This is a genomic window from Allobosea sp. 47.2.35 (assembly GCF_024655635.1).
Taxonomy (GTDB): domain Bacteria; phylum Pseudomonadota; class Alphaproteobacteria; order Rhizobiales; family Beijerinckiaceae; genus Allobosea.
The window spans coordinates 306,738-362,372 of sequence record NZ_JANLGI010000002.1 but is presented as its reverse complement, the minus strand read 5'-3'; the positions used below and the strand labels follow the sequence as shown (position 1 = coordinate 362,372).

The following is a 55,635-nucleotide window of genomic DNA, read 5'->3' as shown; positions in this document are numbered from 1 at the left end:
GTGACGATGTCGACCTGGATCAGCACCGCCTCCTCATAGGCCTCGCCGCCGAGATAGTTGGAGGTCGAGAGCAGCCCGCCATCGACGATATAGGCCTCGTTGAGCGCGCTGTTCGCGCCCGCCGCCACGCCCTGCTCGGTGCCCGCATCGGCGCTCGCCTGAATGCTCTGGTCGCCATCGACGAGAACGTTCACCTGCGTGATGACGTTGATGTCGTAGTAGTCGCCGGGAACGTAGAGGATCTTGAGCGTGCCGGAGGCGCTGCCATAGAGCTGCCAGTCGGCATTGGGGATGAGGATCGTCGCGCCACCGGCAAGAAGCCCGATCAGATCGTGATGGACATCGAGCATCGGCTTGAAGGCCGGGGCGTCGTAACTCTCGATCGTCGCCTGGTTGATCAGGCTGTTGAAGCCTGTGGTGACGGTCGTCTCGCTGTCCTCTCCGCCGGTGGCGTAGAGCGTGGCGTAGTCGGGATCGAGCACGATATTGTACTGGTAGATCCAGTCCGCGCGGTGATAGTTGCCGCCGATGATGATGATATCGTAGCTGTCGACCCCGAAGATCTTGGTCAGGTTGATTTGCAGGTTCTCGCCGGTCCCGAGGTCGAAATAGGTCCCCGACTCCGCCTGAACAGTCCGGTCGTTGTCGTCGAGCCCGTTGAACTGGACGATCGACTTCACGTCATAGAAATCGCCCGGCATGACATCGACAACCCAATGCGGGGTCCCCGCCGCGCCGCGAACGCTGATCGTCGATTCATGGGTGATGAACTCGGCGATGTTGTGGACCTCGTTCCCGGCCGTCTTCGCGAGCGGAGAAAGGTCGCCGGCTACGGCGATGTCGACATGGTCGTTGTCGACCAGGATGTTCACCTGGACGATGCCGCGAGAGTAGAAATAGTCGCCGCCGACCATCATCGAACCGACGGCCTCATTGGCGTCGAAGATCACAGCGGCGTTGATCTGAGCGTTGAGGCCGGTCTCGGCCAATGTCGCCACGCCCCCGGTCGGGCTAGCGAGATCCAGCGTCGCTTCCAAGGAGGTTTCGACCGGCTCTCCAGCCCCGTCCTCGTCTTCGACGGGCCGCCAGGGCGCGAAATCCGCCGATGTCGGTGCGTAGGGATCCGGCGCGCCGGCGACGCCATCGACGATGCGCCCTTCGGGCGCGACCGTCGTCGGCCTACCGTCGGCATAAGGGCTGCCGGTTTCAGCCCAAGCCGCATCGCGGTCCGCAATCAGCGCGACAGCGCTCTCGGTCCCGAACTTGAGGGCTGTCGCCATGTCGGGAATGCCCTCGGGCGCCACTTCGTTCGCCTGCTCGACAAGGGCAGCCAGACGAGCATCGAGATCCAGTTCCTGGGGAATGACGGGGGTTCCGTCGGCGTTGAGAATGTCGTCCGAGGTGATGAGGTCGCGGTCGTTCTGGGTATTGACCTGTCGAATCTGGATCAGGTTCTCCAGACCGCCTTCCCGGTATTCGACCGTGATGAAGCGGGGTTGAGTTTGCATGGCGAAGCCATGATCGACGGCCTGGAACGGGATCGGCTTCAGCGGCGGCAGGAATGACGGCAGAGGCCGAGCGACCGCGTTCAAGCTTGCCGGCGACAAGTCGGTTTCAGGACTGTCCGACGTACGTGGTGTCAGGGCTTCCTGGATCGAGGTCGGCAGCGAGACGAGCTCGTCGAAGGCGAGGCCGCGGAGGGGCTCGCGCGCGAGGTCATTGGATTCCGGAGGAATCGGCGCCTGCGGGTCGCCCTCGTAGAAAACCGGCGCGCGCGCCACGGAATCCGCCAGATGCAGATACCCGATGAAGTGCCAGATAGTCTCGGTGATGCCGCCAGCATGCATGGCACGATCCTCCACTGCGTCCGGTTCGCACCGGGCGGGAAGAGCCCACGCGCATCTCGCGCATGATGTGAGGAAAGCCAGAGAGAAAACCGCGCGGGGCTAGCCCGCGCGGTTCTCTGGTCCAGTCAGGTCTTACAGGGAGTCGAGCGAGTCCCCGCTGCCCACCGTCATCTCGATCGAGTTGAACTGGATGTTCGCACCCTGAACGATCGACTGAGTGAAGGCCTCCTGATTGAGGCTGACCGCCGCCGTCGCTGCGCCAGCGCCGCTGAAGTCGCCATCATCGCCGGAGAGCGAGCCGATGTTCGCGCTTGCGGTACCGCCAGTGGCGGTCGCCGTCATCGTGAAGTCGCCGACCGAGTTCGCGTCGCTGCCGCACGGGTCGCAGCACGAGTCGGCCAGGCCGCCGGCATTGTAGTTCACGGACGGGTTCTTGAGCGTATCATTGTCGGTCAGGTTGTTGACCTGATCGATATTGAAGTTGTTGCCGCAATCGACGGTCTGGTTGACCACGTCCGGCATGATGATCGCTTCCTCGATCCCACAGATCGAGTCGATGTCGATCGCGTCAGGATCGGCCGGCTTGGCGAGCGAGCCTTCGAGGTCGAGGTCGACCTTGACGTCGACATTCACGCAGTTGTTGACGGCATTGTTGACCTCGTTGCCGAGGTAATTGTCATTGTAATTGACGTTGCCGTTCAGGTTGCCGTTGGCGTTGAGATTGCCGTTGGCGTTACCGTTGAGGTTACCATTGGCATTCCAGACGTCGGTTTCGACGGCCTGCCCGGCATACTGGCCGGCATACTGCGACTGACCCTGGTGCTGACCCTGGCCTTGTCCCTGGCCCTGGCCTTGTCCCTGACCCTGACCCTGGCCTTGCAACTGGGCCTGGAGTTCGGCCTGACCCTGAAGCTGACCCTGAGCCTGGGCCTGGTTGTCGTCATGCTTCGGGGGCTTCGAATGATGCTGCGGGCTACCCATGACACGCTCCTGTTTTTCAGGAGACATCGCTGCTTTTCGGTCCCGCGCCTCTCTTCTGCGCTGCGCGTCCCGCTACAAACGATGTCGATTGAATGAAAACGCCATGATCTGTCCGGCTTTCACTTCGCCTGTTCAGCGAAGCGTCCTGCCTGTTCCGGACATCAAGTCCGGGTGGACGAGTTGCTAAATCATCGGCCTGCCTCCTGAGTGACGGTTGCGGAATATTCATTCCGATCGAGGCGCTACGCGTTATTACTATTCTGATCATCCTCTTCGGAATAGAAAGCAAAATTATAGAACTCATGGCATATACATGAGTTAACTTTCATTAATATTTGAAAATTTGAAACAGAAAATCTTCGCAACCAACGCTTGTTGCGTAGAAAATTTCACAACGAATTCTCGATTTCAGAGCTTAATCTGCGGCGCCTTGGGTGATTTTTGTTCCCCCGGGGGCAATCCGTTGCTATAAAGAGCCATGACGCACCAGAAGCGTCAACGTGCTGAATAATTACCCTGCGTTAACGGATTGTTGACTTTTAGCGACCCAAGGACAGCTTCACTGGCGCCGGAGGCTGGCTATGCCGTACGCCGTCCGCCTGCACGACGAACGATCCGCCTTTCTCTCGCTCGAGGCGCTGGTCTGGCGGGACGGACCGGTTTGCCCTCATTGTGAGGAAAGGTCACGGATCGGCCGGCTTAGCGGGCTCAGCAGTTCGATCGGCACCTGGAAGTGTTACGCCTGCCGCAAGCCCTTCACGGTGAGGCACGGCACGATCTTCCAGAACAGTCACGTTCCGCTGCATGTCTGGTTGCAGGGCCTCTACCTGCTGATGTCGAGCCGCCAGCGCCTGAGTTCACAGAAGCTGGGGCAGATTCTCGGCATATCCGTCAGGACGGCCTGGCATCTGAAAGGCAAGATCACGGCGGGGATGGCGGCAAGCGAGGAGCAGGCAGAGCCCCTTCCCCGTGAAGCCCGCCCGCCCATCGAAATCCGGGCGCCGCTTCCGGAGGCCACCTCTCCTCCCCAACCGGGACAGGCGGTCTACAGGGCGCGCTACGAGCGTTTCCTCGGCGCTCTCGACAATCTGGCCTCACCCTGCAGCGACAGCGCCTTCCTCGACGCACTTCATCGCCTGCTGTCGCGCCCCTCAGGCTCGCTGCCTCAAAGCCACAGCAGTACCGGAGAGCAACAGCTCCAGCTGAGCCTGTTCGACGAACCGGAACAGCCCCTGGAACGCTGCCAGCAGAACGATGCCCGGCTCTAGCTCATCGGGTGGACAGCCCCACACGCCTACGCCCGCCGCATCAACCCCACGTGAACCTCATCCCTCCCAACCGAAGGCGCTAGAGCCTGCCCTGCGAACGCGCGAGCAGGTGCCCGACATGCTCATCCCAAAGCAGGATCAGCGTCGCGTCGGCCGTTTCGGCGCCATCCGTCTCGCCAATGCCCGACATCGCCTCCAGAAAAGCGGCTGCGCCAACGACGCCGGCAGTGAAGGCAGGGTCGCCGCGGCTGCTCCACAGGCAGATCTCTTCCCCGATCAGCTCCGGGCCGATGCCCGTCACGGCATTGAGAACGTCCGACTGCACGGCCGCGAGCGTGTGGTCGCGCATCGGACCGCAGGCGCGCTGCGCGAGCAGCGTGACAAGCGTCGCGAGGAAGCCGATGATCTGCGGATGAAGCCAGTCACCCGCCTGCAAGCCGTCGCTGCCGCTCGCCCCCCTATGCAGGAATGGCTCGAGCGTGGCGTGAGCCAGTCTTCTTGCCCTGCGCATCTTGACCAGCTCGAACATGTCGCCCCCGCCCGATCCGAAATCTCGCCGTGAGAAGGGGGAGTTCATGCGCAGGCCCGCCAAGGGATACTCGGCCCTGCCACCCCGCCCGGATTTCGACGCGCTGACCATCGTCTCGGCGCGGCGCTCCTCCGAGCGCAGGCTAGCCTTCATGAACCTGGTAGGCGACCTGAATCTTGCGTGGTCGAACGACGAGAGCCTGTTCATCTACCTGCTGATGCTGCTGCTCGGCACGGATGAGCGCGCCGCCGCCATCGTCTTCGCCACGCTGAACACGACGCGCGCGCGCCTCGACCTCGTACAGCGCCTCACCAAGATCGCGCCGCTCGACAAGGCGCTGCGCAACGAGATCAACGACATCGTCGAGCGCTTCTCGGCCGCCACGCGGCTGCGCAACGATCTCAGCCACGCCACCTTCGTCATCGATGCCGACGGCGAGATCACCCATACGCAGCACATGAAGGTGGAGGAGAGCCGGGGGAACCTGCGCTTCGGCATCCGCAAGGCTGTCGATGACGCCCGGTTGGAGGAGATCGCGCGCACGATCCAGGAGCTTCACGCGCTCAACCGCCGGATCTGGGATGTGATGCCGCTCCTTGAAGCCGCCATGGCCCCGCCGGACAAGTAGCCGCCGCCTCCGGCAGTCTCGCTAGCGAAGGGCGGCCTCGACCTCGGCCGCCGTCGGAAGATCGGCCCCTCGCCGCGTCACCGTGATCGCCGCGGCAGCCATGGCATAGGCGAGCAACCCGGCCAGCGCCTCCCGGTCGAGGGTCGCGATCGCGCCCGGTTCGAGCCGGCCGGTATGGGCCAGGCGCGCGAGCAGCGCAGCATGGAAGGTATCGCCCGCGCCCACGGTGTCCTGCACGGCGACCTTGTGGCCGGGCACCGCAACCTGGCCGGCCGCGGAATAGGCCGTGGCGCCCTGCCCGCCCTGCGTGACGACGACGAGCTGCGCGCCCAGGTCGAGCCAGTAACTGGCCGCCTCTGCGATCGTGAGCTGCCCGCCCCAGGCGATGCGGATATCCTCGTCGCTGGCCTTGATCAGCGTCGCCGCGCGATAGAAGCGCTCGGCGGCGCCATGCCAGCGCGCCATGTCGCCGATCACCGTGGGACGCAGGTTGGGGTCGACGCTGATGACGCGCCGGCCCCGCTCCCGCTCGGCCAGAAGCGCATAAGTCGAGCCGACCGGCTCCACCGCCATCGTATAAGAGCCGAAAGTCAGAGCCCGAACCGCATCGGGCAGGACCGGCGGCAAATCGGCGGGAACGAGCGAGCGATCGGCGGCGCCTTCGCCGTGGAAGGAATAGCTCGGATGGCCGTCCTTGCCGGTCGCCACGACCGAGATCGTGGAGAGCCGGTCCGTCCGGACGAGATAGCGGCCATTGACCCCTTCACGCGCCAGCAGGTCGGCGAGAATGCTGCCGAAGCCGTCCCGAGAGACGCCGCCGAGGAAAGCCGATTCGACGCCAAGGCGTGCCAGCCCGATCGCGACATTGAAGGGCGAGCCACCGGCCACGATCCGTGCCGGCCTCTCGCTGCCCTCGCCGGCACCGGCAAACAGATCGACCAGCGCCTCACCACAGACCAGAATCATACCCATCGGCCTTCGTTCATCGTCATCGCGCGCCTATTCAACAGCAGGCCGGAACAGTGGGGAAGCGCGGCTGTTCACACGGCGCCGGTCGCAGACTAGAAAGGGCTGGTGACGTCCTGTCCGCAGAACCTCGCCGATCCGAGCCTTGCTCACCGCAAGGGCGCGAGGCTCTGCCTGTCCGCATTTCCGAAAGGCTGAACCATGTCCCAGTGGAGCGATTTCAAGCGCGACGCGATCTTCGTCGGCGGGCGCTGGCTGGACAAGGCCTCGGGCGGGACGATCGATGTGACCGATCCGGCCGCCGGCAAGCTGATCGGCAAAGTCCCCTCGGCCGGTGTCGAGGAGACGCGCGCCGCGATCGAAGCAGCGCATGCCGCCTTCCCGGCCTGGGCCGCCAAGACGGCGCAGGAGCGCGCGGCCCTGCTGCGCAAGCTCGCCGACGAGATCCTGAAGCATCAGGACGCGCTCGCCGAGCTCCTGACCCGCGAGCAGGGCAAGCCGCTGGCCGAAGCCAAGGGCGAGGTCGGCATGAGCGCGGCCTATGTGCTGTGGTTCGCCGAGGAGGCGCGGCGCGTCTATGGCGACGTCATCCCCTCGCCCTGGGCCGACCGGCGCATCATCGTGACCAAGCAGCCGCTCGGCGTCGTCGGCGCGATCACGCCCTGGAACTTCCCCTCCTCGATGCTGGCGCGCAAGATCGGCCCGGCGCTGGCGGCCGGCTGCACCGTCGTCGCGAAGCCCGCCTCGCAAACTCCCTATTCGGCACTGGCCTGGGGCATCCTCGCCGAGAAGGCCGGCATCCCGGCCGGCGTCGTCAATGTCGTGACGGGTGACGCCCGCACCGTCGGCGGCGAGCTCACCGGCAATCCGCTCGTGCGCAAGATCACCTTCACCGGCTCGACCCCGGTCGGCAAGGTGCTGCTCAAGCAGGCGGCCGAGACGGTGAAGAAGGTCTCGATGGAGCTCGGCGGCAACGCGCCCTTCATCGTCTTCGACGATGCCGATCTCGATCGCGCGGTCGAAGGCGCGATGGCCGCCAAGTTCCGCAATTCCGGCCAGACCTGCGTCTGCACCAACCGCTTCTATGCTCAGGCCGGCATCTACGACGCCTTCGTCGAGAAGCTGGCGGCCGCGACCCGCAAGCTCAAGCTCGGCTCCGGCCTGGAGGCCGGCGTGACGCAGGGGCCGCTGATCGACGAGAAGGCGCTCGCCAAGGTCGAGGAGATGGTGGCCGACGCCAAGGCCAAGGGCGGCACCGTCGCGACCGGCGGCAAGCGCTCGGAGCTGGGCCTGAGCTTCTACGAGCCGACCGTGATCGCGGGCGCGACCGGCGCGATGCAGTTCGCCCGCGAGGAGATCTTCGGCCCGGTCGCCCCGGTCTTCCGCTTCGAGACCGAGGCGGAGGCGCTGCGGCTCGCCAACGACACCGAATACGGGCTCGCCTGCTATTTCTATACGCGCGATCTCGGCCGCACCTTCCGCGTCTCGGAAGCGCTGCAATACGGCATCGTCGGCGTGAACGAGGGGCTGGTGACCACCGAGGTCGCGCCCTTCGGCGGCGTCAAGGAATCCGGACTCGGCTCCGAAGGCTCGAAGTACGGCCTGCAGGACTATCTTGACGTGAAATACACCTGCATCGGCGGGATCGGGGCCACGGCCTAGCGGCCCCGCTGCCATGACACGCGACATCGCAGCGCGACGGCACAGCGCCATCCTGGCAAAGCTCGACGAGACGGGCTCCGTCACGGTGGAGGAGCTGGCACAGGCGCTCGACGTCTCCCGCGAGACGGTGAGGCGCGATCTCAAGGCGCTGTCGGCCGGGAGCCTGCTCGCGATCGTCCATGGCGGGGCGATCCGCAATGAGCGGTCGGAAGCCTCCTTCGCCAGCCGCCGCACCGTGAACCGCGCCGGCAAGGAGGCGATCGCCGATCTCGCGGTCTCGCTGATCGGCGACGGCATGACCATCCTGCTCGATTCCGGCACGACAACCGAAGCACTGGCGCGCGCCTTAGCCCGATCAGACCGCAAGCGCCTGATCGTGCATACGACGTCGCTGGAGAATGCCCGGCTCGTCAGCCGGCTGGCCGGCGCCCGCGCCTTCCTGATCGGCGGCGAGTTCGACCGTAACGAGGATGCGACCACCGGCCCGGAGACCTTGCGAGCGATCGCACGGCTTTCGGCCGATTTCGCCTTCGTCAGTGTCGGCGGCGTCGATCCGGGCGGATACGCGACCGACTATACCCGCGCCGGCGCAGCCACCCGCACAGCCCTGCTGAACGCGGCGGAACAGGGCTTCCTGATGGCGGATCACAGCAAGTTCGGGCTCGTCCTGCCAAGCCGCATCGGCGGGGACAAGCCCTGCGCCGGGTTGCTGGTCGATCAGGCACCGCCTGCCCCGCTCGCCGCGAAGCTGGTGGAGCAAGCGGTCCGAATCCACATCGGATGACTTGCCCGTTTTTGTGGTTTTTTGTTGTTTTCTGAATCCGACGCGCTAAGCTGCCCTCCATCGCGGAGGCGCTCATGTCCATTCCCACCCAATCCCGTGTCGTCATCATCGGCGGCGGCATCATCGGCTGCTCGGTCGCTTATCACCTGACCAAGCTCGGCTGGCGCGACGTGCTGCTGCTGGAACAGGGGCGCCTCTCCTCTGGCACGACCTGGCATGCGGCAGGCCTTGTCGGGCAGCTCCGCAGCCAGTCCAGCATGACGCGCCTGATCCGGTATTCGACGGAGCTTTACGCCTCGCTGGAGAACGAGACCGGACTCGCCACCGGCTGGAAGCGCTGCGGCTCGGTCTCGGTCGCGCGCACGCAGGAGCGCATGACGCAACTGCGCCGGACGATCTCGGCGGCGCGCGCGCAGGGCGTCGAGATCGAGGAGCTCAGCCCGCAGGAGGCCGGCGATAAATGGCCGGTGATGCGCACCGACGACCTCATTGGCGGCGTCTGGCTGCCCGGCGACGGCAAGGCCAATCCCTCAGACATCACGCAGGCCTTGGCGCGCGGCGCCCGCAGCGGCGGCGCGACAGTGCGCGAAGGCATCCGCGTCACCGGAATCGAGACGCAGAAGGGCCGGGTCAAGGCGGTGCAGACCGATCAGGGCCGCGTGGAATGCGAAGTGTTGGTCATCTGCGCCGGGCAATGGTCGCGCACCATCGGCCAGATGTGCGGCGTCTCGGTGCCGCTGCATTCGGCCGAGCACATGTACATCGTCACCGGCAAGATCGCGGGCGTCTCGCCCGACCTGCCGGTGATGCGCGATCCCGACGGCTATATCTATTTCAAGGAGGAGGTCGGTGGACTCGTCATGGGCGGGTTCGAGCCGGACGCCAAGCCCTGGGGCATGGACGGCATCCCCCACCCGTTCGAGTTCCAGCTCCTGCCCGACGACTGGGACCAGTTCGGCATCCTGATGGAGAACGCGCTGCAGCGCGTGCCGGCGCTGGAGACGGCCGAGATCAAGACCTTCCTCAACGGCCCAGAGAGCTTCACGCCGGACAACAACTTCCTGCTCGGCGAGGCGCCGGAGGTGGCGGGCGTCTATGTCGGCGCCGGCTTCAACTCGATGGGCATCGCCTCGGCCGGTGGCGCTGGCCGGGCCCTGGCGGAATGGATCGTCGAGGGCGAGGCGACCAGCGATCTCTGGCCGGTCGACATCCGCCGCTTCGCCGATTTCAACAACAACCCGGCCTGGCTGAAGGACCGCATCAAGGAAACGCTGGGGCTGCATTACGCCATGCCCTGGCCGAACCGCGAACTCGATACCGCCCGCCCCTTCCGGCGCTCGCCGCTATATGACCGGCTGGCGGCGAAGGGCGCCGTCTTCGGCTCGAAGATGGGCTGGGAGCGCGCGAACTATTTCGCCCGCTCCGAGGACGAACGCACGATCGGCTATTCCTTCGGGCCGCAAAACTGGTTCGAGACCGTCGCGGCCGAGCACCGCGCCTGCCGCGAAGCGGCTGGGCTCGTCGACATGTCGAGCTTCGCCAAGTTCCTGCTGCAGGGACCGCAGGCCGAGGCCGCCCTGCAGCGCCTCGCCGCCAACGATGTCGCCGTGCCGGTCGGCACTTCGGTCTACACGGCGCTGCTCAATGCCCGAGGTACGTTTGAAAGCGACCTCACCGCCGCCCGGATCGCGCCCGATACCTATCTGCTACTCACCGGCACCGCCCAGGCGACGCGCGACGCGCATTGGATCAGGCGCCAATTGCCCGAAGGCGTGACGCTAACCGACGTGACCTCTTCCTATGCCGTGCTCTCGCTTGCCGGGCCGAAGGTGCCCGAGATTCTGGCCCGCCTCTCGCCGACCTCCTTCGACCTCGCCGACTTCCCGGCCAATGCCATCCGCAAGATCACGATCGGCTATGCCACAACCTGGGCCTGCCGCCGCTCCTATCTCGGCGACGGGTTCGAGCTTTATGCCCCCGTCGAGTTCACCGCCGCGATCTATGATGCACTACATGAGGCCGGTGCCGATCTCGGCCTGATAGACGCCGGCTATTACGCTGTGGACTCGCTGCGCATCGAAAAGGGCTTCCGCGCCTGGGGCCGCGAATTGACGCCGGACGTCAATCCCTACGAAGCGGGCCTAGGCTTCGCGGTGAAGCTCGGCAAGGGCGACTTCCTCGGCCGCGAGGCCCTCGTCGCCGCCAAAGCGGCGCCGCGCACCAAACGCCTGATCGCTCTTGTCGGGCCGCGTCCGAGCGGGCAAATGGCCTGGGGCGGCGAAGCGATCCTCGCGGATGGCAAGCCGGTCGGCGAGATTACCTCGGCCGCGTTCGGCGCGAGCCTCGATGGCATCGTGGCACTGGGCTGGGCCTCAAGCGATCAGCCGATCGACCAGGGCTGGCTCGATGCGCGGAGCTGGTCTATCGACCTCGCCGGCACCAAAGTTCCGGTCAGCGCCAGCCTCGCGGCGCCGCTCGACCGCAAGGCATGAGCGAGACGACGAGACCATGACCGAAGCCCATTCCGCGCATGCCCCCGCCCTGAGCCGGGACTTCAAGGTGCAGAAGCCCGACCGCATCCTGACTTTGTCCTGCGAGGACCGGCCGGGCATCGTCCATGCCGTCAGCGGCGTGCTCTACCGTCACGGCTGCAACATCCTCGAAAGCGCACAGTTCAGCGATCCGCGCGACGGCCGCTTCTTCATGCGCGTCGCCTTCGCGGCCGGTGAACGCTTCGACGAGGCCGCGTTCCGCCGCGAATTCGACGGCATCGCCGGCACCTTCCGGATGGACTGGGATACGGTCGATGCGGCCGCCCCGGCGCGCGTGCTCCTGATGGTCTCTCGCTTCGGCCATTGCCTAAACGACCTGCTGTTCCGGCAGGCGACCGGCAATCTCAACATCGAAATTCCCGCCATCGTCTCCAATCACCGGGATTTCGAGGCGCTGGCCAAGAGCTACGGCATCCCCTTCCACTACCTCCCGGTGACGCCCGCGACCAAGGCCGAGCAAGAGGCGCGCCTGCTCGAGATCGTCGCGGAGACGAACTCCTCGCTGGTCGTGCTCGCCCGCTACATGCAAGTGCTGTCGAACGATCTCTGCCGGGCGCTGGACGGGCGGGCGATCAACATCCACCACTCCTTCCTGCCGAGCTTCAAGGGCGCCAAGCCCTATCATCAGGCCTATGATCGCGGCGTGAAGCTGATCGGCGCGACCGCGCATTACGTCACGCCCGATCTCGACGAAGGCCCGATCATCGATCAGGACGTCGGCCGCGCCGATCATTCGCTGGCGCCAGACGATCTGGTCAGCGCCGGGCGCGATATCGAGGCGGTCGTGCTGGCGCGGGCGCTGAGGCTCCATATCGAGCGCCGGGTGATGCTCGCCGGCCGTCGCACGGTGATCTTCCGCTAGCTCCTTCAGGCGAAGGCGACATTCCGCGTCTGCGCCCGCAGGCGCGGGTCGTGCGAGCGGATCTGCACGGGCCGGCCGTCCAATATCTCGAAGCAGCGCGCCAGCGTGTCGTCGGAGAGGCGCCGCATCGCCTCGAGCGTGAAGAAGGTCAGGTGCGGGAACAGGATGACGTCATTGCGGCCGAAAAGCGGGCTGAGCGGGTGCCCGGAGCGGGCGAGCGGCTCCTGGCTGTAGACGTCGAGCCCGACGCCGCCGAGCTTCCCCGCCAGCACGGCCTCGACCAGCGCCGCCTCGTCAATCAGCGCGCCACGCGAGACATTGACGAGGATGGCATCCGGCCTGAGGCAAGCGAGCTCGGCGCGGCCGATGATGTGGCGTGTGGCGTCGTTCAGGACGCTGTGGAGCGAGACCAGATCGCATTGCCGGAGCATCGCGTGGAGGTCGTCGACCTTCTCGATTCCGGCCTCTGCCATCGTCACGGCATCGACATGCGGATCGTAGCCGAGGACGCGCGCGCGAAATCCCTGCCCCGCCATCCGCGCCATGCTGCGCCCGATCCTGCCGGTGCCGACAAGTCCCAACGTCGCGCCAGAGATGTCGCGGCCGATCCAGTGTGCCGCCGGCCAGATCCAGCCTTCACTCTGCATGGCACCGCCGATCTCCGGCAGGCGCTTCGCCAGCGCGATCATCAGGGCGAAAGCGCCCTCGGCGACCGTTTCCTCGGCATATTCAGGCACATTGACGACCGGGATGCCGCGCGCGATCGCGGCGGGGATGTCGATCGCGTCGATGCCGACGCCGTATTTGACGATGCCCTTGAGGCGAGGCGCCGCCGCGATCACCCGCGCGGTGACCGGCGTGTAGCACATCAACAGCAGGTCGGCGTCGGCGACCTCCCGCATCAGCGTCTCCTCCGAAATCCCGTCGGGGAGCGTGACGAGGTCGACGCCCCGCGCACGCAAGCCGGCGTCAATCTCCGGGCATTCCAGTTCCCGGTCGGTGCGGACAGCCTTCATCATAATCCCCTCAGCCGGCCAGGATCGCCTGCTCGACAATGCCGAGCGCGCGTTCGAGATCGGCCCGCGCGATCACCATCGGCGGCGACAGAGTCAGCACATTGCCCTGGCTGATCTTGAAGCTCAGGCCCGCTTCAAGGCAGCGGTAATAGACACGCTCGGCCAGGGCATTGTCGGGCGTCCAGGCATCGCGATCGGAGACCAGCTCGACCCCGAACAGCAGGCCACGCCCGCGCACGTCGCCGACCGCCGGGCTGCTCGCGCCGAAATGGCGCAAACGCTCTATCGCATGGGCGCCGAGCTCGGCGGCGCGCTCCGTCAGCCCCTCCTCGCGGATGATGTTGATCGTGGTCAGTGCAGCGCGGGTGGTGACCGGGTTCTTCTCATGGGTGTAGTGGCCGATCGCATAGCCGCCGACGACATCGAGATCGCGCCGCGCGACCACCGCAGCGATCGGCAGGATGCCGCCGCCCAGCGCCTTGCCGAGCACGACCATGTCGGGCTGCACCTCGTCATGCTCATGGGCGAAGAAGCGCCCGGTCTTGCCGAGCCCGGTCGGGATCTCGTCGAAGATCAGGAGCGTGCCGTGCCGGTCGCAGGCCTCGCGCACGCTCTTCCAGAAGCCGGGTGCAGGCGGATAGGGCGTCGCCCGCATCGGCTCGGCGACGACGGCCGCGACATCCCCCTCCCGCGCCAGCACATAGGAGATCATGCGGGCGCAGGCGCGCGCCGAATCCTCCAGATTGTCATGGCCATAGGCGCAGTTGCGGGTGCCCCAGGGCGCGACATGCTCGGCGCCCGGCAGGAGCGGCCCGGCGATCCCCGAGCGGAAGGTCGCTTCGCCGCCGACGCTGGAGGCGCCGAATCCGGCACCGTGGAAGGCGTCCCAGAAGGACAGGGTCTTGAAGCGGCCCGTCGCGGCGCGGGCGAGCCTGAGCGCCACCTCGATCGCATCCGAGCCGCCGGTGGTGAAGAGCACTTTGCCGAGATCGCCCGGCGCCAGGCGCCCGAGCGTCTCGGCCAGTTCGACCGCAGGCTCGCAGGTGAAGCGGCGCGGCGCGAAGCAGAGATCGTCCAGTTGCGCCTTGATCGCCTCCTTCAGGCGCGGATGGCCATAGCCGATGTGGTGGACGCTGTTGCCATGGAAATCCATGTAGCGGCGCCCCATCGTATCCGCGATCCAGATGCCCTCCGCCTTGGCGATGGCGGTGAGGCAGGGGCTGGACAGGCTCTGGTGAAGGAAGGTGGCGGAGTCGCGCGCGAGCAGCGCGCGGGTTCCCGCGTCGCCGATCCCGGCCGACCAATCGCTACGCGCCGCGGAGGTGTTGGATTCACCCTCGGTATGGACGATGGCTGCGGTTTCGGCGCGCATGGAAAACCTCGGTTCGCGCTGGTGGAGCGCTGTCGAAGGTCACAATGACTGTGCCACATTGATCTGAAAAATCGCTATTTCATATCCAAGTATAAATTTCAGCGATACCATTCGGCATCGTCCATACGAGGCTCTGCCCGCCATGCGTCACGTCCAGCTCCGAGCCTTCCATCAGGTCGCGCTGTCCGGCGGCTTCTCGAAGGCGGCGCTGGCGCTCAACCTCACCCAGCCGGCGATCTCGGACCAGGTCCGCAAGCTGGAGGAGGAATACGACGTCGCGCTGTTCAGCCGCCGCCATCGCCAGGTCGTCCTGACGCCGGCCGGCCAGAGGCTGCTCGCCGTCACGCATCGCCTGTTCGGGGCCGAGGGCGAGGCGCTGGAGCTTTTGCAGGAAGAGCGCTCGCTGCGGACGGGCGCGCTCAGGATCGTTGCCGATTCCGTGCATCACGTTCTCGATGTGCTCACCGCCTTCCGTGAGCACCATCCCGGCATCCAGGTCTCGATCGCGCAGGGCAATACCGGCAGCATCGTCGAGACGCTGATCGGCTACGATGCCGAGATCGGCGTGCTCGGGGAACTCGCCGACGAGCGGCCTTTCGCGGTTCTGCCGCTCAATGTCTCGCCGATCATCGCCTTTGCCGCGAAGGGTCACTCTGCGGCAGCGCGTCCAGCGCTTTCACTACAGGAGCTGGCGACATGGCCGCTTGTCATGCGCGAGCGCGGGTCGCGCACGCGGCAATTGCTGGAACAGCGGGCGGCGGAACAGGGAGTCACGCTGAGCTACGCCGTCGAAGCGGAAGGCCGCGAGGCGGTACGCGCCATCGTCGCGGCCGGCGGCGGGATCGGCTTCGTCTCGGCGGCCGAGTTCGGCGAGGACGATCCAGGGCTCGCCCGCATCCCGCTCGACGGGCCGCCGCTCCTGATGCACGAGAAGCTGATCTGCCTGCACGAGCGCCGCAACAGCAAGGCGATCCACGCCTTCTTCGCGCTGGCGCGGGTCCTGCGCGGCTAGGACAGCGCTGTTCCCGTCCGCAATGCATGCGCCCAATCGGCGCGCCCGTTCTGCTCGGCACGGCGCGCCGCATGAGCCCAGTCGTAGATGGCGAGATGATGCTCGATCGCGATCTCCGCGCCGAGCGTGACCACGGCGAAGCGGGCATGCGGCATGCCGCTCTCGGAGACATGGGCCGGATTGGTGTCGCGATAGGCCGGGTTCCCGACGCTGCCGGGGTTGAGCACGATCGCGCCGGAAGCCAGCCGTGCCGCGCGCGACAGATGGCTGTGCCCGCAGAGCATCAGCGGCGCTGTCCGCCCGGCGAGGCGCTGCTCGATCGCCGCGATCGGCGATGGCACGAGATGGCCGTCATGCACCTCTTCCATCAAGTAGGTTTCGTCATGGTCCGGCGTGGCGTGGAAGCAAAGAGCGCCCTCGACCCTGATCTCGGTCGGCAGGCCGGCGAGCCAAGCACGGGCTTCCGGATCGAGCGCCTGCCAGGCGTAGCTGTCGGACTCGCCCAGCCCGAGGGCCGAGGCAGCGCCCAGCACGCGGTCGTGATTGCCCCGGACATGACTGATCTCGCGCGAGCGCAGCAAGGCGACCGTCTCGGCCGGCCAGAGCGGGCCGGAGGCGCAGTCGCCGAGATTGATCAGGCGATCGACGGACAGGTTGTCGAGCCTGGCCAGCACCGCTTCGAGCGCCGGCAGGTTTCCATGAATGTCGGCAATCACTCCAAGGCGCACGGCTGGTCTCGATCTTTCGCGGTTCGGTTCCGCAGCCTAGCGACCCACAGCGGCGAGGCAATGCCCGCTGCCGCAACCCGTGCCTAGCGCTGGCGCCATTGCTGCAGACGGCCGAAGACCAGTTGGTCGAGGCCGACATGGGCGAGCTTCACGGCAATCGCTGTGACCATGATGACGCTCGCCATGCCCGCGGCGGAGGCCATGGCGCCGGCCTCGTCCATATGCACGATGGCGATGGAGGCGAGCTTGGTGTCGGCCCCGTAAAGGAAGATCACGGCGGAAACCGTGGTCAGCGCGTTGACGAAGACATAGACCGCGATGTCGAGGATCGCCGGCAGGCAGATCGGTGCCGTCACGCGGCGGAAGGTCGACCAGAACGGCACCTTGAGCGAAGCGGAGACCGACTCGAACTCGCCGTCGAGCTGCTTCAGGCTGGTCAGCGCCGTGATGTGCCCGACCGTGTAGAAATGCGCAACGGTGTTGATCACCAGGATCGCCAGCGTCCCATAGAGGAAGCCAAGCGGGTTCCAGCCGGCATTGTAGAAGAAGACATAGCCGAGGCCGAGCACGAGACCGGGCACCGCCATCGGCAGCATCGCCAGGAACTGGGCGAAGGCGCGCAAACGCGGGAACAGCTTCACCTTCTCGATGAGATAGGCGCCGGTGAAGATCAGCGCCGTGCCGATCACCGCCGTCAGCGAAGCGAGCAGCAGCGAGTTGCGATAGGGGCCCCAGCCATCGGGCTCCACAGCCGAGAAGTCGTAATTGCCCAGCGTCAGCGAGAGATTATAGGGCCAGTATTTGACGAAGGAGCCCCAGAAAGCGACTGCGTAGGGGCCGACGATGGCGAGCGCGATCAGGCTGACGAAGCCGAGCAGCGCGAGGTCGCGGCGCCGGTCCGGCTTGGGGACGTAAGGCACGGCGCGGGCCGAGAGCATGGCGCTCTGGCGCCTCTGCACGACGCGGTCGACGAAGAAGGCGAGCACGGCCGGCACCAGCAGGATGATGCCGACGACGGCGCCCATCGGGAAATTCTGCTGGCCGACGACCTGCCGGTAGGCATCGGTCGCCAGCACGCTGAATTGCCCGCCGATGACCTTGGGAATGCCGAAATCGGTGATGACCAGGGTGAAGACGACGAAGGTCGCGCTGATCACGCCGTAACGCGCGCCCGGCAAGGTGATCGTATGGAAGATGCGCCAGCGCGAGGTGCCCATCGCGTCCGCCGCCTCGCGCAGGCGCCCATCCGAGAGCGCGAGCGCCGTGACGAGGATCAGCATCGCATGCGGGAAGCTGTAGAGCGCCTCGGCGGCGATGATGCCGACGGGCCCGTAGAGCGAGGCGCCCATCATCCAGGATTTCAGCAAGCCCTGGTTGCCGAAGAGATAGATCAGCGCGAGGCCGGACAGCAGCGATGGCGCGAAGACCGGGATCATCGCCGCGGCATAGAAGGCACCCTTGGCCGGGATGCAGCTGCGGCGCAGCGCATAGGCATAGAGGAAGGCGAGCGGAACGACGATCGCCGTCGTCGCGCCAGCGACGAGCAGACTGTTCAGCAGCGAATAGAACAGCGAGGGCGTCGTCGCGTAGCTGACGAAGTTGGCGAGCCCGACAAACTTGCCGTCCGTATTCTCCAGGCTCTTGGAGAGCAGCGCCCAGAGCGGCAGCGCGATGATCAGCACCAGCACCGCGCAGAGCGCCAGGATCAGCGCGCCGGCGACATGGCGCTCGCTGATCCGCGGCGTCGAGACTTTCACGGGCGTGTCGGCCATGGTCAGGGGCGGTGCGAGATCGCTCATCGTCCCTCCCCGGCAAAGACGTGCAGCGCCTCGGGCGGAAAGGCGACGGCGCGGACCTGCCCCGGAACGATGCCGAGATCGCGCATCGCATTGGTCGAGAAATCGGCGGCGATCCGGGTCTTGCGCGAACCGGTGGGCTCAAGATGCGCCCGGCAATAGGAGCCGAGGAAGGCGAGTTCCCCGATCGTCGCCTCGAACCGGTTCGGCGTATCCGCGCCGATGCCACGCGTGCGGACCTCCTCCGGCCGCATCGCCAACCGCACGGGCGTGCCGGCCGCGAAGGGCGCGGCATTGGCGACGACGAGGTCGAGTTCGTCGACGCGGACCTCGCCCGGCCCGGTCACGATCGCGTCCAAGAAGGTCATGTGCCCGACGAAATCAGCGACGAAGGGCGTCGCAGGGCGCCGATAGATCTCCTCGGGCGAGCCGACCTGCTCGACAGCGCCATCCCGCATCACGACGATGCGATCGGCCATGGCGAGCGCCTCCTCCTGGTCATGGGTCACCATGATCGTGGTCACGCCGAGGCGCTGCTGCAGCGAGCGCATCTCGTCGCGCAGGCGAATGCGGACCTTGGCGTCGAGCGCCGAGAGCGGCTCGTCAAGCAGGAGCAGCTCCGGCGAGGTGGCGAGCGCGCGCGCCAGCGCCACGCGCTGCTGCTGGCCGCCCGAGAGCTGGACGGGATATTTCTTGCCCTGCTCTGGCAGGCCGACGAGCGTAAGGAGCTCAGTGACGCGCTTGGCGATCTCGTCGCGGGAGCGGCGGCGGTTGACCAGCCCGTAGCCGACATTGTCGGTGACGGTGAGATTGGGGAAGAGCGCGTAGGACTGGAAGACGATGCCGAAATCGCGCTCGGAGGGGCTGGCACGCGACACGTCGCGCCCGCCCATATGGATCGTGCCGCTATCCTGCAGGTCGAGGCCGGCGACGGCCCGCAGCAGAGTGGTCTTGCCGCAGCCGGACGGGCCGAGAAAGCAGACGAACTCGCCGCGATGGATGTCGAGATTGATGTCGCGCAGCGCCCGGAACGCGCCGAAGTTCTTGGCGAGATCGCGAACCGAGAGGAATGGCGTCTTCGTCGTGGATATCGTGGGCTTGGACATCGTGCCGGCCTTCATCTGAACGGGCAGAGATCCGCCCCGCGCATCGGCGGGACTTCCCGTTACGTCTTGCACAGACCATGCCGCCGGCCGCTCAAGCGGCCCGGCGGCATCGCGGAGGCTCAGTTCTTCGGCGCAGCCTTGGACTCGTAGCGCTTCGACCATTCGGCGAGCACGCGGTCGCGATTGTCGGCCATCCAGCCGAGATCGTTCTTGATCATGCCGGCCTCGGCATTGGCGGGGTAGTTCGCCGGCTTGGTGCCGACGCCAGGCGCCGCGACGATGGCATAGGTCTTGGAATAGAGCTCGTTGGCGTCCTTGGTCGTCGACCAGTCGGCAATCTTCTTGGCGAGCGCGAGGTTCTTCGAACCCTTGACGATGGCGCTGGCTTCCATCTCCCAGCCCACGCCCTCCTTGGGGATCACGACCTCGATCGGCGCGCCCTTGCTCTTCTCTGAGGCGCCGCGCATGTCGAGCGCCAGGCCGATGGTGCGCTCGCCGCGCGCCGCCTGGACGCAAGGCGCAGAGCCGGAATGGAGATAGGCGCCGATATTCTCGTGCAGCCCGTCCATGAACTTCCAGCCCTCGGCCTCGCCCATGCTCTGCAGCCAGCCGGCGACCATCAGGTAGCCGGTGCCTGAGGACGCCGGGTGCGGCATGACGATCTTGCCCTTGAAGGCCGGGTTGAGCAGGTCCTTCCAGGAGCTGGGCACCGGCACGCCCTTGGCCTCGGCCGTGTTGTAGCAGACGACGCCGAGATAGGCGTCCATGCCGGTCCAGGTATAGGGCTCCTTGTCGTCGCGGAAGACGGGCTTCAGCGCATCGGCGCCGGCAGGCTTGTAGGTTTCGAGCAGGCCGGCCTTCTCGAACATCATCAGGCTCGACGCTGCCAGGCCCATCACCATGTCGGCGCGGGGATTGTCCTTCTCGGCGAGGAAGCGGGCGGTGATGACGCCGGTCGAGTCGCGAACCCAGACGACCTCCGCCTCGGGCACGGCCTTCTCGATCGAGGCCTTGAACGGCCCAAGCTGATCGTTCTCCAGAGCGGTGTAGACGGTCACCTTCGTCTTCTGCGCGTGAGCGACACCCGGAAGCGCGAGCGCGAAGGCGCCGATGACGCAGGAAGCAAGCCAGTTCTTCATGTTCTCATCCCCTCTTTTATGATCGGTTTGAACGCCCTTTCGACGTTTCTTCCCCTGACATGCAAAAACGCAGGCGGATCGCTCCGCCTGCGCTGGCCTTCTCGTTCACGCGGTCCAGGGCATGGACCACGTCTTGACGTTGGTGAAGGATTTCATGGCCTCGACGACACCCTCCTTGTAGCCGAGGCCGGAATCCTTGATGCCGCCGAAGGGGGACATCTCGATCCGGTAGCCCGGGACTTCCCAGAGATTGACCGTGCCGACCTCGAGATCGGCAACAAAGCGCTGGATGTAATCGTAGCGGTTGGTGCAGATGCCGGAAGAGAGACCATAGGCGGTGGAGTTCGAGATCCGGATCACCTCGGCGATGTCGTCGGGCACGCGGACGATCGGGATCACCGGACCAAAGGTCTCCTCATGCACCAGCTCGCAGGTGTAGGGGATCTTGTCGACCACGGTCGGGTGGAACAGCGCCCCTTCCGCCCGCTTGCCGTAGAGCACCTCGGCGCCCTTGGTGACGGCGTCGTCGACGCGGGCCTGGAAGAGCGAGGCCGAGCGAGCGTTGATGACGCAGCCGACATCGGTCTCCGGGTCCATCGGATCGCCACATTTCAGCTTCTTCGCCTTCTCGACGACGAGCTTGGAGAAAGCATCGGCGACGCTCTCGACCACCAGGATGCGCTTCACCGCCGTGCAGCGCTGGCCAGAGTTCTTGGTCGCGCCGGTAACGGCGAGCTCGGCTGCCTTGTCGAGATCGGCATCCTCCATCACGATCAGCGGGTCGTTGCCGCCGAGTTCGAGCACGATGCGCTTGTAGCCGGCCTTGTCGGCGATGTGCTTGCCGACGCGGACCGAGCCGGTGAAGGTCACCAGATCCGCATCGGGATCGGTGATCATCGCATCGCCCATGGTAGAGGGATTGCCGGTGACGACCGAGAGCATCTCCGGCGGCAGGCCGGCCTCGTAGAGCACGTCGGCGAGCGCCAGCGCGGTCAATGGCGTCAGCTCGGTCGGCTTCAGCACGAGCCGGTTATTGGTCGCGATTGCCGGGGCCAGCTTGTGGCTGACCATGTTGAGCGGGTGGTTGAACGGAGTGATCGCCGAGATCACGCCGAGCAGCGGCTGGCGCGTCGTGAAGATCTTGCGCGCCTTGCCGTTCGGCGAGATGTCGCAGGAGAACATCTCGCCATCGTCCTTGATGGTGAGCTGCGCCGCGAAGGACCAGACGTCATAGGCGCGGCTCGCCTCATAGAGCGAGTCCTTCCAGCACAGGCCGGCCTCGGCCGTGATCAGCTTGGCGAAGAGCTCCTTGCGGTCGCGCAGCAATTCGGCCGTCTTCTGCAGGATCTGCTGGCGCTCGTAGCGCGAGAGCTTCGGCTTGAAGGCCTTGGCCTTGGCAAAGGCCTCGCGGACATGCTCGGGCCGGGCGGCCGGGATCAGGCCGACCACGCTGTTGTCATAGGGATTGTGGACCTCGACCACGTCGTCGGTCGTGACCAGCTTGCCGGCGATGCGCATCGCCTCGCGCCGCACCGGCGGCTTCACCGTCGCGTTCATCTCAGTTCACCAGGTTCAGGGCGACGTCGAAGACGTCGAAATTGCGGAGCGTGCGGCCCTGCGGCACCGTGATCGGCCGGTTGGCGATCATCGGCACGCGCTGCTCGGTGATGCCGCCATGCGAGCGCAGGGGCTCGGTCAGACCCGAGAGATCGTGCCTGTCGGGCGAGGTGCCGATCACCTTCTGGCGGGTCGAGACGACCACGACATCGCCGATCCGGTCGGCCGGCAATTCGAAGCGCTCGCAGGCCTCCGCCGAGGTCACCGCCAGCGCGATGCCGTCGAGCCCGGAGATGCGGGCCGCGACCTCTTCCTGGCTGGCGTCATCGGGCAGATAGACCGTGGCGAAGGAGCCGAGTGCGCCGTGATGGACGACATAGGGGTCGGTGATCGGCAGGATCACGCGCATCGTGCCCTTGCCGTACCAGTCGTCCATCAGGCTCTGGAGATAGACGACATCCGGCTCGCCATTAGCCAAGTGCTTGTCGTTCATGCCGTGATCTGCGGTGATCACCAGCGTGCAGCCGAGCGCGTCGAGCTTGCCGACATAGCCGTCGAACATGGCGTAGAACGAGTCCGCCATCTCCGAGCCGGGGCCGGCCTTGTGCTGCACATAGTCGGTGGTCGAGAGATACATCAGGTCGGGCTTGAAGGTCTCCAACAGCTTGACGCCGGCGGCGAAGACGAATTCCGAGAGATCGGCCGAATAGACCGACGGCACCGGCATGCCGACGACATCGAGCACGTTATCGATGCCGTTCTCCGCCTTGTTGGCCTTGTCGGCCTTCTCCGAGGAGAAGGCGATGGCGTTGCCGGAGGCGAAGTCCAGACCCTTGCCGAGCAGGGTGCGCAGCTTGTCCTTGGCCGTGACCATCGCGACCTTGTGGCCGTTCTTCTGGAACTCGGCCAGGATGGTCGGCGCCCGCAGGAAGCGGGCGTCGTTCATCATCACCTCTTCCTTGGCCTCGCGGTCGTAGAAGAAGTTGCCGGCAATGCCGTGCCAGACCGGCGGGCGGCCGGTGATGATCGAGAGGTTGTTCGGGTTGGTGAAGCTCGGGATCACCGAATAGGCGTGGGTGCTGGCGCCGGCCTTCATGATCCGGTCGAGGTTCGGCGTCAGGCCTTTGGCGCTGGCGGCCTCGATATAGGCCGGCTCCGAGCCGTCCATGCAGATCACCACCGTCGGGCGCTGCGGGCGGGCATAATTGCGGCCGTTCGCAACGACATCCGCGCCGATCTTCGTGTGCATTGTCATCTCAGGGCTCCTCACGCGGCCGACTTCAGGCCGACGCCCATCTCATCAAGGACATCCGACACTGTGGCGACGAAGGCGCGCATGTCCTGCGCACCGAGCGCGCCGATGCAGCCGATGCGGAAGCTGTCGGCGACGGTCAGCTTGCCGGGATAGATGACGTAGCCGGCATCCTTGAGCGCGTCGTAGAAGCGCTGGAAGACGAAGTTCTTGTCTTCCGGCATGTGGAAGGTGACGATGATCGGCGCCTGCCGGGCGGCCGGCAACAGAGTCCGGAAGCCGAGCCCTTCCATGCCTTCGATCAGGATGCGGGCGTTCTCGGCATAGCGCTCGCCGCGTCCGGCGACGCCGCCCTCGGCCCAGAATTCCTGCAAGGCCGCGTGGAAGGCGACGATGACATGGATCGGCGGAGTGAAGCGGTACTGGCCGGTGCGCTCGAAGCCGGCGTTCTGGTCGTGGAGATCGAGCACCAGCGTGGTGGCATTGCCCTTGGTCTCGGCGAGAGCGCTCTTGCGGGCGATGACGAAACCGAGGCCGGGGACGCCCTGGATGCACTTGTTCGAGGAGGCGGCGACCGCGTCGAAATAGACCTCGCGGCTGTCGAGCGGCAGGGCGCCGAAAGCGCTCATCGAGTCGACCAGCAGGCGGCGGCCATGGCGCTTGGCGAGCGCGGCGATCGCCTCGACCGGGTTGCGGATGCCGCTGGTCGTCTCGCAATGGACCGTGAAGATATGGGTGATGGCGGTGTCGGCCACCAGCATGCGGTCGACCTCGGCGAGGTCCGGCGGGGTGTCCTCGGCGGTCTCGTGGACGGCGACGGCGCGACCAGCGATCTCCAGGATGCGCTTGGCGCGCTGGCCATAGGCGCCGTTGATCAGCACCAGGATCTTGCCGTCGCGCGGCACGAAGGTGGTCAGCATCGCCTCGACGGCGAAGGTGCCGGAGCCCTGCATCGGCACGGTGACGAAATCCTCGCCGCCGTGGATGATCTTCGGCAGCTCTTCCAGAACCGCCTTGTTGATGCCGACGAAGGTCGCGTCGCGCGAACCCCAGTCATGCACCATCGCCTCCTTGATGGCCTTGCTGGTGGTCAGCGGGCCGGGCGTCAGGAGAAGCGGATCACCGGTTTCGGAAGAGGCAGGGCGGCGGGCCTGGGCCATGATGGTCTCGCGATATGTTGCGGCGGATGATCGCGAGGCTAGGAGGACCGTTGACATAGGTCCAATACATCGTTTCCATATCATCCATAGACAGGATCTATAGACTAGATGGCCATCAGCTACTCCGGCCTCGCCGCCTTCCATGCCGTCGCCGAGGCGCAGAGCTTCACCGGTGCCGCCAGGACGCGCCATGTCAGCCAGCCCACCCTCTCCGCCCAGGTGCGCGGGCTGGAAGACGCCTATGGCGTGCGCCTGTTCGATCGCGCCGGCCGACAGGTGAAACTAACCCCGCTCGGGCAGAGCCTCTTCGTTGTCACGGCGAGGCTGTTTGCGGCCGAGGATGAGGCGGAATCGCTGCTCGCCGGCAGCCGTACGCTCCAGCGCGGCCATCTCCGGATCGCGGCCGACAGTGCCACCCATGTCATGCCGGCGCTCGCCCGCATGCGCGAGCGCTATCCGGGCCTGACCTTCTCGCTGACGATCGGCAACTCCTCGGAAGTCGTCGACCAGATCATGGATTTCGCGGCGGACGTCGCGATCACGGCGCGCGCCAATTCCGACCCGCGCATCCACAGCGTCCGGCTGCGCTCGGACGATCTGGTCGCCTTCGTCTCGGACCAGCATGAGCTGGCACGGCACGACCAGATTCCGATCGAGGCCTTCGCCGGACAGGACATCGTGTTGCGCGAGCGTGGCTCGATCACGCGCGAGGTCTTCGAGAGCCGGCTCTCGCTCGCCGGGATCAAGCCGGCGAACCTGCTGGAGGTGCAGTCGCGCGAGGCGGTGCGCGAGGCCGTCGCCTTCGGCTTCGGGATCGGCGTCGTCTTCGCCGCCGAGTTCAGACCGGAAGCCGGTCTGAAGCGCATCGTCATCACCGGCGCAGATTTCGACGTGGGCGAGTACATCGTCTGCCGCGCCGAGCGCCAGCGCCTGCCCCTCGTGCGCAGCTTCTTCGAAATGGTTCAGGACGTGATCGAGGCGCGTTGAAGCACACGCTGCCATCCCTGCCCCTTGCGCAAATTGACAAGCCGGACAAAGATATTTCAAACTTAAAATATAAGACCTGAGGGGACGGGCAGATGCGGGTTATCATCGTCGGCGGCGGCATTGGTGGATTGACCCTGGCGCTGATGCTCCATGCTCGTGGCATCGAGGCGACGGTCTACGAGCAGGCCAGCGAAATCCGCGAGGTCGGCGTCGGCATCAACACCCTGCCCCATGCCATCCGCGAGCTCGCCGATCTCGGCCTGCTGCCGGCGCTCGACGCGGTCGGCATCCGCACGCGCGAACTGCACTACATGAACCGCTTCGGACAGACGGTCTGGCGCGAGCCGCGCGGCCTGCATGCCGGCGCGCCGGTGCCGCAATTCTCGATCCATCGCGGCCGCTTGCAGAAGGTCATCCGCGACGCGGTGGCCGAGCGACTCGGCGAGGGCGCGATCCGCACCGGGCGCCGGCTGCAGGGCTTCATCCAGGACGAAGGCGGCGTCACCGCGCATTTCAGCGATGCCCGCCTCGGCGAAGCCGGCGAGACGGCGCGCGGCGACATCCTGATCGGCGCCGACGGCATCCACTCGGCCGTGCGGGCCTGCTATTTCCCGAACCAGGGGCCGCCGCGCTGGCAGGGCGTGCAGATGTGGCGCGGTGCCTGCGACTGGCCCACATTCCTCGACGGCGAGAGCATGATCATCGCCGGCGGCATGGCTGGCAAGCTCGTGCTCTACCCGATCGGCAAGGGCACCAGCGCCAAGACGCGGCTGACCAACTGGGTCGTCAATATCCGCACCGGCGATCCCGAGCGGCCTCCGCCGAAGGAGGCCTGGTCCAAGCCCGGCCGTCTCGAGGACGTGCTGCCCTTCGCCAGGCGCTTCAGCGTGCCGGGCATGGACATCCTCGGACTGATCCAGGCGACCTCGACCTTCTGGGAATACCCGATGTGCGACCGCGACCCGCTGCCTCGCTGGACCCATGGCCGCGTCACGCTGCTCGGCGACGCGGCGCATCCGATGTATCCGGTCGGCTCGAACGGCGCCTCGCAGGCGATCCTCGATGCGCGCTGCCTCGCCGACTGGCTGGCCAAGGCCGAGCATCCGCGCCAGGCGCTGGCGGCCTATGAAGCGCAGCGCCTGCCGGCGACGGCGGAGGTGGTGGCGATGAACCGGGTCGGCGGCCCGGAGCGGGTCATCGACGCGGTCGAGGCGCTGGCCCCGCAAGGCTTCGACGATGTCGAGCGCGTGCTGGGCTATGCCAAGCGCGAGCAGATCGTGAAATCCTATGCGGGCAAGGCCGGGTTCTCGGCCGAGCAATTGGCGGGGAAGAAGTAGTTCTCGTCGTGCCCGCACTCGTGGCAGGCATCTCCGCGTTGAACGCCGCCTTCAATTGAGGAAGGCGCGCATGGTCGGGACAAGCCCGACCATGACGACGCCGTTCAGCAAATTGCGGTTGCCCGCCCCTCACGCCCCGTCGGGCGGCGGCGGCAGGAAATCGACCTCGTGCTTGGCCGAGAGGGCGACGACATCGGCCGGCTTCTGCTCGGCCATGGAATGCAGGCCCCAGAACAGGTCATAGAGCCGTGCCGTCGGCGAGACCCAGAACAGGCACTTCACCGTCGCGTCGCTCTTGTTGAACAGGCCGTGCGGGATGTTGCGCGGCAGCTTGATCAGGTCGCCGGCGGTGGCGAAGCTCTCCTGCCCGTCGAGCAGCAGGTCGAGCCGGCCCTCCAGCATGTAGATGAACTCGTCCTGCGTCGTATGGATATGCGGCGGCACGAAGGTGCCGGGCGGCAGGGTCGCGTGCCAGGAGAAGCTCTCCTCCGTCAGCGTCTTCGGCACATAGGTCTGGCCGAGGATGCTCCAGGAGATGCCGTCGAGACCTTCATTGGCGCGCGTCACGCCTGCGGTCAGCGGTTTCATGATCTTGCTCTCCTCATCTGCCGGCGCGGAGGCCGGATGGCGTTGGCGTGACCTGCTAGAAGTGCAGGAAGCGGTCCTTCACGGCGCTGTCGCTGCGCAATTCCACGCTGGAGCCGCGCCAGACGACGCGGCCCTTCTCCAGCACGACATGGCGATCGGCGATCCGGACCAGCGCATCGACGTTCTTGTCGATGAGGAGGATCGACTCGCCCTCCGCCTTCAAGGCGGTCAGGCAGTTCCAGATCTCCTCGCGGATCAGGGGGGCGAGCCCCTCGGTCGCCTCGTCGAGGATGATCAGCTTCGGATTGGTCATCAGCGCCCGGCCGATCGCCAGCATCTGCTGCTCGCCGCCGGAAAGCTGGTTGCCGCGGTTCTCCCGCCTTTCCTTGAGACGCGGGAAGAAGGCGTAAATCCGCCCGAGGTCCCAGCGCTTCTTGCCCGAACGATCGGCCGCGGTCGCGATCAGGTTCTCCTCGACGGAGAGCGTCGGGAAGATCTGACGGCCTTCCGGCACGAGGCCGATCCCGGCCTGTGCGATGCGGAAGGGGGCCGCACCGGTGAGGTCGCGCCCGCCGAAGGCGATCTTGCCGGCCTTTGCCGGCAGGAGCCCCATAATGCTCCGGACAGTGGTGGTTTTACCCATACCGTTGCGGCCAAGCAGGGTCACGACCTCGCCCTCGCCGACGCTGAGATCGACCCCGAACAGGATCTGCGCCTCGCCATAGCCGGCATCGAGCCCTTCGACGTTGAGCATCGCTAGCCCTCCTCGCCGAGATAGGCCTGCCGCACGGCCGGATCGGCCCGGACAGCCGCCGGTTCGTCCGAGGCGATGACGCCGCCGTAGACCAGCACGGTGACGCGATCCGCCAGAGCGAAGACAGCGCTCATGTCGTGCTCGACGAGCAGCATGGCGAAGCGGCCCTTCAGGCTGTTCAACAGCGCGATCAGGCGCTCGCCCTCCTCATGGCCGACACCGGCCAGCGGCTCGTCGAGCAGGATGAGCTTCGGTTGCAGGGTCAACGCCATGGCGATCTCGAGCGCGCGCTTCTCGCCATGCGAGAGGCTGCCGGCCGGCGCATGGGCACGCTCGGCCAAGCCGACGGCGTCCAGCGCCTCCCAGGCAGGAGCGTTGAGCGCCGCGTCGCTCGCCGCGTCGCGGAACAGTGAGAGCGGATGGGCGCTATGCGCCTGCACGCCGAGGGCGACATTCTCCAGCGCCGAGAGCGAGGCGATGGTCGAGGTGATCTGGAAGGTGCGCGCGAGCCCGGCCCGCGCCCGTGCCTGCGGCGGCAGACGGGTGATGTCCTGACCGCCGAACAGGATCGCGCCGGCATCCGGCTTGAGCGTCCCGGAAATCTGGTGGACCAGCGTCGTCTTGCCGGCGCCGTTGGGGCCGATCAGGGCGTGGAGCTCGCCGGGCGCGATGGTGAGGTCGACCTCGTTGGTAACCTTGAGCGCGCCGAACGACTTGGCGAGGCTCTTGAGTGCGAGCGCCGGCTCAGCCATCGCGGCGCCCCCTCAGCTTGTTGGCGAGGCCGGCGATGCCGCCATGGGTGAACAGCACGAAAAGCACGATCAGCGGGCCGAAGATGACCTTCCAGTTCTGCGTCAGGCTCGAGAGCACGTCCTCGGTGATCAGGAAGGCGAGCGCGCCGAGGATAGCGCCATAGAGCGAGCCGACGCCGCCGAGCACGACCATGAAGATCAGTTCGCCCGAGCGCGACCAGGACATGTAGGCCGGGCTGACGAAATCGGTCTGATTGGCGAGCAGGAATCCGGAGAGACCCGCCATCATGCCGCTGATCACATAGGCGCCGAGCCGGACATGGTTGACATCGTAGCCGGTGACGGTGACGCGCACGGCATTCTCCCGTGCCGCCCGCAGCACACGGCCGAAGCGCGAGGAGACGATGCGGCGCGCCAACCAGTAGCAGAAGGCCAGCATGCCGAGCGCGATATAGTAGAAGCCGGTGCGGTTGGCGAAGATCTCGCGCCCGAAGAACGTGCTCTTCTCGTAGAGGGTCAGGCCGTCATCGCCGCCATAGGCCGAGAGCGCCTGCGCGAAATAGAAGGCCATCTGCCCGAAGGCCAGCGTGATCATGATGAAGGCGACGCCGCGCGTGCGCAGCGAGACATAGCCGGTGACGGCGGCAAAGACGGCGCAGACGAGCAGGATGACCGGCAGCGCCACCAGCAGCTCCGTCCGCCCCTCGGTGATCAGGATGCCGGTGCCATAGGCGCCGATGCCGACGAAGGCGGCATGGCCGAAGGAGACGAGCCCGCCGACGCCGAGCACGAGGTCGAGCGAGAGTGCCGCGATGGCGAAGATCATCGCCCGCGTTACCAGCGTCAGCCAGTGCCCGGGCAGGCCAAGCGTGGAGGCCAGCGGCAACAGGGCTAGCAGGGCGAAGATGACGAACGGGGCCAGCCGGCGCACCGTCGGCGCTTGCGGCCGCGTCGCGGTCGTCGCCGAGTTCGAAGAGGTGCTCGCCATGCTCACGAGCGCCCCTTGGCCGGCAGCAGGCCTTCCGGCCGGACGAACAGCACCGCCGCCATGACCAGATAGATCAGCATCGATGACAGAGCGGCGCCGGTGGCGCGCGCCGAGGCCGGCGCCATGAACAGCCGGAGCAGGTCGTTCATGAAAGAGCGGCCGAGCGTGTCGACCAAACCGACGATCAGCGCGCCGACGAAGGCGCCACGGATCGAGCCGATACCGCCGACGACGATGACGACGAAGGCGAGAATCAGCACGGTGTCGCCCATGCCCGGTTCGACCGAGAGGATCGGCGCCGCCATCGCGCCGGCGAAGCCGGCGAGCATCGTGCCGAAGGCGAAGACCACCATGAACAACTTGCGGATATCGACGCCGAGCGCCGAAACCATCGGCGCGTTCGACGCCCCTGCCCTGAGCAGCATGCCGGTGCGGGTCTTCTCGACGACGAACCAGAGCAGCGCGCCGACGCCCAAACCCGCGGCGATCAGGGCGAAGCGGTAGACGGGGTAGAGAATGCCATCCAGCAGCCGGACATTGCCGGAGAGGAATTCCGGCACCGGTACGGAGAGCGGAGCCGCGCCCCAGATCATCTTCACCGCCTGATTGAGCAGCAGGATCAAGCCGAAGGTCGCCAGCACCTGATCGAGATGGTCTCGTTCATAGAGATGCCGGAAGACCAGGAACTCGAGGGCGAGCCCGAGCAGCAGGGCGGCGGCGAGCGCGAGGATAAGCCCCAGCAGGAAGGAGCCGGTCAGGCCTACGAAGGTGACGGCGAGATAGGCGCCCAGCATGTACTGCACGCCATGGGCGAGGTTGATGAAGTCCATCACGCCGAAGACCAGCGTCAGCCCGGCCGCGACCAGAAACAGCAGGACGCCGAACTGGAGGCCGTTGAGGAGCTGGACGATCAGGAGGCTGAGAGTCATTGCGCGGTCCTATGTCAGGGCCGGTCACAGGACGTCATGCTCGGGCATGACCCGAGCATCTCGTGACGAAGAGATCCCCGGGTCGAAGCTTCGCTTCGCCCGAGGATGACGCTTCGCGTCACTTCAGCGCGCAGTCCTTGGCGTGCGGATCGGCGTAATCCGAAAACACCTTCTGGGCGATCTCGGTCTGGAACTTGCCGTCGGCGCGCTTGGCGACCTTGACCAGATAGAAGTCCTGGATTGGATAGCCGTTGGTGTTGAACTTGAACTTGCCGCGCAGCGAGGTGAAATCGGCCTTCTTGATCGCCTCGCGCAGCTTGTCGGGATTGCCGGCGCCGCCGGCCGCCTTGACCGCGGAATCGATCAGCATCGCCGCATCGTAGGACTGCTGGGCATAGGAGCCGGGCACGATCTTGTAGGCCGCCTCATAGGCTTTGACGAAGTCCTTCGTCTGCGCGTTGTCCATGTTGGGCGCCCAGGTCATGCCGCCGAAGAGGCCGACCGCGGCGTCCTGCTGCGCCGGCAGGGTCGATTCATCGACCGTGAAGGCTGAGAGGAACGGGATCTTGCCCTGCAGGCCGGCCTGCGACCACTGCTTGACGAAATTGACGCCAAGCCCGCCGGGCAGGAAGGCGAAGACGACATCGGGCTTGGACGAGGCGATCTTGGCGAGGTCGGCCGAGAAATCCATCGCGTTCAGCGGCGCATAGACCTCGTCGACGATCTCGCCCTTGAAGTAGCGCTTGAAGCCGGCGAGCGAGTCCTTACCCGCCTGATAGTTCGGCGCGATGATATAAGCCTTCTTGTAGTTCTGGTCCTGCGCGTATTTGCCGAGGACCTCGTGCACCTGATCGTTCTGGTAGGAGGTGACGAAGAAATTCTTGTTGCAGGCCTTGCCGGCCATGGTCGAAGGCCCGGCATTCGGGCTGATCAGGAAGGCGCCGGAATCGAGCACGGGCTTGGCGATGGCGCCGAGGATGTTCGAGAATACCGGGCCGACGACGAAGGCCGGCTTCTCGCTCTCGACGAATGAGCGCACGCGCTCGACAGCAACGTCGGGCTTCAGCTCGTCATCGATCACCGTGATCTTGACCGGCACGCCGCCGAGCTTGCCGCCGTTCTTGTCGACCGCGAGCTGGAAACCGTCGCGGACCTGCTGGCCGAGCGAGGCGGCCGGGCCGGTCAGCACGCTGACCACGCCGATCTTGATCGGCTCCTGTGCCTGCGCGGAGGCGATGGACAAAGCCAGCGCGCCGCAACCGAGTGCCAGACCGAACCTGAATGTCGTCATCGATGCTCTCCCGAACGAAGATGTAGCGCGGCCCCGTTCCCTTGGATTTCTTCGGCTCGCGCAACCCATAATGTTTCAAGCTTAAAATATCTGCAAGAGCGACAATCGCGAATTTTCACGTTGCCGCCTGCCAGCGGCATCCTTGGCCCATTCCGGCGCGTTCGGAAAGGGAGGATCGCCTCCGATGCGTTGTCGCCCTTCCCTCTGCAGAGAAGGTGCTTACTCGGGCCTGCGGCGCGGGCCAGCCCTTGCCCACCGATCGGTTCCGTCGACATGAAACTGGCGCTTCCCGCCTGCCTCGTCATAGTCGACAAGGATGCCTTCCCTTCCGGAGCGGTCGGACGCCCATATCGGAGGCGAAGAGGGACAGATGCTACCCTTCTATGTCGTGACGGATTGCGAGTTCGACGGCCCAGTCGCCGGAACGAACTCGATGTTCTCCTTCGGCTCGGTTGCAGTATCGGCTGGCGGCGACATCCTCGGCGCGTTCGAGACTGTCCTGGAGCCGCTCGAGGGAGCGGTGGCCGACCCGGCTACGATGGACTTCTGGCGCAGGAATCCGCAAGCCTGGGCAGCCGCGACCGATAATCCCGAACCGGCTGCCGCCGGTATCAAGCGCTTCGTCGACTGGGTCGGCTCGCTGGAGGGAGAGCCGATCTTCGCAGCCCATCCCCTCGCGCTCGACGGGCCGTGGATCGATTTCTACCTGAAGCGCTTCACGGGGCGCGCGCTGCTGGAAGGCCCCTGGGTCTCCGACCGGCTTTTCCGGCACCCACCCCTGTGCCTGATGTCGATGGTGGCCGGACATACCGGCCGAGGGCAATGGGATTGCGACGTCGAGAAATATCCGCAGGAATGGCTCGGTTTTGTCGAGCACACCCATCGCGCGATCGACGATGCGCGCGGCTATGCCAATCTCCTGAGCTTCCTCATCCGGAATCGTCTGACTTGAGTACCGTGGCGCCTCGCCGGGACCGGCCAGCGCGCGCGGTGTCCGGTCTCTCGTGAGCCTGTCGCCTAGTTGCGGCTTGCTGGCGACGTTTCGTCCCGTTCCCGGATAAAATCCATGTTGAGCTTCAACCCGAGTCCCGGCAGGTCCGGCACGTGCATATGGCCGTCGATGGGTAAAGGCGCGCCGTCGAAGACCTGCGCGGTGATGTCCTCGAACATCAGCAGGCGCTCGAGGAACAGGGCATTGGGCACGGCCGCAACGAGATGCAGGTGGAGGTTCTCCATCGCATGCGGTGCGAACTTGACGTTCCACGCCTGGGTCAGCGCCGCGCATTTCAGCATCTCGGTATAGCCGCCGGCCCGCGCGCCATCGACCTGCACGATGTCGGCGGCATCGTGGATAAGCAGGTCCCTCACGCCGAACTTGGTGTATTCGTGCTCGCCGGTCGCCAACGGGATGTCGGTGCCGCGCTTGAAGCGGGCAAGGCCCGGAATATCATCGGCGAAGACCGGCTCTTCGAACAGGAAGATATCGTACTCGCGAATGCGGTTGGCGAGCTGCACCGCCGTCGCCGCGTCAAAGGAGTTGTTCGCGTCGACCATGAGGTTGATGTCGGGGCCGACCGCCTCGCGGACCTTGCGTACGCGCTCGGCGTCGCGCCTCGGATTGCGGCCGCCATCGAAGCCGACCTTGAACTTCACGGTGGTGAAGCCGCGCGCGACCATGCCCTTGATCTCATCGACGAGCTGATCGTCGGAATAGGAGGTCCAGCCGCCGCTGGCATAGACGGGCACCTTCGTCCGGTCTCCCCCGAGCAGCCGATAGACGGGGAGATCGACGATCTTGCCCTTGAGGTCCCAGAGCGCGATGTCGACGGCGCTGAGCGCGCAATACATCAGTCCCTTCCGGCCGACGCCGCGCAGATAATGGAAGAATTCCTGCCAGATCGCCTCGGTTTCGAGAGGTTCGCGGCCGATCAGCCGGGGCGTCATGTTGCGGTTGATCAGCTCGCAGGTCGCCTCCCCGCCGACCTCGTGATAGGTGACGCCGATCCCCTCAAGCCCCTGATCCGTCGTGATGCGGACGATCACGAAGCCGATCGTCTCGACCTTGCGCGTCGCATCGGCAAAGCCACCCAAGACGGGTGCCGAGACGAGGTGAACGTCGATCTTCCGGATCCTGTGACGCATCGGCTTGCTCTCCGCTCCCCGCATTGACATTATTATCAATAATGATATCGATATTCACATCGATAGACCTTGTCCAGCGAGGCTCGCGCCTTGATCCCGAAGCTCAGCCGCCCTTCCGATCTGGTCTACGGGATCGTCAAGCGGCGGATCATCCTGAACGAGCTGACGCCCGAGACGGTGCTGACCGAGCTCGGCCTCGCCCATGAGATCGGCTGCAGCCAGGGCCCGATCCGCGAGGCGCTGCTGCGCCTGCAGGAGGATGGCCTCGTCGTCCGTTCGGGGCGGCGGACGATCGTGACGCGGCTGACGGCCGAGGAAGCCGACGAGATGCTGGCCCTGCGCCGCAGGATCGAGACGCGCGGGGCGCTGAAGGCGGCACTCCATGCCGACGGCCAGGCCCTCGACGACCTGCGCGGCATCCTGACGGCGATGACGGAAGCCGCTTCAGAGGGCGACGAGTACCGCGTCATCGAAGCCGACAAGGATTTCCACCTCGCCCTGTTCCGGCTGTCGGGCCTCGATGCTCTCGGGCAGATCCTGGCGCGCTGCATCATGCACTCGAACCGCTACAAGCTCTGGGCGCCGGAGCATCGCCGCCCGCTGATCGAGACGGCGCGCCGCCACGATATTCTCTACGAGCGCCTCGCGGCGGGCGACGGAACCGGGCTCGCCGCGGCGCTCGGCTCCCATATCGACACGATCGTTCTTCAAGGCAGCGACGAGGTTGCCGCGTGAGCGCCTACATCCACCCGCAGATGGCCCGGATCCTCGCCGGCTTCGCGGCGGCGCCCGGCGTCGACTTCAAGACCCTGCCGATCGCCGAAGCGCGCGCCTCCGCGGATGCCGGCTCCATCGCCTGGAACGAGGGCGCGCCCGCCATTCCGGCCCGCGATCTCGCCGTCACGGGGGCAGCAGGAACACTGCGGGGCCGGCTCTATCATCCGCAACCCGGAGCCACCCTGCCCGTCATCGTCTATGTTCATGGCGGCGGCTGGACCTTCGGCTCGGTCGATACCCATGACGGCACGATGCGCCATCTTGCGACGGCGTCCGGCTGCGCCGTCTTCGGGTTCGACTACCGGCTGGCACCCGAGCACCCCTACCCGGCCCCTCTGGACGACACGCTCGCCGCCATCGCCTTCGCCTTGGAGGGCGAACTCGGCCGGGATGTCGATGCCCAGCGCTGGGCGCTTGCCGGAGATTCCGCCGGGGCAACGCTCGCGCTCTCGGCTATGATCCATCGTCGCAATACGGGTCTGACGCTGCCCGCGACGGCTGCCCTGTTCTACGGCTGCTACGCTCCCGATTTCGAAACCGGCAGCCATGCGCGGTTCGGCGAGGGATACATCCTGACCACGGCGAACATGCGCTGGTATTGGCGCAACTATCTCGCCGCAGCCTTCGAGGCGCCTCCGACATTGGCCGCGCCGCTGCATGCCGATCTCGCCGGGCTGCCGCCGCTCTATCTCACGGCGGGCGGGCTCGACCCCCTCGCCGACGACACGCTCCGCCTCGCCGAGCGTCTGGCAGCAGCAGGCTGCGCCTTCCGCCACGACCATGTGCCGGGGGTGATCCATGGCTGCCTGCGCATGAGCCGGGAACTCGCACCGGCGCAAGCCATGATCGACGCCGGGGCCGCCTACATCACCGAACGACTATAAAAAACGTCAGGGGAGTGAAATTCATGGAACGCAGGACCTTCATGAAACTCGCGGGAGCGGCTGCGCTCTCCTTCGAGGCCGCCCGCCCAGCCATCGCCCAGGGCAAGGCGACGGTGCGCTGGTGGTACCACTACGACAACCCCCAGAACACGCCGGCCGCCCTCGTCGCGAAGTTCGAAGCCGAAAACCCGGACATCAAGATCCAGGCCGAGCCGATCCCGTGGGGTGGCGGCACCGACTATATCAACCGCATCTTCTCGGCCCTGGTCGCCGGCAACCAGCCCGACTGCGCCATGGTGCGCCTGTCCTATCTCTCGCGCTTCGGACAGATGAAGGCGTTGGAGCCGCTGGACAGCTTCCTCGCCAACTGGAAAGGCCGCAGCGACATCGCTGACGACGTCTGGAAGATCAACCGCTCGCCAGACGGCAAGCAGTACTACATGCCACTGCACTACGTTGTGATCTATCTCTACTACCGGCAGGACATGCTTCAGCAGGCCGGACTCCAGCCGCCCAAGACATTCGAGAGCTTCCTCACCACGGCCCAGGCGCTGACTAAGGACGGCGTCTTCGGCTACGGCATGCGCGGCGGCGCCGGCTGCCACGACAACTGGGGGCCCTTCGTCCTCGGTGGCGGCGCTAGCTTCGACAAGGGCGGCATGGTCACGGAGAAGGCGCTGGCGGCGAACCGCTGGTTCGTCGACCTCGCCGTGAAGCACAAGGTCGTGCCCCCCTCGGCGCCGACCGACGCCTTTCGCCAGATCGTCGACGCCTTCAAGGCCGGCCGGACCGGCATGGCGATCCACCATATCGGTTCGGTCGCCGAGGTCGTCGGCGCGCTCGGCGACAGGGTCTCGGCCGTGCCGGTGCCGCGCGGGCCGGACGGCAGCGGCTGGACCTATTTCGGCGACGAATCCAACGCGATCTTCTCCGGCAGCAAGAACAAGGAAGCGGCGTTCCGCTGGATCAGCTTCCTGTCGAGCGCCGAGAACAATGCCGAACAGGCCAAGCTCAGCGGCCAATTGCCGATCACCATCTCGGATACGAAGAACTGGACCGTGCATCCCAAGCGCTTTGTCGAGGCGAGCGATGCCTCCCTGCCGATCGCCCGGCCCTTGCCGGACCATGTGAAGACGCCGGATTTCGTCGGCCGTGTCCTGCCCACCAACCTGCAGCGGGCACTGACCGGCGGGATGAACCCCGACGAGCTCATGAAAATGGTCGAACAGACCTTCCACGGCTGAGGCCGGATCGCAGCGCGGCGCCGGGTGAGCCCCGGCGCCGGCCATCGATCCCTAGGAACGACGCCATGAACAAGGTGACGGCGAGCGGCGCGGTGCTGCGCGCGGCGACCCCATATGGATTCCTGCTACCGGCCCTGCTGGTGACGGCACTGGTCATCCTGTTTCCGGTCCTGCAGACGGCCTGGTACAGCCTGCACGACTACGTTCTCTACGATCCCGACAATCTCCGCTTCGTCGGCGTGCGGAATTTCGCGACCGCGCTTTCGGACGAGGTCTTCTGGATCTCGCTCGCGAACTCGGCGATCTGGGTCGGGGGCACCGTCTCGCTCCAGCTCCTGCTTGGTCTCGGAGCCGCGCTCCTGCTCAACCAGAGCTTCTGGTGGCGCGGCATGGCGCGGGCGCTGGTGATCATCCCCTGGGCCCTGCCGAGCGTGATCATCGGCCTGATGTGGACCTGGATCTACGATTTCAACCTCGGCGTCTTCAATGACATCCTGCTGCGCCTTGGCCTGATCTCAACCCCGCATCCCTGGCTTGCCCAACCCTCGACGGCGCTCGCCTGCATCATGCTGGCGCTGGTCTGGCAGGGCTTCCCGTTCTTCACCGTCACCATCCTGGCAGGCTTGCAGACCGTGCCGGGCGAGCTCTACGAGGCGGCCGAGATCGACGGCGCCAGCGCCTGGCGCCAGTTCGTCCACGTCACCCTGCCCTCGATCGCCGGCATCATCGCCACGGCGGTGCTGCTGCGCGTCATCTGGGTGGCCAATTCGCTCGACGTCATCCTGGTCATGACCGGCGGCGGGCCGGGCTATGCCACGCATACGCTGCCGCTTTACGCCTTCCTGCGCGCCTATACCGGCATGGAGTTCGGCTATGCCGCCTCTCTGTCGCTGATGCTGACCGCGATCCTCTTGGGCATCGTCTGGCTCTATGTCCGCCGGCAGGCCGGGGAGATGGAGAAATGATCCGGCGCCGCTCCTTCGCCCGCAACCTGATCCAGGTCGAAATCCCCGTCCTGCTGGTGCTCGCCTTCGCTCTGGCGCCCTTCATCTGGATGCTGCTGACCTCGATCAAGCCGAATGCGGACCTCTCGCAGTTTCCGGTGCGCTACCTGCCGAGCAGCACGACCTTCGAGCACTACCAAACGCTGATCCAGCGCACGAGCTTCCCGGTCAACCTGCTGAACAGCCTGATCATCGCCTGCGGAGCCGTCCTGCTCGGGCTCGCCGCGAGCGTGCCGGCAGCGTACGCGTTCTCGCGCTTCCGCTTCGCCGGGCGGCGCACGCTGATGACGAGCTTCCTCGTCATCAACATGTTCCCGATCGTGCTGCTGATCATCCCGCTCTTCGTGCTGATGCGGATGCTCGGGCTGATCGACACCTTCATCGGCGTCATCATCGGCCATTCGACCTTCTCGATCCCGTTCTCGATCTGGATGCTGGTCAGCTATTTCAACGCGATCCCGAAAGATCTCGACGAGGCTGCGACGATCGACGGCGCCTCACGATTGCAGACGATCCGGCTGGTCGTGCTGCCGCTGGTGATGCCCGGCATCGTCACCACCGCGATCTACGTCTTCATCACCTCCTGGAATGAATACCTGTTCGCGATGATGCTCTCGGGCGAGACGGTGAGGCCGGTGACCGTCGCCCTGCAATTGTTCATCGGCGAGTTCACGGTGCAGTGGGGCATCCTGACGGCAGGCGGGACGATCATCGCGCTGCCGGTCACCATCCTTTTCCTTTTTGTGCAGAAGCGCCTCGTCGGCGGCCTGACGGCAGGAGCAGTCAAATCATGACCAATGCGATCGGGGTGATCTCGATGTTCTACGCGCGCCCCTTCGGGCGCGAGCATTTCCCGACGTTCCAGCGCATGAAACAGGCCGGGGCCGATGTCGTAGAACTGCTGGTGCCAGAGCCGGGCGAACTCGATCTCGCCGAGACGAAAGCCGCCGCCGCCGATGCCGGGCTCTCGATTGTGCTGGCGGCGCGGGTGAACCTGACCCGCGATCTCGCCAGCCCCGATCCGGCGGCGCATCAGGCCGGCATCGCCTATCTCGAGCAATGCGTCGATGTCGCGGCCGCGCTGGGCGCCGGCATCGTCGGTGGGCCGCTCTATGGCGCACCGCTCGTCTTCGCCGGCCGGGCGCCGCATCCGGTCGAGCCGGCCGAGCGCCGCCGCAGGGTCGATGCCGTCGTGCGCGGCCTGGCGCAGGCGGCCAAGCGCGCCGCCGACAAGGGCGTCATCCTCGGCGTCGAGCCGCTGAACCGCTTCGAGACAGACATGTGCAACACCTGCCGCCACGCGCTTGATTATGTCGAGGCGGTCGCTTCGCCGGCCGTCGGCGTGATGCTCGATACCTTCCACATGAACATGGAGGAATTCGACCTTGCCGCCTCGATCCGGCTGGCGGGGGCGAAGCTCGTGCATTTCCAGGCGAACGAGAACAACCGTGGCTTCGTCGGGTCCGGCCATATCGACTGGCCGGCGATCGCACGCGCGCTCGTCGCTAGCGGCTACAAAGGCCCGATCGTGCTGGAGCCGTTCCGCCGCGACGACGAGGCGGCGGGCGTGACGCTGGCGCAATGGCGCGCGCCAGCCCGGAACGAGGATGCGGAACTCAAGGCCAGCATCGACTATCTCAAGGCGACGCTCGCCTTCGCCGATCGGCTCGCGGCGACAAAGGGAATCGCGTGATGACATCCCCTCTCCGCCTCGGCTGGATCGGCTGCGGCACGCATGCCAACGAGATGCTGCTGCCGCAGGTCACACGCCACGATGTCGTCCTGCAGGCGATCTGCGACATCTCGCAGGAGAGCCTCGCCTCGACCGGGCGACGCTACGGCGTCGCGCCCGAGAACCGGATGAGCGACTGGCGCGCCCTGCTCACCCGCACGGATATCGACGCCGTCGGCCTCGCCATGGGTCCGAAACAGCATCACGAGGTCGGCCTCGCGGCCATCGCCCGTGGCCTGCCGCTCTTCATCGAGAAGCCGCCGGCCGCGACATCCCGGCAGGCGCAGGAGCTGGCCGATGCCGCCAAGGCTCGCGGTGTCCCGGTCGTCCTCGGCTTCATGAAGCGGTATTCCACCGCCAACCGGATCGCGGCCAATGTCGTCCATGCCCCGGAATTCGGGGACACGGCGAGCTTCCTCGGCCAGTATATGACCGCGCCGACCTATTTCGCGGGGGATGTCGACTATACCGGCTTCTACCTGCATCACTGCGTGCACTATTTCGACCTGATCCCGCATCTGATGGGCGAGGTCGCGACGGTCAGCGCGCGTCGGCATGAGCTGGCGCCCGGCAAGCTCATGCTCCATGTCGATTTCCGCTTCCGTAACGGCGGCATCGGCACGCTCGTGATGGGCACGCATCAATCGCGCGGCACGCCGATGGAATGGTGGCAAGTGATGGGCGACCATCGCCGCGTCGAGGTCCGCAACCTGCACGAGGTCCGCTATTTCCGCAGCCCGCCCTTCAAGGTGTCGCGCGCGGACGCCACCCTGGCGGAGGCCGAGGACACGCTGGTCTGGGAGCCGAATTTCACCGTCGCCGCCAACGAGGACCACAAGGGCTATCACGCGATCCTGGGCGATTTCGTTCGCGCCGCTCGCGGCGAGACGCTGGACTTCCCCGACGCGGCGGCAGGGGCGCGGGCTCTTGCCCTCCTTGAGCAGGCGATCGCGTCCGCCGACGCGAGTTCGAAGGGTGATGGTCCGCGGCACGGCTGAGTCTGAACGGTGCCGCGCGCCATCGGGAGCGCGCGCAAGCGCCGAGGCTCGCTCACCAAAACTGTCGCTTTTATCGACAGCCACCGCTAGCAAATGACATGCGCGCCGACGTCCTGGGCCTTCAGGCTTTCATCAGCATTGCCGAACGCGGCAGCTTCCGGGCTGCGGCCTCCCATCTCAACCTGTCCCAGACGGCGCTGAGCCACCGTGTCCGCAAGCTCGAGGAATCGTTGGGCACGCCGCTCTTCCTGCGCACGACGCGGCAGGTCTCGCTGACGGCGGCCGGAACCACGCTGCTGCCGCGCGCGCGCCGGATCTTCGAAGACCTCGGTTCCGCGATCGACGAGGTGAAGGTCGAGACCCGCGAGCGCGACACGGAAGTGTCCGTCGGCTGCCTGCCGACCGTGGCCGCCCATTGCATGCCCTCCGTGATCGCCGCCTTCGCCAAGCGCCATCCGGGACTGGGCGTCAGGGTGCACGACAACTCCGCCTCCGAGATCGCCGACAAGGTGCAGTCCGGCGAGGCCGAGTTCGGCGTGACCATCGTCGCCGCAAACCGCTGGGACTTGGAGCTCAAGCCGGTGGTGAAGGAGCCTTTCGTGCTCGTCAGCCATCGCGACATGCCGCTCGCCCAGGCGACGTCGTTGACATGGGCCCAGCTCCAGGACGAGCCGCTCGTCCGCATCAGCGCCGAGACGGGCAACCGCATCCTGATCGACGACGCGCTCGGCTCTCGCCGGGAGGCCCTGACCTGGCGCTACGAGGTGCAACGGGTCGTCACCGCGGTCAGCCTCGTCCGCTCCGGGATCGGCTATGCCATCGTCCCACAACTCGCGCTCGACGTGGTCGATTCCGGCGGACTGGTCGCGATCCCGCTGCGCGCCCCGGCGATCACCCGGACACTGGGCATCATCACGCGCAAGACCGTGCCCTTACGCCCCGCGACGCGCGACCTGCTGTCATTGCTCAGCGCTTCGCTCAAGCGCAGCGTCGCACGTCCGGATTGATGATTCAGATTGCTCAATCGCTGCATTCTTATCATTTGATGAGACAATGAACCTGCCCCACCCTTGCTGCGGGAAGAAACGCACAGGGAGTGGCGACGATGGCTGGTTCAGCACCGGCAGCGATCGCGTTCATCGGCTTCGGCGAGGTCGGGCAGACGTTCTCGCGCGGCCTCTTGGCCAATGGCGCCCACGGCATCCGTGCCTATGACCTGCTGTTCGACAGCGCTGCCGGCCGCCGGCTGGAGGACGTCGCGCAGCAGATCGGCGTCGGTCGCGGCGCTTCGCCGGCCGAAGCCTGTGCAGAGGCCGATTTCATCTTCTCGGCGGTAACGGCGGACCGTGCCGAGGCCGTGGCGGCCGAGGCTGCCGCCTGGCTGAAGCCCGGTCAGATCTTCGTCGACGTCAATTCGGCGGCACCTTCGACGAAGCAACGGGCGGCGAAGGCGGTCGAGGCCAGCGGCGCCGACTATGTCGAAGCAGCCGTGATGGCGCCCGTGCTCAAGCCCGGCTTGAAGGTCTCGATCCTCGCGGGCGGCCCCAAGGCAAGCGCCGCGGCCGACATCCTCAACGGCCTCGGCATGAACCTGGCCCCGGTCTCGGAGACGTTCGGCCGGGCTTCCGCGATGAAGCTCTGCCGCAGCATCATGATCAAGGGGCTGGAGGCGCTGATGGTCGATTGCGCCGCCGCCTGCGAGGCCTGGGACGTCAAGGACCCGGTCTTCGCCAGCCTGCACGCAACCTTTCCTTCGATCGATTTTCACGCACTCGCCGCCGATATGCGCGAGCGCGTGGCGACCCATGGCATCCGGCGCGCGGCCGAGATGCGGGAGGCGGCCGAGATGCTCGCTGCCGCCGGGCTTGCGCCGGGGCTTGCCAGCGCCGTTGCCGATGCACAGCAGCGCGGCGCGCGCCGCAAGGGAGGTCTTTGATGCAGCTCGACCGCCGTTCCGTCCTTGCCGGCCTCGGCACAGCAGGATTGTCGGGCCTCGTCCCGGCCAGGGCACAGCCGGCATGGCCGAGCCAGATCATCCGCATCGTCGTGCCGTTCACGCCGGGCGGCAGCACCGATGTGCTGGCGCGGCTGATCGCGACGAAGCTGGAGCAGGTCATTCCCGGCAAGGGCTTCGTCATCGAAAACCGGCCGGGCGCCGGTGGCATGACGGCAGCAGGTCAGGCCGCGAAATCCGACCCCGACGGCCACACGCTGATGATGGGCCATATCGGCACGCTGGCCTTCGCGCCCTCGCTCTATCCGAACGTGCCCTATGACCCGGTGAAGGATTTCCAGCCGGTCGCGCTCGTGGCGATGGTGCCGAACATCCTGGCGATCAACCCGAAGCTGCCGGCGAAGACACTCGGTGAGTTCATCGCCTATGCCAAGGCCAATCCCGGCAAGCTGAACTACTCATCCGGCGGCCAGGGCAGCGCCGCCCATATCGCCACCGCCTATCTGACCTATCGCGCCGGCATCAATGCCGTGCATGTGCCCTATCGCGGAACGGCACCCTCGGTGAACGACCTCGTCGCCGGACAGGTCCAGTTCACGCTGACGGGCGGCCCGGCCGTGCTGCCACTGGCCGAAGGCGGACAATTGCGCGTGCTCGGCGTCGCCAGCCGCGATCGCGTCGGCTTCGCGCCGAACCTGCCCACGCTGGCCGAGAGCGGCCTGCCCGATTTCGAGGCGGTGCAATGGTATGGCGTGGTCGCGCCGGCCAAGACCCCGCGCCCGATCGTCGACCGGCTCAACCGCGAGATCAACGGCCTGCTCAGCCAGCCGGATTTCGCGGCAGCGCTCGCCCGCGACGGTGCCATCGCGCGGCCCGAGACGCCGGATGGCTTCGGCAAGCTCATCGCATCGGAGCTTGCGCTCTGGCGCGACGTCATCACGCGCGCCGGCATCAAGGCGTCGGAGTGAGTCGATGGGCCAGCGCGCCGTCCCCTGCATGCTCATTCGCGGCGGCACCTCGAAGGGCGCCTATTTCCTGCGCGACGACCTGCCGGCGGATGTGGCGGCGCGCGACGCCTTCCTGCTCGCCGTGATGGGTTCGCCCGACAAGCGGCAGGTCGACGGGCTAGGCGGCGCGCATCCGCTGACCAGCAAGGTCGCGATCGTCTCGCAATCGAGCGAGCCGGGCTGCGATATCGATTTCCTGTTCGCACAGGTGGGCATCGAGACGGCGCAGGTCGATACGACGCCGAATTGCGGCAACATCCTCGCCGGCATCGGGCCGTTCGCGCTGGCGCGGGGGCTAGTCAAGGCGAGCGGCGCCCGCACGACCGTCCGCGTCCGCACGATCAATACCGGCACCATCGCCGACCTGACGATGGACACACCCGATGGCGAGGCAGGCACAGAGGGCAGCGCACGCATCGACGGCGTGCCCGGCACCTCGGCACCGATCGATATCGGCTTCCTCGACGCGGAAGGCTCGGTCTGCGGTTCGCTGCTGCCGACCGGCAATGTCGTCGACGTGATCGATGGCGTGCCCTGCACGCTGATCGACAATGGCATGCCGGTGATCGTCATGCGGGCCGCCGATCTCGGGCGCTCGGGATACGAGCCGCGCGATCTGCTCGACAAGGATACGGAGCTGAAGGCGCGGATCGAGCGCATCCGGCTTGCCGCCGGGCCGCTGATGAATCTCGGCGATGTCGCGAAGAAGGTGGTGCCGAAGATCGCGCTGGTCGCGCCGCCGCAGGCGGGCGGTTCGATCTGCACGCGCAGCTTCATCCCGCATGAATGCCACGCGTCGATCGGCGTCTTCGCCGCCGTGACGGTGGCGACCGCGGCCGCCCTGCCCGGCTCGCCAGCGGCTTCCGTCGCGGCGATGCCCGAGGGCCGGGAGCGCTCGCTCTCGGTCGAGCATCCGACCGGCGAATTCACGGTGACGCTGACCGTCGGCGGCACCGCCGAGCGGCCGGTGATCGAGCGCGCCGGGCTTCTGCGCACCGCGCGCATCCTGATGGAAGGCCGTGCCTTCGTGCCGGCCCATGTGATGGCGGCGCGTGCGGGCGCCGCCCGCCACGCTGCTGAATGAGACGAGAGGACTGACCGGCAATGGCCGACAAGCAGAAGACCGGACTGGTGATCACCGCCCATCCCGGCGATTTCGTCTGGCGGGCGGGCGGCGCGATCGCGCTGCATGCGAAGCGCGGGATGCGCGTCAAGATCCTCTGCCTGTCCTATGGCGAGCGTGGCGAGAGCCAGTTCGCCTGGAAGAAGGCGGGCGTCCGCATGGAGGACGTCAAGGCGCAGCGCCGCGAGGAGGCGCAGGCCGCGGCCGAACTGCTCGGCGCCGAGATCGAGTTCATGGATGCCGGGGACTATCCGCTGCGGACGACGCCCGGGATGCTCGACCGCGCCATCGACATCTTCCACGAGCTCAACCCCAGCTTCGTGCTGACCCATGCGCTGGAAGACCCCTATAATGTCGACCACCCGGAAGCGACGCGCTTCGCGCAGGAGGCGCGCATCATCGCGCAGGCCGCCGGGCACAAGCCCGATCCGGAGCGCGCCTATGCCGCCCCGCCGGTCTTCCTGTTCGAGCCGCACCAGCCCGAGCAGTGCAATTTCAAGCCGAACGTCATCCTGAACATCGACGCGGTCTGGGAGCAGAAGCGCAAGGCCTTCGAGATCCTCGCCGCGCAGAAGCATCTCTGGGAATACTACACCCGCGTCGCGCTGAACCGCGGCATGCAGGGCGGCCGGAATTCCGGCAAGGCGATGACTTATGGCGAGGCCTATCAGCGCCTGTTCCCGGAAGCGCTGGAGGTGCTGGCATGACCCCCGTCGTCATCCGCACGAAGAAGCGCGCGCCGGTCGCGGCCATGGCCGATCTGCGCGAGCTCGGCGTCTCCACCACGCATGAGGCGATGGGCCGGAGCGGACTGCTGAAGCCCTATATGCGGCCGATCTATCCGGGTGCGCAGATCGCCGGCGGAGCGGTGACGGTGCTTGCCCAGCCTGGCGACAACTGGATGATCCATGTCGCGATCGAGCAGGTGCAGCCGGGCGACGTGCTGGTCGTCGCCTGCACCACCGACAATACCGACGGCATGTTCGGCGACCTGCTCGCGACCTCGCTGAAGGCGCGCGGCGGCGCCGGCCTCGTCATCGATGCCGGCGTGCGCGACGTGCGGGTGCTGACCGAAATGGGCTTCCCCGTCTGGTCCCGCGCGATCTCGGCCAAGGGCACGGTCAAGGCGACGCTCGGCTCGGTCAATGTGCCCGTGGTCTGCGCCGGGGCGCTGATCCACCCCGGCGACGTGATCGTCGCCGACGACGATGGCGTTGTGGTCGTGCCGAGGCTGGAGGCGGAAGCGGTGGCAGCGGCCGGCCGCAAGCGCGAAGCGGCCGAGGAGGAGAAGCGCCGACGCCTCGCCTCGGGCGAGCTCGGGCTGGACATGTACGGGATGCGCGAAGGCCTCGCCAAGGCCGGCCTCGTCTATCGCGACGACGACTGAGACCGAAGCAACCGGCTTCGCAGAAAGCCGCAGCAGGGGAAGGAAACGACGATGACGCATCGCAGGACGGTACTCGGTGGCATGCTCGGGCTGGCGCTGGCCGCCTCGACGAGCGGGTTCGCGCTGGCGCAGGAGGCTGTGAAGATCGGCCTGATCCTGCCGATGACCGGCCCCTTCGCCTCGACAGGCAAGCAGATCGACGCGGCGGTGAAGCTCTTCCTCGCCAGGGAAGGCGCCACCCATGGCGGACGCAAGCTCGAAGTGATCCTCAAGGACGATGCCGGCAATGCCGATGCGACGCGCCGCCTCGCGCAGGAACTGGTCGTCAACGACAAGGTCTCGGTGCTGGCCGGCTTCGGCCTGACGCCGCTCGCCATGGCCACCGCTCAGATCGCGACGCAGGCCAAGGTGCCGGAGGTGGTGATGGCGGCGGCGACTGCGACGATCACCGAGGCCTCGCCCTATATCGTGCGGACCTCCTTCACCCTGCCGCAGGCCTCAGAGCCGATGGCGGACTGGGCTGCGGCGAACGGCATCAGGAAGGTCTTCACGGTGGTCACCGATTACGGCCCGGGCATCGATGCCGAGACCTCCTTCGCCAACAAGTTCAAGGCGGCGGGCGGCACGGTCGAGAGCGTGCGCGTGCCGCTGCGCAATCCGGATTTCGCGCCCTTCCTCCAGCGCGTCTCCGAGGCGAAGCCTGATGCGCTCTTCGTCTTCGTGCCCTCGGGCGTCGGCGCGCAGTTCATGAAGCAGTTCGTCGAGCGCGGGCTCGACAAGGCCGGCGTCAAGCTGATCGGCCCCGGCGACGTGGTCGATGACGACATCCTCGAGGGGATCGGCGATGTCGCGCTCGGCGCCATCACCACGCATCACTATTCGGCGGCGCATGACAGCCCGGCGAACAAGGATTTCGTCGCGGCCTTCCAGAAGGCCAATCCCGGCATGCGTCCGAACTTCATGGCGGTCGGCGGCTATGACGGCATGAAGCTCATCGCCAAGGCGCTGGAAACGACCAAGGGCGACGCCAGCGGCGACAAGCTGATCGCGGCGATGAAGGGCGCTTCCTGGGAGAGCGTGCGCGGGCCGGTGAAGATCGATCCCGATACCCGCGACATCATCCAGAACATCTATGTCCGCAAAACGCAGAAGGTCGGCTCCGAACTGCACAATGTCGAGTTCGCGACGATCAAGGACGTCAAGGACCCGGTTAAGGCCCGCAAGTGACGGCCGCGCCCCTCACAATGACGGGCTGGTGCACATGCTGACCGTCCTGTTCGACGGCATCGCCTATGGGATGGTGCTCTTCGTGCTCGGCTGCGGGCTCTCCGTGACGATGGGGTTGATGAACTTCGTCAACCTCGCCCATGGCGCCTTCGCGATGCTCGGCGGCTATGTCGCCGTGCAGGCGATGCAGCGGCTTGGCCTGCCCTTCCTGGCCTGCCTGCCGCTGGCATTTCTCGCGGCGGCACTGGTCGGAATCGTGCTGGAACGGCTGATCTACCGGCCGATGTACGCCAAGAGCCATCTCGACCAGGTGATGTTCTCGATCGGGCTCGTCTTCATGGCGGTGGCCGGCACCGACTGGCTGATGGGCTCGACCCAGCAGTTCATCCGCCTGCCGGCCTGGCTGCAGGGACGCTTCGAGATCGCCGGCGTCGGTATCGGCCGCTACCGGCTCTTCGTCATCGTGGTCTGCGGCTTGCTCGCCTTCTCGCTGCAATGGGGCTTTGCCCATACCCGCTTCGGCAGCCGCCTGCGCGCCGCCGTCGACGATGCGCGGGTGGCGCGCGGGCTCGGCATCCCGGTCAACCGGCTCTTCGCCCTGACCTTCGCGCTGGGCTGCGGGCTGGCCGGATTCGGCGGAGCGCTCGGCATCGAACTGATGGGGCTCGATCCCTCCTTCCCGCTTAAATTCATGATCTACTTCCTGATCGTCGTCACCGTCGGCGGCACCTCCAGCATCACCGGGCCGTTCTTCGCCGCCATGCTGCTCGGCGTCGCCGATGTCGTCGGCAAGTATCTCGTGCCCGAGATCGGCGCCTTCATCATCTATGCGCTGATGGTCGTGCTGCTGATCACCCGCCCGCACGGGCTCTTCGCGAGGGCGCGGGCATGAGGGCCGAAAGCTTCGACAGCAGGGTCCGGCAGGCGCTTCACGCCGGCCGGCGCTGGCATCCCGCGGAGATCGCCTTCTGGTGTCTGGCCTTCGCCGCCTTCCTGCTGTTCCCGCGCAACCTGCTGCTGCTCAACGAGATCGCGATCCTGGCGCTGTTTGCGCTCTCGCTCGACCTGATCCTCGGCTATGCCGGCATCGTCTCGCTGGGACACGCCGCCTTCCTCGGCATGGGCGCCTATGCGGCCGGGCTCTTCGCCAAGCATGTCGGCGGCGATCCGCTCGTCGGCCTTGCCGTCGGGATGGGGGCGGCCGGCTTGCTCGGCCTCGTCACCAGCCCGCTGGTGCTGCGCGGCAGCGACCTGACGCGATTGATGATCACGCTCGGCGTCGCGCTCATCCTCTTCGAGCTGGCGAACTCCTTGGGCTCGCTCACCGGCGGTGCCGACGGCCTGCAGGGCATCATGATGAAGCCGGTGCTCGGCCTGTTCGACTTCGATATCTTCGGCCGCACCGCCTATCTCTATTCGCTCTCCGTGCTGTTCGTGCTCTTCCTGATCGCGCGGCGGGTGGTGCATTCGCCTTTCGGCCTCTCGCTGCGCGCAGTCCGCGACAACCCGCTGCGGGCCTCGGCCTCCGGCGTGCCGAATGCGCGCCGCCTCGCTGCCGCCTATACGCTCGCAGCCGCCTATGCCGGCGCTGCGGGTGCGCTGCTCGCCCAGACCACGCAATTCGTCTCGCTCGACGTGCTCGACTTCCACCGCTCGGCCGATCTGATGCTGGTGCTGATCATCGGTGGGGCCGGTTATCTCTATGGCGGACTCGTTGGCGCCATCGCCTTCAAACTGCTGCAGGACGCAATCGCGAGTTTCACGCCGCAATACTGGATGTTCTGGATCGGGCTCTTCCTGGTGCTTTTCGTGCTCGGCGGGCGAGAGATCATCCATGGCGCGGTCAAGGCGGTGGCTGGGCGCCTTGCCACCTTCGGCAAGGGGGGCGTCCGATGAGCGTCGCTCTCCAGACCTTCGACCTCGTCAAGAACTTCGGCGGCATCACCGCGACCGCCCATGTCGATTTCACGTTGGCGAAAGGGGCGCGTCACGCGCTGATCGGCCCGAACGGTGCCGGCAAGACGACCTTCGTCAACCAGCTCACCGGCGTGCTCAAGCCCAGTTCCGGCCGCATCGAATTGATGGGCGAGGACATCACCAGTCTGCCGCGCGAGGCACGGGTGAAGCGCGGGCTGGCACGGACCTTCCAGATCAACCAGCTTTTCGCAACGATGACGCCCTTGGAGATGATCGCGCTCGTCACCTCCGAGCGCCTCGGTCGCGGCAGCCATCCCTTCCGGGCGCTCGACCGCGATCCGGAACTGGTGAGTCAGACCGCGGAAATCCTGAACCGATTCCGGCTCGACGACATCGTGGATCGGACGATCGCGACACTGCCCTATGGCAAGCAGCGCCAGATCGAGATCGCAGCCGCCTTTGCGGCGAGGCCCTCTGTACTGCTGCTGGACGAGCCGGCGGCCGGCGTGCCGGAGGCCGAGCGGCGCGAACTGATGGAGACGGTCGCCGAGCTACCCGGTGATGTCTCCGTGCTGCTGATCGAGCACGACATGGACCTCGTTTTCCGCTTCGCGACGCGCATCACCGTGCTGGTCAATGGCCGCGTGCTGGCGGAGGGGTCGCCGGAGGAGATGGCACGCGATCCGGCCGTCCGCGCGGCCTATCTCGGCGAGGACGCCCATGTCTGACGCATCGAAGCCTGAACTGCTCAGGATCGAGAAGCTCTGCGCCGGCTATGGCGAGGCGCAGGTGTTGTTCGATATCGACCTGACGCTCGCCGAGGGGCATTCGCTGGCGCTGCTCGGCCGCAACGGCGTCGGCAAGACGACGCTGGTCAACAGCATCATCGGCGTCACCCGCCGGCGCGGCGGGCGGGTCATGCTGGCCGGGCGCGATCTCTCCACCGCCTCGCCCGAGCAGAGGGCGCATGCCGGCATCGGCTGGGTGCCGCAGGAGCGCAATATCTTCAAGTCGCTGACGGTGCTGGAGAACCTCACAGCGGTCGCCAAGCCGGGCCCGTGGGATGTCGCCCGCGTCTTCCGCATGTTTCCGCGTTTGGCGGAGCGCAAGGCCAATCTGGGCAACCAGCTGTCCGGCGGCGAGCAGCAGATGCTGGCGATCGGCCGGGCGCTGATGCTCAACCCGAAGCTGCTGCTGCTCGACGAGCCGACCGAGGGCCTCGCCCCGATCATCGTCGAGGAACTGCTGAGGGCGCTGAAGGCCTTGTTCCGCGAGGAAGGGCTTGCCGCCATCGTCATCGAGCAGCACGCGCGCAAGATCCTCGAACTGACGGACGACGCCATCGTGCTCGAACGCGGCCGCGTCGTCCTCGCCGAGCGCAGCGCGATGCTCATCACCGAGCCCGAACGGCTCGAACACCATCTCGGCCTCGCTGCCGCCTGACCATCACGACACGGGAGGATACGTCATGAGCCAGAGACAGAAGCCGCCGTTCCGGGGCGACATGGTCGGAAGCCTGCTGCGCAGCGCGCCGGTCAAGGACGCCCGCGCCAAACGCGCGTCCGGCGAGATCAGCCAAGCTGAACTCACGACGATCGAGGACGAGGAGATCAAAAAACTCGTCAGGAAGCAGGAGGAGGTCGGCCTGCAGGCCGTGACCGACGGCGAGTTCCGCCGCGCCTTCTGGCATTTCGACTTCCTCGACGGCCTGAGCGGAGTCACCACCTACGAGACCGATGCCGGCATCCAGTTCAAGGGCGTCGCTACCAAGGGGCACGGCATCCGCGTCACCGGCAAGCTCGATTTTCCGGCGGACCATCCGCATCTGGCCCATTTCAAATTCCTGGCCTCGGTCACGAGCCGCGTGCCGAAAATGACCATCCCGAGCCCGTCCATGCTGCATTACCGCGGCGGCCGGAAAGCGGTCGACCCGTCCGTCTATCTCAGGATGGAGGATTATTACGACGATCTCGGCAAGGCCTACGCCAAGGCGATCAGGGCGTTCTACGATGCCGGCTGCCGCTACCTGCAGCTCGATGACACCAGCCTGTCCTATTTCTGCGATCCCGAGCAGCGGAAGATGCTGGCCGAGCGCGGCGACGATCCCGACAAGCTGATCTTCATCTATCGCGACGTGCTCAACGCGGCGCTGAAGGCGAAGCCTGCCGACATGCAGATCACTACCCATACCTGCCGCGGCAATTTCAAATCGACCTTCATCGCCTCGGGCGGTTATGAACCCGTGGCGGACATGGTCTTCAACCAGATCGATGTCGACGGCTACTTCATGGAATGGGACGACGACCGCTCCGGCGGCTTCGAGCCGCTGCGCTTCCTGCCCAGGGGCGACAAGCAGGTCGTGCTCGGGCTCGTCACCTCCAAGTTCGGCGCGATCGAGAGCAAGGACAATCTCAAGCGCCGGATCGAGGAAGCCGCGAAATTCGCGCCGCTGGAACAACTCTGCCTGTCGCCACAATGCGGCTTCGCCTCGACCGAGGAAGGCAATGTGCTGGCCGAGGACGAGCAATGGGCCAAGCTCGCGCGCATCCTCGAAGTCGCCAAGGAAGTCTGGGGATGAATAGCGAACCCTGTTTCGACATCGCCCATCTCGGCCATGTCGAGCTCTTCACCAACAAGCCCGAGGCCAGCCTCGACTTCTTCGTCAATGTCTTCGGATTGACGGAAAGCGGGCGCGAGGGCGATTCCGTCTATCTGCGCGCCTGGGACGATTACGAATTCCACACGCTGAAGCTCACGGCCTCGAACACCACCGGCGTCGGCCATATCGGCTATCGCGCCACGAGCGAAGCGGGGCTCCTACGTCGTGTCGCCGCGATCGAGGCGATGGGTGCCGGCATCGGCTGGAGCGAGGGCGATCTCGGCCATGGCCGGGCCTATCGCTTCCGCGATCCCGACAACCATGTCTTCGAGATCTATTTCGACACGCACAAATACGTCGCGCCCGAAAACGAGCGACCGGCGCTGAAGAACCAGGCGCAACGCAACCATGGCCGCGGCTGCGCCGTTCGCCGGCTCGACCATGTCAACCTGCTGGCGCAGGACGTCGCGGTGATCCGCGACTTCATGCCGAAATCGCTGGGCAGCCGCGTCACCGAGCAGATCGTGCTGGATTCAGGCGAGGTCGGCGGCTGCTGGTTCACAGTCAACAACAAGAGCTACGACATCGCCTATACCCGCGACCACACCAGCGCGCAGGGACGCTTCCACCATGTCACCTATGCTGTCGATCAGCGCGAGCACATCCTGGAAGCGGCGGATCTCTTCCTGGAGAATGGCGTCTTCATCGAGACCGGGCCGCACAAGCATGCGGTGCAGCAGACCTTCTTCCTCTATGTCTACGAGCCCGCCGGCAACCGCGTCGAGATCGCCAATGCCGGTGCGCGCCTGATCCTCGATCCGGACTGGCAGACCGTGACCTGGACCGAGACCGAGCGGAAGAAGGGGCAGGCCTGGGGGCTCAAGACGATCGAGAGCTTCCACACGCATGGGACGCCGCCAATGGCCTAACGGCCCGGCGTTTCCCGAACTGTGGAATCCGTCGAGGCGCTGCGCCACCAGCCTCGTGATGCCGGCCGGCGCGATCGCCAGCCGGCTCATGGAGGCCCGGCTTCGTCAGGCCGCGCCGACGCCGCCGAAGACCATGCGGCCGCGATGGAAGGTCGCGCTGCGCTCCGGCAGGCGGGCAACGGCCTCGGCCGAGCAGCTGGCCGGAACCAGCGTGAAATCGGCGGCATCGCCCGCCTTGGGCCAGGCCCGCTCGCCCTTGTCGGTGAGCGGCAGCACGCCGCCGGTCGCGATCGCCAACGCACGGGACAGGCGGAACTCGTCGCTGCCGCGATAGAGCTGCGCGTAGAGATTGGCCTTCTCGAGCATGTCGGCACGGCCGAAGGGCGACCAGTGGTCGATAACGCTGTCGGTGCCGGTCATCACGAAGACGCCCTTGGCGGTGAGCTGTGGCAGCGGCATCGTCGAGGCGCCGAGCGGCACCGTCGAGGCGATGCTCATGCCCTGAGCGGCCATGCGGGTCGCGGCTTCATCGAGGGCACCCGGCGACATCGTGGCCAGCGCGAAGCCGTGGCTGATCGTGACCTTGCCGCGCAAGGCCGGGTTCTTCTCGACGGTCGCGATCATGTGCAGGATCGCGGTGACACCGGCCGGGCTCGACTCGTGCAGGTGGATGTCAACGCCGGTGCCCGTGTCGAGCGCGATCTGGAACATCGCGTCGAGCGACTTCTCCATGGCGCCGTCGACATTGGTCGGGTCGAGGCCGCCGACATAGGCGACGCCCATGCTCATCGCCTCGCGCATCAGCTTGTCGACCTTAGAGAGCAGCAGGCCATGCTGCGGGAAGGCCACGATCTCGCAGTCGAAATCAGCGCGATGCTTCTCCAGCGCGCGCTTGAGGTGTTCGAGGCTCTTCAGCCCGCTGACCGGATCGATATTGCAATGGCTGCGCGCAACCGTGGTGCCCTTGGAATGCAGCAGGGCGATGAGCTGCTCCGCATGCTTCTGCGAGTCCGGCAGCAGTTGCGGGATGAGCTTCTCCTCGCGGGCGATCATGTCGAGGATCGTCTTGCCCTGCCGCGGCAGCGGCGCCTGCCAGGAGCGGCCATAGAAGGTCTTGTCGAGATGGATGTGCATGTCGCGCATCGCAGGCAGCGCGAGCTGGCCATGGGCGTCATAGCTCGGCACGCCCGCGGGCAGCACGGCACCTGCCGCATGGATCGCGGCGATCTTGCCGGCCTTGATCTCCAGGGCATAGAGGGCCGAGCGCGTGCCGGTCACGATGTCGCCGTCATAGACGAAGCCCTCTTCGAGCCGCACGCCGGTCAGGAGATAGTGCTGCTCCGTCGGGATGCGCTTGCTCGCCGAGGCCGCAGGCGTGGTGGAGGCGGATTTGGCGGCGGCCGGCTGCGCCTGCGCGGTCCCGCCCGGCAATCCCGCCATCACGGCGCAGGCGGTGGCGAGGCCACCTGTCCGGCCGATGAACGAACGCCTGCTCTGATGATAGGCCAGTTCCATGGTCGCCGCCTCCTTGTGATCGTTGCCGACGCCATACGCGCGAAGCCGGCGATTTGGCAGCGATATTTGGCAATGCTGGCGATTGCGATACTCAATGCTAGCGCCCTCTACGGCTCCAGATGGCAATAGGCAGCCAGCCGCTCGGCCAGGGTCGCGGTCGAGGCCGGCGCATCGTCCCGGTAGTACAGCGCGAGCTCGAAATCGGTCATCTCGGCGAAACCTTCGGCCGTGCCCAGAACCCTGTGGCCGGGCAAGCGGCAACTGGCCGGCAGCAGTGTCATGCCGAGCCCAGCCGCCGACGCGGCAGCGAGCGCGGCGAGGCTGCCACTGCAATAGCCGATGCGCCAGCGCATGCCGAGCCGGTCGAGGGCCTGGCACAGCTCGTCGCGATAGAGGCCGCCGAGCGGGAACATCGCCAGCGATACCGGCGCGCGCTCGATTGCCGGATGCGCCAGGCTGTCGAGCCAGAGCAAGGGCTCCCGCCTTGCCGCACGCGGCGGCTGGCCGCGCCGCTGCTTCACCAGCACGAGGTCGAGTTCCTCGCGCTCATAGGCGGCGCGCAGATCGGCGCTCAGCCCGCTGCTGACATCGAGCCTGAGATGCGGATGCATCCGGCTGAAATCGGCGAGGAGATCGATGGTCGGCACCGCGAAATCCTCGGGCATTCCCAAGCGCAGCACGCCGTCGCGCCAGACGCCCGTCAGCGCATCATGCGCCTCCTCGTTGAGGGCGATGATGCGCCGCGCATAGCTCAGGAGACGCTCTCCCTCCTCGGTGAGCTGAACCTGATGCGATGAGCGTTCCAGCAACGGGCAGCCCAGCAGGTCCTCGAGGCGCTTCACCTGCAGGCTGACGGTCGATTGCGACAGCGAGACCCGATCGGCTCCCCGCGTGAAGCTCAGCGTCTCGCAGACCGCGACGAAGCTGATCAGCACCTGCGGATTGAACATCGGGTAGCGATTCATACGTTCGTCGCTCCGGGTGCACGCGCCGCGAAGCTCGTGTTACCGCGACAGACGGTTCTGCCGCAACGAACGTCCGCTGATCGCTCAGGTTTTCGCGCGCGGGTCGTGCTTGGCGATGCGCGCCAGCAGGTAGTCCACCTCAGCCTTGGCGGCAGCGCTGAGGACCGAGCCCGACTTGCGCTGGGCGTCGTGGCTGAGGATGCCGCGCTTCATCATCGTGTACTTGCGCACGGCAAGGCCGACACCCTGCTGCTGGTGATCGCGATCGCAACCATCGTCACGCCAGCCGCGACGGCCGTGTGGCGGCGGTCGAAAATTGCTGGCGCCTAGACGGGAGCGGAACGTGTCAGCAGCGGTGTTTCAGCCTGCCGGCAAAGTGGCGGGGGCG

The 55,635-nt window shown here is 66.4% G+C and carries 53 protein-coding genes and 1 pseudogene (2 of these 54 running past the window's edge); 30 read left to right on the top strand and 24 right to left on the bottom strand.

Translation table 11 applies throughout. The annotated features are described in order from the left end of the window. Window positions 1-1,847: the 5' portion of a hypothetical protein gene (locus NUV79_RS04350; protein WP_257731849.1), read on the bottom strand. 157 nt of this gene lie to the left of the window's left edge; the window shows 1,847 of its 2,004 coding nt (coding positions 1-1,847); it begins with the start codon at window positions 1,845-1,847; the stop codon falls past the left edge of the window. A 132-nt stretch (window positions 1,848-1,979) separates the two neighbouring features. Next, a complete protein-coding gene (locus NUV79_RS04345) occupies window positions 1,980-2,828 on the bottom strand; it encodes a hypothetical protein (RefSeq protein ID WP_257731848.1) in 849 nt (282 codons plus the stop codon). Window positions 2,829-3,409: 581 nt separating this feature from the next. Between NUV79_RS04345 and NUV79_RS04340 the strand changes: the two genes are divergently transcribed. Beyond that, window positions 3,410-4,096, top strand: a complete 687-nt coding sequence (locus NUV79_RS04340; RefSeq protein ID WP_257731847.1) for a transposase — start codon at window positions 3,410-3,412, stop codon at window positions 4,094-4,096. A gap of 79 nt (window positions 4,097-4,175) precedes the next feature. On the opposite strand, the gene NUV79_RS04335 is transcribed toward NUV79_RS04340, so the two are convergent. Continuing rightward, window positions 4,176-4,625, bottom strand: coding sequence for a hypothetical protein (locus NUV79_RS04335; protein WP_257731846.1), 450 nt, complete (start codon window positions 4,623-4,625; stop codon window positions 4,176-4,178). A 46-nt stretch (window positions 4,626-4,671) separates the two neighbouring features. Between NUV79_RS04335 and NUV79_RS04330 the strand changes: the two genes are divergently transcribed. Next, entirely contained in the window at window positions 4,672-5,253 is a 582-nt protein-coding gene (locus tag NUV79_RS04330) for a hypothetical protein (protein WP_257731845.1), read from the top strand. Window positions 5,254-5,274: 21 nt separating this feature from the next. Here NUV79_RS04330 and NUV79_RS04325 read toward each other — a convergent pair whose 3' ends face one another. Beyond that, a complete protein-coding gene (locus NUV79_RS04325) occupies window positions 5,275-6,225 on the bottom strand; it encodes a carbohydrate kinase family protein (RefSeq protein WP_257731844.1) in 951 nt (316 codons plus the stop codon). Between the two features lie 195 nt (window positions 6,226-6,420). Between NUV79_RS04325 and NUV79_RS04320 the strand changes: the two genes are divergently transcribed. From NUV79_RS04320 to purU, 4 genes are all read left to right on the top strand, one after another. Then, on the top strand, window positions 6,421-7,881 hold the full coding sequence (locus tag NUV79_RS04320) for an NAD-dependent succinate-semialdehyde dehydrogenase (protein ID WP_257731843.1): 1,461 nt from the start codon (window positions 6,421-6,423) through the stop codon (window positions 7,879-7,881). Window positions 7,882-7,894: 13 nt separating this feature from the next. Continuing rightward, window positions 7,895-8,665 (top strand): DeoR/GlpR family DNA-binding transcription regulator, encoded by a 771-nt coding sequence (locus NUV79_RS04315; protein WP_257731842.1) that lies wholly within the window; start codon window positions 7,895-7,897, stop codon window positions 8,663-8,665. A gap of 74 nt (window positions 8,666-8,739) precedes the next feature. After that, the gene (locus NUV79_RS04310) at window positions 8,740-11,157 is read left to right on the top strand and encodes a GcvT family protein (RefSeq protein WP_257731841.1); all 2,418 of its coding nucleotides are present in this window, start codon (window positions 8,740-8,742) and stop codon (window positions 11,155-11,157) included. A 16-nt stretch (window positions 11,158-11,173) separates the two neighbouring features. Next, the gene (purU, locus tag NUV79_RS04305; protein WP_257731840.1) at window positions 11,174-12,079 is read left to right on the top strand and encodes a formyltetrahydrofolate deformylase; all 906 of its coding nucleotides are present in this window, start codon (window positions 11,174-11,176) and stop codon (window positions 12,077-12,079) included. A gap of 5 nt (window positions 12,080-12,084) precedes the next feature. Here the strand turns inward: purU and NUV79_RS04300 are convergent, their stop codons facing one another. Together NUV79_RS04300 and pbfA are read right to left on the bottom strand one after the other, a co-directional pair. After that, window positions 12,085-13,095 carry a 2-hydroxyacid dehydrogenase gene (locus NUV79_RS04300; RefSeq protein ID WP_257731839.1) on the bottom strand — a complete coding sequence of 337 codons (1,011 nt, stop codon included), beginning with the start codon at window positions 13,093-13,095 and terminating at the stop codon, window positions 12,085-12,087. A gap of 10 nt (window positions 13,096-13,105) precedes the next feature. Next, window positions 13,106-14,467 (bottom strand): (R)-1-hydroxy-2-aminoethylphosphonate ammonia-lyase, encoded by a 1,362-nt coding sequence (gene pbfA, locus NUV79_RS04295; protein ID WP_257731838.1) that lies wholly within the window; start codon window positions 14,465-14,467, stop codon window positions 13,106-13,108. 142 nt (window positions 14,468-14,609) lie between these two features. Here pbfA and NUV79_RS04290 point away from each other — a divergent pair, with 142 nt between their 5' ends. After that, complete coding sequence (locus tag NUV79_RS04290) at window positions 14,610-15,479, top strand: LysR substrate-binding domain-containing protein (protein WP_257731837.1); 870 nt, start codon at window positions 14,610-14,612, stop codon at window positions 15,477-15,479. On the opposite strand, the gene NUV79_RS04285 is transcribed toward NUV79_RS04290, so the two are convergent. The 7 genes from NUV79_RS04285 to NUV79_RS04255 all read right to left on the bottom strand — a co-directional run bounded on the left by NUV79_RS04285 (window position 15,476) and on the right by NUV79_RS04255 (window position 24,217). Further along, window positions 15,476-16,195 (bottom strand): metallophosphoesterase family protein, encoded by a 720-nt coding sequence (locus tag NUV79_RS04285; RefSeq protein ID WP_257731836.1) that lies wholly within the window; start codon window positions 16,193-16,195, stop codon window positions 15,476-15,478. The two genes, NUV79_RS04290 and NUV79_RS04285, sit on opposite strands and share 4 nt — an antisense overlap. A 95-nt stretch (window positions 16,196-16,290) precedes the next feature. Beyond that, on the bottom strand, window positions 16,291-18,006 hold the full coding sequence (locus NUV79_RS04280) for a putative 2-aminoethylphosphonate ABC transporter permease subunit (RefSeq protein ID WP_257731835.1): 1,716 nt from the start codon (window positions 18,004-18,006) through the stop codon (window positions 16,291-16,293). Continuing rightward, the gene (locus tag NUV79_RS04275; RefSeq protein ID WP_257731834.1) at window positions 18,003-19,109 is read right to left on the bottom strand and encodes a putative 2-aminoethylphosphonate ABC transporter ATP-binding protein; all 1,107 of its coding nucleotides are present in this window, start codon (window positions 19,107-19,109) and stop codon (window positions 18,003-18,005) included. Before NUV79_RS04275 ends, NUV79_RS04280 begins: the two co-directional genes overlap by 4 nt. Window positions 19,110-19,228: 119 nt before the next feature. Next, on the bottom strand, window positions 19,229-20,248 hold the full coding sequence (locus NUV79_RS04270; protein WP_257731833.1) for a putative 2-aminoethylphosphonate ABC transporter substrate-binding protein: 1,020 nt from the start codon (window positions 20,246-20,248) through the stop codon (window positions 19,229-19,231). A 105-nt stretch (window positions 20,249-20,353) separates the two neighbouring features. Then, complete coding sequence (gene phnY / locus NUV79_RS04265) at window positions 20,354-21,805, bottom strand: phosphonoacetaldehyde dehydrogenase (protein WP_257731832.1); 1,452 nt, start codon at window positions 21,803-21,805, stop codon at window positions 20,354-20,356. 1 nt (window position 21,806) lies between these two features. After that, on the bottom strand, window positions 21,807-23,054 hold the full coding sequence (gene phnA, locus NUV79_RS04260; RefSeq protein ID WP_257731987.1) for a phosphonoacetate hydrolase: 1,248 nt from the start codon (window positions 23,052-23,054) through the stop codon (window positions 21,807-21,809). A 17-nt stretch (window positions 23,055-23,071) separates the two neighbouring features. Then, window positions 23,072-24,217: a 2-aminoethylphosphonate--pyruvate transaminase gene (locus NUV79_RS04255; protein ID WP_257731831.1), complete on the bottom strand. Its 1,146-nt coding sequence runs from the start codon at window positions 24,215-24,217 to the stop codon at window positions 23,072-23,074. Window positions 24,218-24,325: 108 nt separating this feature from the next. Here NUV79_RS04255 and NUV79_RS04250 point away from each other — a divergent pair, with 108 nt between their 5' ends. Together NUV79_RS04250 and NUV79_RS04245 are read left to right on the top strand one after the other, a co-directional pair. After that, entirely contained in the window at window positions 24,326-25,204 is an 879-nt protein-coding gene (locus tag NUV79_RS04250) for a LysR substrate-binding domain-containing protein (RefSeq protein ID WP_257731830.1), read from the top strand. A gap of 92 nt (window positions 25,205-25,296) precedes the next feature. Continuing rightward, window positions 25,297-26,541, top strand: a complete 1,245-nt coding sequence (locus NUV79_RS04245; protein ID WP_257731829.1) for a flavin-dependent oxidoreductase — start codon at window positions 25,297-25,299, stop codon at window positions 26,539-26,541. 129 nt (window positions 26,542-26,670) lie between these two features. Here NUV79_RS04245 and NUV79_RS04240 read toward each other — a convergent pair whose 3' ends face one another. From NUV79_RS04240 to NUV79_RS04215, 6 genes are all read right to left on the bottom strand, one after another. Beyond that, window positions 26,671-27,129 (bottom strand): cupin domain-containing protein, encoded by a 459-nt coding sequence (locus tag NUV79_RS04240; protein ID WP_257731828.1) that lies wholly within the window; start codon window positions 27,127-27,129, stop codon window positions 26,671-26,673. Between the two features lie 55 nt (window positions 27,130-27,184). Next, window positions 27,185-27,883 carry an ABC transporter ATP-binding protein gene (locus NUV79_RS04235; RefSeq protein WP_257731827.1) on the bottom strand — a complete coding sequence of 233 codons (699 nt, stop codon included), beginning with the start codon at window positions 27,881-27,883 and terminating at the stop codon, window positions 27,185-27,187. A 2-nt stretch (window positions 27,884-27,885) separates the two neighbouring features. Further along, window positions 27,886-28,635 (bottom strand): ABC transporter ATP-binding protein, encoded by a 750-nt coding sequence (locus NUV79_RS04230; RefSeq protein WP_257731826.1) that lies wholly within the window; start codon window positions 28,633-28,635, stop codon window positions 27,886-27,888. Further along, complete coding sequence (locus tag NUV79_RS04225; RefSeq protein WP_257731825.1) at window positions 28,628-29,623, bottom strand: branched-chain amino acid ABC transporter permease; 996 nt, start codon at window positions 29,621-29,623, stop codon at window positions 28,628-28,630. Before NUV79_RS04225 ends, NUV79_RS04230 begins: the two co-directional genes overlap by 8 nt. Before the next feature lie 2 nt (window positions 29,624-29,625). Then, window positions 29,626-30,552 (bottom strand): branched-chain amino acid ABC transporter permease, encoded by a 927-nt coding sequence (locus tag NUV79_RS04220; RefSeq protein ID WP_257731824.1) that lies wholly within the window; start codon window positions 30,550-30,552, stop codon window positions 29,626-29,628. Window positions 30,553-30,670: 118 nt separating this feature from the next. Beyond that, the gene (locus tag NUV79_RS04215) at window positions 30,671-31,843 is read right to left on the bottom strand and encodes an ABC transporter substrate-binding protein (RefSeq protein ID WP_257731823.1); all 1,173 of its coding nucleotides are present in this window, start codon (window positions 31,841-31,843) and stop codon (window positions 30,671-30,673) included. A 370-nt stretch (window positions 31,844-32,213) separates the two neighbouring features. Between NUV79_RS04215 and NUV79_RS04210 the strand changes: the two genes are divergently transcribed. Next, a complete protein-coding gene (locus tag NUV79_RS04210) occupies window positions 32,214-32,795 on the top strand; it encodes a 3'-5' exonuclease (protein ID WP_257731822.1) in 582 nt (193 codons plus the stop codon). Window positions 32,796-32,860: 65 nt separating this feature from the next. On the opposite strand, the gene NUV79_RS04205 is transcribed toward NUV79_RS04210, so the two are convergent. After that, window positions 32,861-33,985: a mandelate racemase/muconate lactonizing enzyme family protein gene (locus NUV79_RS04205; protein ID WP_257731821.1), complete on the bottom strand. Its 1,125-nt coding sequence runs from the start codon at window positions 33,983-33,985 to the stop codon at window positions 32,861-32,863. Between the two features lie 69 nt (window positions 33,986-34,054). Between NUV79_RS04205 and NUV79_RS04200 the strand changes: the two genes are divergently transcribed. The 20 genes from NUV79_RS04200 (at window position 34,055) to NUV79_RS04105 (ending at window position 52,767) form a co-directional block, all read left to right on the top strand. Further along, entirely contained in the window at window positions 34,055-34,720 is a 666-nt protein-coding gene (locus tag NUV79_RS04200; protein WP_257731820.1) for a GntR family transcriptional regulator, read from the top strand. Continuing rightward, complete coding sequence (locus tag NUV79_RS04195) at window positions 34,717-35,646, top strand: alpha/beta hydrolase (RefSeq protein ID WP_257731819.1); 930 nt, start codon at window positions 34,717-34,719, stop codon at window positions 35,644-35,646. The genes NUV79_RS04200 and NUV79_RS04195 overlap by 4 nt, the downstream gene beginning before the upstream one ends. A gap of 23 nt (window positions 35,647-35,669) precedes the next feature. Continuing rightward, window positions 35,670-36,890 (top strand): ABC transporter substrate-binding protein, encoded by a 1,221-nt coding sequence (locus NUV79_RS04190; protein ID WP_257731818.1) that lies wholly within the window; start codon window positions 35,670-35,672, stop codon window positions 36,888-36,890. A 65-nt stretch (window positions 36,891-36,955) separates the two neighbouring features. Beyond that, window positions 36,956-37,855: a carbohydrate ABC transporter permease gene (locus NUV79_RS04185; protein WP_257731817.1), complete on the top strand. Its 900-nt coding sequence runs from the start codon at window positions 36,956-36,958 to the stop codon at window positions 37,853-37,855. Continuing rightward, entirely contained in the window at window positions 37,852-38,688 is an 837-nt protein-coding gene (locus tag NUV79_RS04180; protein ID WP_257731816.1) for a carbohydrate ABC transporter permease, read from the top strand. The genes NUV79_RS04185 and NUV79_RS04180 overlap by 4 nt, the downstream gene beginning before the upstream one ends. Next, complete coding sequence (locus tag NUV79_RS04175; protein ID WP_257731815.1) at window positions 38,685-39,587, top strand: sugar phosphate isomerase/epimerase family protein; 903 nt, start codon at window positions 38,685-38,687, stop codon at window positions 39,585-39,587. The genes NUV79_RS04180 and NUV79_RS04175 overlap by 4 nt, the downstream gene beginning before the upstream one ends. Next, window positions 39,587-40,624 carry a Gfo/Idh/MocA family protein gene (locus NUV79_RS04170; protein WP_257731814.1) on the top strand — a complete coding sequence of 346 codons (1,038 nt, stop codon included), beginning with the start codon at window positions 39,587-39,589 and terminating at the stop codon, window positions 40,622-40,624. The genes NUV79_RS04175 and NUV79_RS04170 overlap by 1 nt, the downstream gene beginning before the upstream one ends. A gap of 98 nt (window positions 40,625-40,722) precedes the next feature. Next, the gene (locus NUV79_RS04165) at window positions 40,723-41,631 is read left to right on the top strand and encodes a LysR family transcriptional regulator (protein ID WP_257731813.1); all 909 of its coding nucleotides are present in this window, start codon (window positions 40,723-40,725) and stop codon (window positions 41,629-41,631) included. 98 nt (window positions 41,632-41,729) lie between these two features. Further along, window positions 41,730-42,560: an NAD(P)-dependent oxidoreductase gene (locus NUV79_RS04160; RefSeq protein ID WP_257731812.1), complete on the top strand. Its 831-nt coding sequence runs from the start codon at window positions 41,730-41,732 to the stop codon at window positions 42,558-42,560. Further along, window positions 42,560-43,546, top strand: coding sequence for a Bug family tripartite tricarboxylate transporter substrate binding protein (locus tag NUV79_RS04155; RefSeq protein ID WP_257731811.1), 987 nt, complete (start codon window positions 42,560-42,562; stop codon window positions 43,544-43,546). Before NUV79_RS04160 ends, NUV79_RS04155 begins: the two co-directional genes overlap by 1 nt. Window positions 43,547-43,550: 4 nt before the next feature. Further along, on the top strand, window positions 43,551-44,669 hold the full coding sequence (locus tag NUV79_RS04150; protein WP_257731810.1) for a 4-oxalomesaconate tautomerase: 1,119 nt from the start codon (window positions 43,551-43,553) through the stop codon (window positions 44,667-44,669). A 20-nt stretch (window positions 44,670-44,689) separates the two neighbouring features. Beyond that, window positions 44,690-45,415, top strand: a complete 726-nt coding sequence (locus NUV79_RS04145) for a PIG-L deacetylase family protein (RefSeq protein ID WP_257731809.1) — start codon at window positions 44,690-44,692, stop codon at window positions 45,413-45,415. Further along, entirely contained in the window at window positions 45,412-46,095 is a 684-nt protein-coding gene (locus NUV79_RS04140; protein WP_257731808.1) for a 4-carboxy-4-hydroxy-2-oxoadipate aldolase/oxaloacetate decarboxylase, read from the top strand. The genes NUV79_RS04145 and NUV79_RS04140 overlap by 4 nt, the downstream gene beginning before the upstream one ends. A 51-nt stretch (window positions 46,096-46,146) precedes the next feature. Next, complete coding sequence (locus NUV79_RS04135; RefSeq protein ID WP_257731807.1) at window positions 46,147-47,322, top strand: ABC transporter substrate-binding protein; 1,176 nt, start codon at window positions 46,147-46,149, stop codon at window positions 47,320-47,322. 34 nt (window positions 47,323-47,356) lie between these two features. Beyond that, on the top strand, window positions 47,357-48,214 hold the full coding sequence (locus NUV79_RS04130; protein ID WP_257731986.1) for a branched-chain amino acid ABC transporter permease: 858 nt from the start codon (window positions 47,357-47,359) through the stop codon (window positions 48,212-48,214). After that, entirely contained in the window at window positions 48,211-49,218 is a 1,008-nt protein-coding gene (locus NUV79_RS04125) for a branched-chain amino acid ABC transporter permease (protein ID WP_257731806.1), read from the top strand. The genes NUV79_RS04130 and NUV79_RS04125 overlap by 4 nt, the downstream gene beginning before the upstream one ends. Next, window positions 49,215-49,967, top strand: a complete 753-nt coding sequence (locus NUV79_RS04120; protein WP_257731805.1) for an ABC transporter ATP-binding protein — start codon at window positions 49,215-49,217, stop codon at window positions 49,965-49,967. The genes NUV79_RS04125 and NUV79_RS04120 overlap by 4 nt, the downstream gene beginning before the upstream one ends. Then, window positions 49,960-50,682, top strand: coding sequence for an ABC transporter ATP-binding protein (locus NUV79_RS04115; RefSeq protein ID WP_257731804.1), 723 nt, complete (start codon window positions 49,960-49,962; stop codon window positions 50,680-50,682). The genes NUV79_RS04120 and NUV79_RS04115 overlap by 8 nt, the downstream gene beginning before the upstream one ends. A gap of 25 nt (window positions 50,683-50,707) precedes the next feature. Beyond that, window positions 50,708-51,817: a 5-methyltetrahydropteroyltriglutamate--homocysteine S-methyltransferase gene (locus NUV79_RS04110; protein ID WP_257731803.1), complete on the top strand. Its 1,110-nt coding sequence runs from the start codon at window positions 50,708-50,710 to the stop codon at window positions 51,815-51,817. Further along, window positions 51,814-52,767, top strand: a complete 954-nt coding sequence (locus NUV79_RS04105; protein ID WP_257731802.1) for a catechol 2,3-dioxygenase — start codon at window positions 51,814-51,816, stop codon at window positions 52,765-52,767. Before NUV79_RS04110 ends, NUV79_RS04105 begins: the two co-directional genes overlap by 4 nt. A gap of 105 nt (window positions 52,768-52,872) precedes the next feature. Here the strand turns inward: NUV79_RS04105 and NUV79_RS04100 are convergent, their stop codons facing one another. The 4 genes and pseudogenes from NUV79_RS04100 to NUV79_RS04085 all read right to left on the bottom strand — a co-directional run. After that, on the bottom strand, window positions 52,873-54,282 hold the full coding sequence (locus NUV79_RS04100) for an amidohydrolase family protein (RefSeq protein WP_257731801.1): 1,410 nt from the start codon (window positions 54,280-54,282) through the stop codon (window positions 52,873-52,875). 107 nt (window positions 54,283-54,389) lie between these two features. After that, entirely contained in the window at window positions 54,390-55,247 is an 858-nt protein-coding gene (locus tag NUV79_RS04095; protein WP_257731800.1) for a LysR family transcriptional regulator, read from the bottom strand. Window positions 55,248-55,331: 84 nt separating this feature from the next. Beyond that, a pseudogene (locus NUV79_RS04090) lies at window positions 55,332-55,511 on the bottom strand (dihydrodipicolinate synthase family protein); the annotation flags it as partial. A gap of 62 nt (window positions 55,512-55,573) precedes the next feature. Beyond that, on the bottom strand, window positions 55,574-55,635 hold the 3' end of the coding sequence (locus NUV79_RS04085; RefSeq protein ID WP_465246826.1) for a CocE/NonD family hydrolase. 1,852 nt of this gene lie beyond the right edge of the window; 62 of the gene's 1,914 nt are visible here — the last part of the coding sequence; its start codon lies off the right edge, out of view; its stop codon occupies window positions 55,574-55,576.

Excerpts from the sequence above, each read along its gene's own strand:
- NUV79_RS04345 (WP_257731848.1), bottom strand. The coding sequence starts at position 2,828 with ATGGGTAGCCCGCAGCATCATTCGAAGCCCCCGAAGCATGACGACAAC.
- NUV79_RS04340 (WP_257731847.1), top strand. The coding sequence starts at position 3,410 with ATGCCGTACGCCGTCCGCCTGCACGACGAACGATCCGCCTTTCTCTCG.
- NUV79_RS04335 (WP_257731846.1), bottom strand. The coding sequence starts at position 4,625 with ATGTTCGAGCTGGTCAAGATGCGCAGGGCAAGAAGACTGGCTCACGCC.
- NUV79_RS04330 (WP_257731845.1), top strand. The coding sequence starts at position 4,672 with ATGCGCAGGCCCGCCAAGGGATACTCGGCCCTGCCACCCCGCCCGGAT.
- NUV79_RS04325 (WP_257731844.1), bottom strand. The coding sequence starts at position 6,225 with ATGGGTATGATTCTGGTCTGTGGTGAGGCGCTGGTCGATCTGTTTGCC.
- NUV79_RS04320 (WP_257731843.1), top strand. The coding sequence starts at position 6,421 with ATGTCCCAGTGGAGCGATTTCAAGCGCGACGCGATCTTCGTCGGCGGG.
- NUV79_RS04315 (WP_257731842.1), top strand. The coding sequence starts at position 7,895 with ATGACACGCGACATCGCAGCGCGACGGCACAGCGCCATCCTGGCAAAG.
- NUV79_RS04310 (WP_257731841.1), top strand. The coding sequence starts at position 8,740 with ATGTCCATTCCCACCCAATCCCGTGTCGTCATCATCGGCGGCGGCATC.
- purU (WP_257731840.1), top strand. The coding sequence starts at position 11,174 with ATGACCGAAGCCCATTCCGCGCATGCCCCCGCCCTGAGCCGGGACTTC.
- NUV79_RS04300 (WP_257731839.1), bottom strand. The coding sequence starts at position 13,095 with ATGAAGGCTGTCCGCACCGACCGGGAACTGGAATGCCCGGAGATTGAC.
- pbfA (WP_257731838.1), bottom strand. The coding sequence starts at position 14,467 with ATGCGCGCCGAAACCGCAGCCATCGTCCATACCGAGGGTGAATCCAAC.
- NUV79_RS04290 (WP_257731837.1), top strand. The coding sequence starts at position 14,610 with ATGCGTCACGTCCAGCTCCGAGCCTTCCATCAGGTCGCGCTGTCCGGC.
- NUV79_RS04280 (WP_257731835.1), bottom strand. The coding sequence starts at position 18,006 with ATGAGCGATCTCGCACCGCCCCTGACCATGGCCGACACGCCCGTGAAA.
- NUV79_RS04275 (WP_257731834.1), bottom strand. The coding sequence starts at position 19,109 with ATGTCCAAGCCCACGATATCCACGACGAAGACGCCATTCCTCTCGGTT.
- NUV79_RS04270 (WP_257731833.1), bottom strand. The coding sequence starts at position 20,248 with ATGAAGAACTGGCTTGCTTCCTGCGTCATCGGCGCCTTCGCGCTCGCG.
- phnY (WP_257731832.1), bottom strand. The coding sequence starts at position 21,805 with ATGAACGCGACGGTGAAGCCGCCGGTGCGGCGCGAGGCGATGCGCATC.
- phnA (WP_257731987.1), bottom strand. The coding sequence starts at position 23,054 with ATGCACACGAAGATCGGCGCGGATGTCGTTGCGAACGGCCGCAATTAT.
- NUV79_RS04255 (WP_257731831.1), bottom strand. The coding sequence starts at position 24,217 with ATGGCCCAGGCCCGCCGCCCTGCCTCTTCCGAAACCGGTGATCCGCTT.
- NUV79_RS04250 (WP_257731830.1), top strand. The coding sequence starts at position 24,326 with ATGGCCATCAGCTACTCCGGCCTCGCCGCCTTCCATGCCGTCGCCGAG.
- NUV79_RS04245 (WP_257731829.1), top strand. The coding sequence starts at position 25,297 with ATGCGGGTTATCATCGTCGGCGGCGGCATTGGTGGATTGACCCTGGCG.
- NUV79_RS04240 (WP_257731828.1), bottom strand. The coding sequence starts at position 27,129 with ATGAAACCGCTGACCGCAGGCGTGACGCGCGCCAATGAAGGTCTCGAC.
- NUV79_RS04235 (WP_257731827.1), bottom strand. The coding sequence starts at position 27,883 with ATGCTCAACGTCGAAGGGCTCGATGCCGGCTATGGCGAGGCGCAGATC.
- NUV79_RS04230 (WP_257731826.1), bottom strand. The coding sequence starts at position 28,635 with ATGGCTGAGCCGGCGCTCGCACTCAAGAGCCTCGCCAAGTCGTTCGGC.
- NUV79_RS04225 (WP_257731825.1), bottom strand. The coding sequence starts at position 29,623 with ATGGCGAGCACCTCTTCGAACTCGGCGACGACCGCGACGCGGCCGCAA.
- NUV79_RS04220 (WP_257731824.1), bottom strand. The coding sequence starts at position 30,552 with ATGACTCTCAGCCTCCTGATCGTCCAGCTCCTCAACGGCCTCCAGTTC.
- NUV79_RS04215 (WP_257731823.1), bottom strand. The coding sequence starts at position 31,843 with ATGACGACATTCAGGTTCGGTCTGGCACTCGGTTGCGGCGCGCTGGCT.
- NUV79_RS04210 (WP_257731822.1), top strand. The coding sequence starts at position 32,214 with ATGCTACCCTTCTATGTCGTGACGGATTGCGAGTTCGACGGCCCAGTC.
- NUV79_RS04205 (WP_257731821.1), bottom strand. The coding sequence starts at position 33,985 with ATGCGTCACAGGATCCGGAAGATCGACGTTCACCTCGTCTCGGCACCC.
- NUV79_RS04190 (WP_257731818.1), top strand. The coding sequence starts at position 35,670 with ATGGAACGCAGGACCTTCATGAAACTCGCGGGAGCGGCTGCGCTCTCC.
- NUV79_RS04185 (WP_257731817.1), top strand. The coding sequence starts at position 36,956 with ATGAACAAGGTGACGGCGAGCGGCGCGGTGCTGCGCGCGGCGACCCCA.
- NUV79_RS04180 (WP_257731816.1), top strand. The coding sequence starts at position 37,852 with ATGATCCGGCGCCGCTCCTTCGCCCGCAACCTGATCCAGGTCGAAATC.
- NUV79_RS04175 (WP_257731815.1), top strand. The coding sequence starts at position 38,685 with ATGACCAATGCGATCGGGGTGATCTCGATGTTCTACGCGCGCCCCTTC.
- NUV79_RS04170 (WP_257731814.1), top strand. The coding sequence starts at position 39,587 with ATGACATCCCCTCTCCGCCTCGGCTGGATCGGCTGCGGCACGCATGCC.
- NUV79_RS04165 (WP_257731813.1), top strand. The coding sequence starts at position 40,723 with ATGCGCGCCGACGTCCTGGGCCTTCAGGCTTTCATCAGCATTGCCGAA.
- NUV79_RS04160 (WP_257731812.1), top strand. The coding sequence starts at position 41,730 with ATGGCTGGTTCAGCACCGGCAGCGATCGCGTTCATCGGCTTCGGCGAG.
- NUV79_RS04155 (WP_257731811.1), top strand. The coding sequence starts at position 42,560 with ATGCAGCTCGACCGCCGTTCCGTCCTTGCCGGCCTCGGCACAGCAGGA.
- NUV79_RS04150 (WP_257731810.1), top strand. The coding sequence starts at position 43,551 with ATGGGCCAGCGCGCCGTCCCCTGCATGCTCATTCGCGGCGGCACCTCG.
- NUV79_RS04145 (WP_257731809.1), top strand. The coding sequence starts at position 44,690 with ATGGCCGACAAGCAGAAGACCGGACTGGTGATCACCGCCCATCCCGGC.
- NUV79_RS04140 (WP_257731808.1), top strand. The coding sequence starts at position 45,412 with ATGACCCCCGTCGTCATCCGCACGAAGAAGCGCGCGCCGGTCGCGGCC.
- NUV79_RS04135 (WP_257731807.1), top strand. The coding sequence starts at position 46,147 with ATGACGCATCGCAGGACGGTACTCGGTGGCATGCTCGGGCTGGCGCTG.
- NUV79_RS04130 (WP_257731986.1), top strand. The coding sequence starts at position 47,357 with ATGCTGACCGTCCTGTTCGACGGCATCGCCTATGGGATGGTGCTCTTC.
- NUV79_RS04125 (WP_257731806.1), top strand. The coding sequence starts at position 48,211 with ATGAGGGCCGAAAGCTTCGACAGCAGGGTCCGGCAGGCGCTTCACGCC.
- NUV79_RS04120 (WP_257731805.1), top strand. The coding sequence starts at position 49,215 with ATGAGCGTCGCTCTCCAGACCTTCGACCTCGTCAAGAACTTCGGCGGC.
- NUV79_RS04115 (WP_257731804.1), top strand. The coding sequence starts at position 49,960 with ATGTCTGACGCATCGAAGCCTGAACTGCTCAGGATCGAGAAGCTCTGC.
- NUV79_RS04110 (WP_257731803.1), top strand. The coding sequence starts at position 50,708 with ATGAGCCAGAGACAGAAGCCGCCGTTCCGGGGCGACATGGTCGGAAGC.
- NUV79_RS04105 (WP_257731802.1), top strand. The coding sequence starts at position 51,814 with ATGAATAGCGAACCCTGTTTCGACATCGCCCATCTCGGCCATGTCGAG.
- NUV79_RS04100 (WP_257731801.1), bottom strand. The coding sequence starts at position 54,282 with ATGGAACTGGCCTATCATCAGAGCAGGCGTTCGTTCATCGGCCGGACA.
- NUV79_RS04095 (WP_257731800.1), bottom strand. The coding sequence starts at position 55,247 with ATGAATCGCTACCCGATGTTCAATCCGCAGGTGCTGATCAGCTTCGTC.